This is a genomic window from Agromyces solani (assembly GCF_058349925.1).
On the sequence record NZ_JBYRER010000003.1, the window covers coordinates 711,614 to 766,944 of the forward strand.

Here is a 55,331-nt window from a genome sequence, read left to right on the forward strand (position 1 = left end):
GGGCCGCTCATCGATCCCCCATCGACGAAGCGAGCGGCGCGAGGCGTGTGTTCACAGTGTTTTCCACCGCCTGTGGGGAGATTCGGGAACTCGCCCGTGATTCCGCGCACGAAGCTGGGGATAACTGGTGTCAAACGCTATCCGAGGATGCCGCCGCCGACAAATGCCGATGGGAGGATTCGACAGCGCGGGCGTGTCGTTCCACAGGAGGCGTCGAGGTTCGGGCGATACTGTGGGGTTCGAATTGCGCCCTCCCGCGCGCTCGTCGGTTTGACCGCGGGCCGTCGAGGCCGTAGTTTTAATCAGTTGACCCCAGCCCTTTCGGGCACCCAGTTTTCCCGCCGCCGCGCTGCAGCACCTGTCGCAGCCACTTCCCGGCGAGGAGATCCGACAGCCGGAGAAGAAGAATGAGCAAGCGTACGTTCCAGCCGAACAACCGTCGTCGCGCCAAGAAGCACGGCTTCCGCCTTCGCATGCGCACCCGCGCCGGTCGTGCCATCCTGTCGGCACGCCGCGCCAAGGGCCGCACCGAACTGTCCGCGTAATTCTTCGGTGCTCGCCAAAGCCAATCGCATCACGAGCGCCGACGACTACCGAGTCATCGTGCGCCGGGGTGCGAAGGTCGCCGGTGCCCACACCGTGAGCTATATGCGCTCACGGGAGTCGGGCACCGACGCGCGCTTCGGCTTCATCGTCTCGAAGAAGGTCGGCGGCGCGGTGCGTCGCAACCTCGTGCGTCGTCGCCTGAAGGCGGCGTGCTACGAGGTGCTCGGCGACGGCTTCGCGGGCACCGACGTCGTGGTGCGGGCGCTTCCGTCGGCGGCCGACGCCGACTGGGCGGCACTCCGGGCCGACGTGATCCGGGCCGTCGAGAAGCGCGGGGCGCGCTCGAAGGCCCCCCATCGCACCCCGACGCAGACACCACAGCACCAGGGCGAGTCGCATGCGTGACTTCGCCCTTTTCGTCGTGCTCATCCCCCGGAATCTCGGGGTGCTGCTGATCCGTGCCTATCGCAAGTTGATCTCGCCCCTCTACGGCGACGTCTGCCGGTACTACCCCTCGTGCTCGGCCTACGGACTCGGTTCGGTGCAGCAGCGCGGTCTCGTCATCGGTTCGCTGTTGACCGCGTGGCGCATCCTCCGCTGCAATCCGTGGTCACCCGGCGGCATCGACGACGTGCGGCCGGCCCGGCACGACCGGTACCGCGTGACTCGGTTCGGTTGGGTGCTTCCCGCCGGGTACGTGAAGTCGGATGCCTCGGCCTCGAGCCCGCACGATCACACGTCGCACGCCGGCCACGCGGCATCCCACGAATTCTCGGCGCAGCGGGTGCAGCCCGCGGCCGCCGCCATGATCTCCTCCCCCAGCCCGTCCCGAAAGGACTGACCGCCACCCATGGATCCCATCAGCATCATCCTCTGGCCCATCAAGTGGGCCGTCGAGCTGATCCTCGTCGCCTTCCATTCCTTGTGGGACTTCCTCGGGATGGACCCGAACGCCGGTATCACGTGGGTGCTGTCGATCGTGGGCCTGGTGCTCGTCGTGCGCGCGGCGCTCATCCCGATCTTCGTGCGCCAGATCAAGAGCCAGCGCCGCATGCTCGAGGTGGCGCCGCAGCTCAAGAAGATCCAGGACAAGTACAAGGGCAAGAAGGACCAGCTCTCTCGCGAGGCGATGTCGCGCGAGACGATGGAGCTCTACAAGAAGACGGGCACCAACCCGCTCTCGTCGTGCCTGCCGCTGCTGCTGCAGATGCCGATCTTCTTCGCGCTGTTCTCGGTGCTCAACGACGCTTCGATCCACGCCGAGCGCGGCGGCGTGGGCGCCCTGACGCCGGCACTCGCGGAGTCGTTCGCCAATGCCGAGTTCCTCGGTGCGCCCCTGAACTCGACGTTCATCCAGCAGTGGAACCTCATGATCGCCGGGGAGGCGTTCAGCGCGAACACGATGATCATCGCCCTCGCGATGATCGTGCTCATGACCGCCTCGCAGTTCATCACGCAGCTGCAGATCGTCTCGAAGAACATGTCGCCCGAGACCAAGGCGAGCCCGATGTTCCGCCAGCAGCGCATCCTCCTGTACCTGCTCCCCCTCGTGTTCGCCTTCTCCGGTGTGGCCTTCCCCCTCGGCGTCATGTTCTACTGGCTCGTCTCGAACTTCTGGACCATGGGCCAGCAGTTCGTCGTCATCCGCAACATGCCGACCCCAGGCAGTGAGGCCGCGAAGGCCCGCGAAGCCCGTCTCGCCAAGAAGGGCAAGCTCGTCGTCGAAGACAAGAACGAGGGCACGACGATCGTCGTCGAAGAGAAGAAGACGCAGCGGCAGCAGCCGATGAGCAAGTCGCGCGCCAAGAAGCAGGGGAAGTAAGACGATGACCGACGTTCAGCACGAAGCCGAGCAGCGCTCGACCGCCCAGCTCGAAGAAGAGGGCGACATCGCCGCGGACTACATCGAGGAACTGCTCGACATCACCGACCTCGACGGAGACATCGACATCGATGCGCGCAACGGTCGCGCCTACGTCTCGGTGAACGCCGGTGAGGGCGCCAACCTCCGCCTCCTCTCGAAGCCCGAGACGGTGAGCGCACTGCAGGAACTCACGCGCCTCGCCGTGCAGACGAAGACGGGTTCGTTCTCGCGCCTCATCCTCGACATCGGCGGTTCGCGGGACGCACGTCGCGACGAGCTCGCGACCCTCGTGTCGCGAGCGGTCGAGCGCATCGAGGGCGGAGCATCCGAGGCCGCACTCCCCCCGATGTCGTCGTACGAGCGCAAGCTCGTGCACGACCTGGTCGCCGAGCAGGGCTTCCACTCGGAGTCGCGGGGCGAGGGAGCCGACCGCCACACCGTCATCACGCGTGTCGGCTGACGAGCCCGCTTCGATGTTTCACGTGAAACGATGACCGACGGACTCGAAGCCGAACCGGCTGCGGCGGGACAACTGTTCGGCGAGCACCTCGACAAGGGGCGCGCCTTCACCGAGGCGCTTGCGCGTCACGGTGAGGAGCTGGGCCTCATCGGCCCGCTGGAACTGCCCCGGTTGTGGACCAGGCACATCCTGAACAGCGCACTCGTCGCACCACTGCTGCATCCGGGGCGCGTCGGCGACGTCGGCTCGGGCGCAGGACTTCCGGGTCTCGTTCTCGCGATCATCCGTCCCGATGTGCAGTTGGTGCTCATCGAGCCGATGGAGCGACGTGTCGCCTGGCTCGAACGCCAGGCCGCGGAACTCGAGCTCGACAATGTGACCGTGGTGCGGGCGCGCGCGGAGGAATCGAAGCTCTTCGAATCGCTCGACCAGGTGACCGCGCGCGCGGTGAGCGCCCTGCGCACCCTCATCCCCGTCACCGCTCCCCTGGTTCGTCCCGGCGGCGAGCTGGTGCTCATGAAGGGTGCGAGCGTCGAGGCCGAGATCGGCAAGGCCGAGAAGGTCATCCGCAAGCACCGGCTTCGGGACGTCGAGGTGCTCGTGCTCGGCGCGGGTGTGGTTCCCGACGGCGAGGTCACCCGGGTGTTCCGCGCGGTGGTCGACTGATCGCTCGCGACGTGTCGCGGCGTGATGGCGGGCTGATGTTTCACGTGAAACGGTGCGGGCTCACGCTGCTCCCGACAGCGTAGGCGTCGGAGTCCAGCTTCGCTGGCACTGAGCCATCGCAACGCGCAGTCAGGCTGATCGTGGCCTGGCCCGAGACCAGGCGAAGCGCTTGGGCGGCGGCAATGACGCACCCGATCGGGTGTGGACCCTCGCCGCCCGCGGTTCGACAGTCTGTTCCACCGTCGGCCGAGGCCCCTGCGGGCCGCGCGATCGACGAGGTCGGTCCAGCCGACTGCGCGCTCGGTCCCACCGATGACGCGTGGTCGCAGGTCGCCGCGTTCCAGTGCGGCTGCGAGCGCCGGCTCCGTGACAAGCGGGCTGGCCGAACTCAGGGTCCCGCTCGATGGCGAGTGGAGAGCGTGGTGTTCGATGAGGGACGGGCCATCAGAAGTCGCGCCCGGTTCCGCCGAGAAGACGGTCGCGAGTCGCCGAGTTCAGAGCGGCCGCCGCGACGGTCGGTTTCGTGGAGGCGACTCGATGACGATGAGGGCGTGTGCGGCCCTCAGGTGACTGATGGCCTCGATGACGGGCGTTGCGACGCGCTGCTGGTGCGCTCCACGTACTGGAATGCCCGAGTCCGCGCGAACCGACTCGCCCGTGATCGTGCACGGGCGACAAGTAGGTCAGCGCCTGTATCTGCGCGCCGGGCAGGATCTGCGTGATCGGTAGACCGCCACCGGCGCTCGGGTCGAGATCGTGGAGGGTCGCGTCGTCGTCGCTGATGGCGGATGGCGGATGGCGGACCGACCTCGGCAGAAGGCCCCGGACCACGAGGGGCCGACCGCCGCACGGGCCGACAGCGCGAGCCGGTGCCTCCGTTGCACGGCTGTTCTCTCCGGCTGGATCGTTTGGAGTTGAATCACGGACGCGCTGCCCGCTGCGGCAAATCGTCAATGCCGCCGGGTCGCTGAAGCCCTTTGCGGGACGCATTGTTCCGCGGGTCCGATTCGGCACCGGTGGTCGGCGGGAGTAGTTTGAGATTGTTCGATCTCGGCGCAGCCGATCGTGCGCTCGCGCATCCCGCGTCGGTCGAAGCGGCACCGGGGTGGCGCAGGGATTCCGTCGTGGTGGAGGGATCCGGCCACGGTGGAGTGATCCGGTGACGTGCGGCGCGAGACGAGGTCGGGCGAGTGTCGCGGCTGAAGCGAGACCTTGCCCCTTCCACCAGATCGCAAGCGGCCCCGAGAAGAACTGGCCACCGGGTCCACCTCGCGATCGGCAGGCGTCGCCGACGCTGCTTTGGTCGACACCGGTGTCGCATTCCTTCCTTCCATCCCGACGCGCGGCGCCGACGATTCCACTCGGTCCGTGCCTGATGTTTCACGTGAAACATCAGCGAAGCAGTGAAATCCGCATCCGAATACGGATGGGGAATCAGGGTGCGGTCGGATGGCCGAGCTTGCGGATGACACGCTCGGCAGCATGTGTCGTGCAGCACGTGGTCGCGGCTGCTTCGTTGGGCTCCTGAAAACGGCTGCGTAGCGCGTCGGGCCGTTCGGCGGTCAGGAGGAACCATGTTGTCGCCGGAGGCTACCTGGACCTTGCGCATCGGCGGGCGTGAGTAGGTAAGCGATCCCGCATGCTGAAGCGAGGGTGGAAGATCCGTCGTGTCGGCCGAGGGTGTGGCTGCGCTGAGCATCGGGGCCGCCCGAGGTCGACCGATCGGGCCTGCACGAGACGCTGCGGAGCGTCGCGCAACGCTTTCCACGTGACGAACGGCAGTCGTTGATCGAGTGCGTCCCGTGGTCCGTTCTCTTCGACGAGCTGCGGCGCTGAGCACGGCAACGAGCGACCGGCCTCGCCCGTCATCCCCGATCACAGTTCGCCGGGCCGTTCGGGGAATCCGCCGTTCCGTCGGCGCGGGACGCGGCAGTGCCATGGATCGCCGGTGGTGCCCAGTTCAGACCCCGAGTAGAAGTCGGGAGTCGGCAACGGTGCTCCAACCGAACGATCGGCAGATCGACCGGCGATCCGGGTCGGCCTCCTCCATCGAAGAGACGGGGCGACTACTTCGGCGCGATGCCTCGAGGCGTCGACGAGGGCGCGCTGGTGGCAGAAGCACCTCGTGATCGATCTGCGCGATCGCTCGGAGTCACACCGCCAAGACACGGATCATGGTGCTCCCGTCGAAATGGTCCTCGAGCGCGGAGCGCGTCGCTGCTGAGCGCGAGTTTCTGGCGGCCACTGGAGGTCTCCGAGCGTTCGGGAGCTCATGACTGCCATGTCACTCGGTCGCGATGCTCGGGGCGCCCTCGCCCCACTGGTTCGCCCGTCGGGTGCGGAGTCCGTGGCTGAAGCTGAACTCGCGTCGGCCGTGCGCGAAGCCGGGGGCTCCATGCGCAGATGATTCGTCATGAGCGTCGACGCCCGGCGACGAAGGAGGTAGCGCCACTGTCGTCGACCCCGAACGAGGCAGATCTCGTCCGCCCAAGTGCGGGATCAGCGACCGCGCTTCGCGTGCCGGCGGTCCGCTCTCTGCAGACGTCGGCGGCGACTCAAGGTGCGGGATTGGCGTGGGCAGTCGATATCGCACGCCCGTCATCGACGTCCAATCAGCCGATCCGCTAATCCGCGCCGCGTCATCGGTGCTCCACCGGGCGGCGCCTCGGTACTTGACCGTTCGGCGTTACGATGCCTGCTCGCCTGGCTGCCTGTCGTCGGCGGCCGGCTGCCAAGCCCCCGCGGCCTCATCGCCCGTTGCCCGTCGTATGTCGCCGGTCCATCGCCGGCCGCGGGGCGCGGGTCGCGGGGCGCGGGTCGCGGGGCGCGGGTCGGGGGGCGCGGGTCGGGTCCCCCGTCGCCGGTCGTCAACCGCTGCGCCCCGCTGCCCGCCGTTGCCCGCCGCCCGGCTTTCGTGGACGAGCTTCAGGTGCGGCCTTGACCGGGTCGAATGGGTGATCGGAAGGGCGCCTCCTGTGGCGTGCAGGACCTCGGACGGATCCCATCGAGTAGGACGCGGACCGCACTTCGACAGAGCCCACGAGGGCGCAACGCTCCGCAGCGAGCCGCGGCGCGCGAACGCAACAGCCCCATGACCACCTTTCCCGTTTCACGTGAAACGCATCGCCGACCCGTTCCAGCCCTCGCACCCATTCGGGCACTGCCGTTTCACGTGAAACATCGCAGAGATCGCCACATCCAGCGCATACGACCGGGATTCGGCGGGCGCTCGTCGTCGGCGGCAGTTAAGCTTGATTCTCGGGTCGTGGCGCCGCAGTCGCCCGACCGATCCATGTGGTTGGGAGACGACGGATGACGCCTGGTGGGGGACGAGGATGGTTCCACCGTCGACGCTCCCAGCAGGCCGAGCAAGCCGAGCAAGCCCAGGTCGCTCCGCCTGAGACCACGCCCATGACCCCGGCAGAGCCCGAGCCATCAGGCCAGGATGCGAATCCTCCTGCCGGGTCCGGCCTCAACGCGCCATTCCAGGACGGGCCCGTCGAGTCCTCGGCGGCTCCGGTCGAGGTGTCGGCCCCCAGCGAACATCCGGTTGGCGAAGATACGACGCCGAGCGCGATCGACTGGGATGCCGCGACGGCCGCTGCCCTCAGCGACGATGTCGCCGGTCCCGACGCGGGCCGGCACCCTCACGACGCCGATCACGGTCCCGACCGCCTGCTCGAGGATCTGATCCGCGAGATCGTCGGTGATGCCGCGGTCGATACGGCCACCGCGCTTCATCCGGCAGCGAACCACGCGGCGAACCGTTCGGCTGACGACGCAGCCGAAGCACCGACGATCACGCCCACGGCGTCGCAGCCGTCCACCGCGCAGGCGAGCCCGACGACACCCGCGATGGCCGAACCCGAGCTCATGGAGGCCGAGCCGATCGACGCTCGGCCGGTTGCGACTGAGCCGCTTGCGACTGAGCCGGTTGCCACCGAGCCGGCGGAGGTCGAAGAAGTCACAGCATCGCCGGTGGAGACGCCCACCGGCTCCTCCCCCGCCGCACCCGTCACGCCGATGCCCGCGCCGACACCTCGCGACGAGCCGGAAGGTCGTCCCGCGATCCTCGAGGCGGCGGTGCCGCCTGAGCTCACCCAGGACGAGACACCCCAGTCGGTCGTCGTCGAGCAGCCCATCACCAGCGATGTTTCACGTGAAACATCGATCGATCACGGAGGAACTCCCCTGGCCTACGAACTTGCCGACGAAACGCGTCGGCGTATCGCACTCGAGGAGGCCGTGCTCCCCAAGCCGGCCAAGACCCGCGTGCTCACGATCTCGAACCAGAAGGGCGGCGTCGGCAAGACGACCACCGCCGTGAACCTGGCAGCGGCACTCGCCCGTTCGGGCGCGCGGGTGCTCGTCATCGACCTCGACCCCCAGGGGAACGCGTCGACCGCCCTGGGCGTCGACCACCGATCCGAGCAGCAGAGCGTCTACGAGGTGCTCGTCTCCGATCTTCCGCTCGCTGAGGTCATCCAGCCGTCGACCGAGCACGAGGCGCTCGACTGCGTGCCCGCGACCATTCACCTCGCCGGTGCCGAGATCGAACTCGTGTCGCTCGTGGCTCGCGAGCAGCGGCTTCGGCGCGCGCTCGACGCGCACCTCGCGTCGATGGATGAGCCGTACCACTACGTGTTCATAGACTGCCCGCCGTCGCTCGGACTGCTCACGATCAATGCGTTCGTCGCCGCCCGCGAGGTTCTGATCCCGATCCAGTGCGAGTACTACGCGCTCGAGGGTCTGTCTCAGCTGCTCAGTAACATCGAGCTGATCGAGAAGCACCTCAATCCCGAGCTGCGCCTCTCGACGATCCTGCTCACGATGTACGACTCGCGCACCAATCTCGCTCAGCAGGTCGCGCAGGAAGTCCGCGACCACTTCCCCACCCAGACGCTCGAGACGATCATCCCCCGGTCGGTTCGCGTGTCTGAGGCACCGAGCTATGGACAGAGCGTCATCAGCTACGACTTCGCGTCGAGCGGATCGCTGTCGTACCGAGAGGCAGCGGCCGAGATCGCCCGGCGCGGCGCTGCGAACACCGAGGAGTCGAACTGATGGCAAGCAAGCGAACCGGACTCGGCCGAGGCATTGGTGCGCTCATCCCGACCGTCGACGAGGGCTCCCGGGCCAACCGGCCCGTCGACGTGTTCTTCCCCGACGCCGACTCGACGCCGGCGACCGCGGTCGCCGCGGTCGAGCAGGCCGCCACGGCCGAGGAGCTCATCACCGTGCCCGGTGCGCGACTCGCGCGCCTCGACCCGAATGACATCGTGCCCAATGCGGTGCAGCCGCGTAGCGTCTTCGACCCCGACGACCTCGCGGAACTCGTGCACAGCGTTCGCGAGTTCGGCGTGCTCCAGCCGATCGTCGTGCGTCCCCACCCCGACCAGTCCGGCAAGTACGAACTCGTCATGGGAGAGCGTCGACTTCGCGCAACGAAGGCGGCCGGTCTCGAGACCATCCCCGCGGTCATCAAGGACACGGCCAACGAGGACATGCTGCGCGATGCGCTCCTCGAGAACCTGCACCGTTCGCAGCTCAACCCGCTCGAAGAGGCGTCGGCGTACCAGCAGTTGCTCGCCGACTTCGGTATCACCCAGGAGGAACTCGCGAGTCGCATCGGTCGCTCCCGACCGCAGATCTCGAACACCCTCCGACTGCTGAAGCTTCCCGAGGCCGTCCAGCTCCGAGTCGCCGCCGGCGTCCTGAGCGCGGGTCATGCGCGTGCGATCCTCTCGGTCGGCGACCCCGATGAGATGCAGCGGTTCGCCGACAAGATCGTCAACGAAGAGCTGTCGGTCCGGGCTGCGGAGTCCATCGCCTCGCAGGAGCCTAAGGCCGCGGCCCGAGTGAAGCCGTCGGCGGGCAAGCGTCAGGATTTCCTGGACGATCTGGCCACTCGCATGGGCGACCGTCTGAACACGCGGGTCAAGATCGGATTGGGCGCCCGGAAAGGCCAGATCAGCATTGATTTCGCGACCGTCCAAGATCTTCGCCGCATTCTGACGGAACTCGGCGAGGAACTCGACGGCGTGTGAGCATGTTCCGCCGGGAGAATGGCTCCTGACGAACTGAAATCACGCAGAATCGGGCCTGTCCTTCGGGGCAGGCCCGATTGTTCATGCGCCCGAGCGCGCGTGCGCTGAACGCACGAGTGAGCTGTACAGCTCCGAGGCCGTCGATCCCGACGCCTCGATCGCGAGCGGAACGAGGGACGTCTCGGTCAGGCCGGGGAGCACGTTGGCCTCGAGGAACCAGGGGGTGCCCGAGGCATCCACGATGAAGTCGACGCGGGAGAGGTCTCGCAGCCCGAGGGTCGAGTGCGCCGTGATCGCGGCGGCCGTGGCGGCGGCGAGGTCCGCCTCGCCGAGACGCGACGGTGCGTAGAACGTGGTCTCCCCCGCGTTATAGCGAGCGTCGAAACCATAGACCCCCGCGGTCGGCTCGATCTCGACCGCGGGCAACGCGGTCGGGCCCGCGCCGGTGTCGACGACCGGGATCGCGATCTCGGTGCCGGTGATGCGACGTTCCACGACGGCGACGTCGTCGTAGGTGAATGCTTCGACCATCGCACGCGCGAGGCCGTCGGGGTGGTCGACGATCGAGACCCCCTGGGCCGAGCCACCGGAGGCGGGCTTCACAACGAGGTCGCCCTCGAGCCGGTCTCGCACGACGCGCAGCACGCTCGCGGCGCCGAGCTCGCGGAAGGCCTCGTGCGAGAGCACGATCGACTCGGGAACTGCGACACCCGCCAGCGCGAGCAGTGAGCTCGCGACCGGCTTCGACCACGCGCGGCGGGCAGCCGCTCCCGTCGAGCCGACCGTGGCGACCCCGAGGGCGGCGAGCAGGTCGAGCAGCGATCCGTCCTCACCGCTCGATCCATGCAGGGCCGGGAATACGACGTCGGGTCGTTCGGTCGCGAGGTACGGGAGCAGTCCGGCATCGGGGTCGCGCAGCACGACTCGGTGCCCGGCGGCCGTGAGCGCGTCGGCGACCCGGCGACCCGAGCGCAGCGAGATGTCGCGCTCATGCGAGATGCCTCCGGCGAGGACGACGACGTTGAGGCCAGTGGATTCGCTCATGATCAGGTATTTCTCCAGTGCTCGAGTCGAGATGAGTCGGATGCTGCGTGAGGCTACTTGAGGTCGGACGGCGGGGCCTGTTCGACCCCGGGCGTCGGCGGCAGTTGCAGGGTGCCCGTTCCGGCGAAGGTGTCGAGCAGGTCGAGTTCGCCGTTGACGACGGTCGCGAGGCGGCGCACGCCGAGCCGGATCGCGTCGGGAGTCGGATAGCAGAACGACAGGCGCATCGCGTGCCGCCCTCGCCCGTCGGCGAAGAATGCCGTGCCGGGCGTATACGCGACCAACTCCTTCACGGCGCGGGGCAGCATCTGCTTCGAGTCGAGCACGTCGGGCATCGTGACCCAGACGTAGAAGCCGCCGTTGGGATTCGTCCACGACAACTGCGGGAGGTACTCCCCCAGCGCCTCGATCATCGCGTCCTTCCGTTCGCGGTAGACCCCGCGGAACGTGTCGATCTGGCCGCGCCAGTCGGCGGTGGCGAGGTACTCCGAGACGACGAGCTGGCTGAAGGACGACGGGGAGAGCACGGCCGACTCGGCCGCGAGGATGAGCTTCTCGCGGATCGCGTGCGGGGCGAGTGCCCAGCCGACCCGGAAGCCGGGCGCGAGCGTCTTCGAGAACGACCCGAGGTAGATGACGCCCTCGGGGTCGAGGGAGCGCAGCGCGTTCGGCGCCGGTTCGTCGAAATGCAGGAGCCCGTATGGGTTGTCCTCGAGCACGAGGATCTCGTTCGCGCGGCAGATCTCGAGGATCTCGGGCCGTCGCTCGGCGGAGAGCGTCACGCCGGCCGGGTTGTGGAAGTTCGGGATGGTGTACAGGAACTTGATGCGCCGCCCCTGGCCGCGGAGGTGGGCGATGGTCTGGCGCAGCGCTTCGGGGATGAGGCCGTTCTCGTCCATCGCGACGTGCACGACGTTCGCCTGGTACGAGCGGAACACGCCCATCGCGCCGACGTACGACGGCGCCTCCGCGAGCACGACGTCGCCCGGATCGAGGAACAGCTTCGCGACGAAGTCGAGCGCCTGCTGCGACCCGGTCGAGGTCACGACGTTGTCGACGGTGCCGCTGATGCCCTCGATCGCCATGACGTCGAGGATCTGCTCGCGAAGCGCGGGGATGCCCGCCCCCCCGCCGTACTGCAGCGCGACCGGGCCCTGCTCGCGCATGACCTTGTCCATCGACGACGTGATGAGGTCTTGCGGCAGGGCGGAGACGAACGGCATGCCGCCGGCGAGCGACACCACTTCGGGGCGGGAGGCGACGGCGAAGAGGGCTCGGACTTCTGAGGCGGCGAACCCGGCGGCTCGCTCGGCGTAATTCGCGTACCAGGGGTCGAGATTGTTGCCGGTCCGCTGGGGGACGCCGTCAGAGGTCACTGCGCTATCCGTTCTGCTCGGGAGTTCCATGCTAGTTGCCGGGGAACCGCCGTCCTGACGGGGGCCGCAAGTGTGACGCGGCCGAGCGAACACGGGCCACGAGGCATCCCCGAGGCGACGAAAGACCCGTCCGGCGCCTGGCCGGACGGGTCTTTCGAACGAGGAGACCGCCGACTACGCGATGTAGGCGGCGAGGTCGGCCTCGAGGGCGGGCTTGGGCTTGGCGCCCACGAAGCTCTGCACGACCTCGCCGCCCTTGAAGACCTTGAACGCCGGAATGGCGGTGATCTGGTACTTCATGGCGAGCGACGGGTGCTCGTCGACGTTGAGCTTGACGATGTCGATCTTGTCGGCGTGCTCGGTCGCGATCTGGTCGAGGATCGGGCTGACCGCGCGGCACGGCCCGCACCACTCGGCCCAGAAGTCGACGATCACGGGCTTGTCGTTCTTCAGGACCTCCTGCTCGAAGGTGTCCTCGGTCACAGCGCGTGCGGTCATTGCGTTCTCCTTGGTTGAAACTCGTTGAGGCGGTTTCGTACCGACGACGCCCGATGCGGGTCGACGGCGGATGCCTCGTGGTCAGTCGATGACGGCGAACTCGGTCTCGAGCAGGGCCTCGGCCGCATTCTCGTTGCCGAGCGACGCGAGGTAGTGCTCGGCGTCGAGCGCCGCGGCCGCACCCGACCCGGCGGCGGTGATCGCCTGGCGGTAGTGCGGGTCGATGACGTCACCGGCGGCGAAGACGCCCTCGAGGCTGGTCTTGGAGCTGCGACCGGCGACCGCGATCGTGCCCTCGGGGGTCAGGTCGAGCTTGCCGTGCACGAGGTGCGTGCGGGGGTCGTTGCCGATCGCGACGAACAGGCCGTCGAGCGGCAGGTCGCGCTCGGCGCCGGTCTCGGTGTCGCGCAGGGTGACACCGGTCACGGCGGTTTCACCGAGCAGGCGCGCCACCTCGGCGTTCCAGATGAACTCGATCTTCTCGTTGTCGAAGGCGCGCTGCTGCATGATCTTCGAGGCCTTGAGCGAGTCGCGGCGGTGGATCACGTAGACCTTGTCGGCGAAACGGGTGAGGAACGTCGCCTCCTCCATCGCCGAGTCGCCGCCGCCGACGACCGCGATCGTCTTCTGGCGGAAGAAGAAGCCGTCGCAGGTCGCGCACCACGACAGACCGTGGCCGGACAGCACGTCCTCTTCGGGCAGGCCGAGCTTGCGGTAGGCCGAGCCGGTCGCGTAGATGATCGTGCGCGCCTCTTCGACGCCGCCGTTGCCGAGCTTGACGCGCTTGACCGGACCCTCGAGCTCGAGCTCGACGACGTCGTCGTAGACGACCTCGGTGCCGAAGCGCTCGGCCTGCTGCTGGAACGCCGTCATCAGGTCGGGGCCCATGATGCCCTCGGGGAAGCCCGGGTAGTTCTCGACCTCGGTCGTGTTCATGAGCTCGCCGCCGATCTCGACGGAGCTCGCGATCAGCAGGGGGTTCAGCTGCGCGCGGGCCGCGTAGATGGCGGCGGTGAATCCGGCCGGGCCCGAACCGATGATGATGATGTCGCGCAACGGGTGCTCCCTCTCGTGCAAGTGGCATCCGAGGCATCCGGATGTCACGCCATGGTCAACACAGTCTAGGCGGCGGGTATTCCGGCGGCCTGAACGCACCGCCTGCATGACGGATGCCTCGGCGCGGCGCCGATCGCCGAGGTCAGCCGCGCCGGAATCGGCGGAGCACCGGCTCGGCGAAGCCGCGGAGCTCGGGCGTGTGGATCATCCAGAGCACGCCGAAGTAGACCGCCGACATGAGCACGCCGATGACGGCCATGGAGAGGAGGGCCGGGATCAGGCCCGACATCGCGAACCCGTCGGGGGAGATGCCGCCGAGCAGTACGAGCGCGACGAAACCGACGATGACCGCGGGAACGGCGCCGATCGCGTACCGGACGAAGCTCGAGGTGATGCGACAGCCGTCGATCGTGCCGATCTTGCGGCGCAGCAGGAACGTCGCGAGCACGACTTGGGCCAGGCAGGCGAACGAGGTGAGCAGGGCGATGCCGATCGCGATGAACTCGGGCAGCACGTTGAGGAGCAGCAGCGCTCCGGCGCTGAACAGCACGACCTGGAAGAGCGTGAAGAAGAAGGGCGTCTTCGTGTCGCCGAGCGCATAGAACGTGCGTTGCACGATGAACAGCAGGCTGAACGGCACGAGACCGACCATGTACGCCACGACGATCGAGCCGAAGCCGAGCTGCGTCTCGTACGAGGCGGTGCTCGCGAAGACGGCGGCGAACGGGATGCCGCACATCATGAGCACGAGCGCAGCGAGCACGATGATGAGGCTCACGCCGCGCACCGCGCTCGAGAGATCTGCGCGCACGCGGTCGATGTCGCCGTGCGAGGCGTGCTCGCTCATGCGGGTGAAGTAGGCCGTGGCGATCGAGACGGTGATCACCGAGTGCGGCAGCATGAAGATGAGCCACGCGTTGCCGAGCGCCGCGACCGAGGCCGCCTGCCCCGAGGCGGCGCCGGCGACGTTCGTCTCCACGAGCCCGGCGAAGGTCGTGAGGAGCAGCATGCCGAACGTCCACGTCGCCATGCGGCCCGCGTCGCCGAGTCCGACGCCGCGCCAGCGGAAGTCGGGCCGGTAGCTCAGGCCGATGCGGCGCCAGAACCAGAACAGCACGATCGCCTGCACGGCGATGCCGAGCGTCGCCGAGCCGGCGAGCACGGCGATCATGGCCGGATCCCACGAATCGGCCGAACGGTTGCCGTCGGGGTCGCTCCCCCAGATCGCCATGAAGACGACGAGGCCGGCGATCGCGACCACGTTGTTGAGCACGGGCACCCAGGTGAACGGGCCGAAGCTGCGGCGGGCGTTCAGCACCTCGCCGAGGAGCGTGTAGAGCCCGTAGAAGAAGATCTGCGGCAGGCACCAGTAGGCGAAGAGCGTCGCGAGATCCCGCGTCGACTGGTCGAGCTTGATCCCGTACAGCAGGGTCAGGAGCGGAGCGGCGATCGTCGCGACGATGGTGATGCCCGCGAGCACCACGAGCGCGAGGGTCAGCAGCCGGTTGATGTACGCGCGGCCGCCGTCGGCGTGCAGGCCCGCCCGCACGATCTGCGGCACGAGCACCGCGCTCAGTACGCCGCCGGCGACGACCACGTAGACGGTGTTCGGCAGCTGGTTCGCGACCGCGAACGCGTCGGCGCTCGGCGACTTCGTGAGGCCGATCGCGCTCACGAGCACGGCGGCCTTCACGAAGCCGAGCACGCGGGAGACGATCGTGCCGGAGGCGAGGAACACGCTCGCGCGGCCGATGCGGTCGTCAGTCACTCTTCGGGTCCTCGGGTTCGGAGTCGTGCTCGGGTTCGGAGTCGGGCTCCGGTTCGGAGTCGGGCTCGGGTGCGACGTCGGGTTCCGGCTCGGCGGCGGATTCGGCCACGCGCTCGGCGTCTGATGCGGATGCGACGTCGGATTCCGGCTCGGCCGCAGCCTCGACCTCCGAGTCGGTCCCGGCCGAGGCATCCGTCACCGGCTGCTCGCCGGCCTGCACCGCCGCGGCGCGCTGGCGACGGCGGCGGCGGATGTTGCGCCAGATGCCGAAGCCGAAGAAGAGGACGACCGCCGTCGCCAGGATCACGGCGCCGAGGCCCTCCCAGTCGGCCTGCACGTTGCCGCTGATGTAGACGGTGCGACCGATCGGGACCCCGGTGGTCGACGTCAGCGAGATGGCGATCGTGACCTCGCCGCGGCCGACGCCCGCGGCGATCGGGACGTTCACGGTGCTGCGCGACTCGGCGGGGATCGTCTGCGTGACGCTCTCCTCGACCACGAGCCGCCCGTTCGACGGATCGGCCGAGACGACCACCGTGACGGGATACGGCAGGGCGTTGAGCACGGTGATGGGCAGGGGCGTCTCGCGCGCGAAGATGTTGACGCTCGACGACGGCACGACCGAGACGCCGCCGAGGGTCGCTCGTCGCGCCGCCATCCACTCCGCGGTCGCGGTGCTCCACGCGGCCGGATCCTCGAGCCACGCGACATCCAGCAGTGCCAGCAGGTCGCGGCGCACGGGGCCGGTGAGCAGGCGCGGGTCGTCGAGCACGGTCGAGAACTCGCCCACCTGCGCCTCGAGGTCGAGCATCCGCTGCGTGGTCAGCACGCGCTGCTCGTCCTCGGGTTCGTCGACGAGCGTGCGCGCGACGGGCGGGGCTCCGATGGCGCCCGACAGGTCGGTCGGCTGCACCGCGGCGTCGCCGTCGAGCTGCGCCAGCGTGGCCGCGACGTTGTCGGAGTGCTCGCCGGCATCGCGGTCGAACGTCGCGAGCACCGCCGGCCGTTCGGTCGCGGGCGCGATCGCGAACTCGGCGAGCAGGTGCCCGGTCGCCGAGCGCCACGCGGTATCGCTCTCGGCGGCGGTGGCCTCACGCAGGGACGGGGTGAGGCGGCCGTCGGCGACGAGGGCGGTCGAGCCGTCGATCGAGGCGGTGGCCGAACCCGCGGAATCGCCCGGCACGACATTGCCCGGGGCGAGGATGGTCGTCGTCAGCCCCGCGGCGTCGAGCCGGCCGAGATCGCCGGCGGCGACCGTGTCGTCGGCCGGCCAGGCGAGGTCGGTGCGGGTGTACGGCCAGTCGAGGAGCGCCTCGGTCGACGGCACCTCGCCGGGCACCGGGGCCGTCTCGGTCGGGGTCGGCGAGGGAGTGTCGTCGGGCGTCCCGGTCGGCGCGGTCGTCGGAGGGACCGTGGCGGGCACCGTCTCGTCGGCCGACGGCGTCGGGTCGTCGATCGGCGCCTGGCCGCCGTCGACCTCGCCGTCCCCGTCGCCGTCGCCCGGGAGCGGCTCGGGTTCGGCCGGTGCCGTGAAGTCGGCGGGGTCGAGCACATCCGTGAAGCTCGTCGGTTCGAGCATCGAAGTGAGCCCGAGCTGCGCCTGCAGCGCGACGTCCGCGTCGGCGTACGCGAGCGGGAAGGTCTCGTTCGTGACGGATCCGAGCCGTTCGAGCCAGGCGATCGCCGACTCGGGGGCCGCACTGCCGAGCGCCCGGATCGAGGCGATGATGCGGGGGTCGATGCCGATCGCGACCGGGCGATCCGCGACGGCGTCGAGCTGGCGATCGAGCAGCCCGAGCGGCGCGGTCCACTCCTCCAGCGTCGCCGCATCGATCATTCCGGTCGTCTGCTCGGGAATCGTGAGCGGATAGACGAACGCGACCGTCGTCCTCGGGCCCGACGTTCCCGTCGGCGTCGCGAACGCGCCGGTGCCGGTCGCGACGACCGTGCCGTCGACGACGAGTTCGGCACCGAGCCCGATCACGGGCGCACCGGAGCCTCCGAGCGCGTTCGCGGGGACGGTGAACGAGACCGTGGTCGAACCACCCGCCGCGGTCGCCCGCGACTCGGTGGAACCGAGCGCGACGGTCGGCGGTGCGGCGCCGTCGGCGCTCGGGCGGAGCCAGGCGTCGAGCTCGACGCCGTCGTCGATCGGATCCTCCGCGCGGGTCAGCCGCACCGTCCCGGCGGCGAGCTGCTCCGCGGTCGCGTTGTCGACCTCGACCTGCACGGTGAGGGGGCTCCGCGGGTCGATCGTCGTCGACGTCGCCGGAGCGACATGCAGTTCGATGCCCTCGGCCTCGACCGGTGCGGCCTGCGCCCGCGTCGTGGCAGCTCCCCCTCCGGTACCGGCCTCGGAGGGCGTCGCTCCCCCCGCGAGGGCGAGGGCCCCCAGCGGGGCCGCGACGACCGCGACGACCGAGGCGGCGGCGACCCCGAGCGCGACGCCGCGACGTCGGGTGAGTCGATCGCCGCGCGCGCGCGCAGGGGTCGACTCGGCTGCCATGCAGGCGATTCTACGGGTCGGGGCCCGGGCATCCGCTCGAAGAGCGGGCGGAACGGCGCCGCTTAACATAGTGGGCATGCAGAGTGTCGCGGCAGCCCTCGACCGCCTGGCCGAGTCGGCGGCTTCGCCGACCGTCGCACCGCTCGCGGCGGCGTTCGAGCGGGCGGGCCGTGAACTCGCCCTCGTCGGCGGCCCGGTGCGCGACGCGTTCCTCGGCCGGAGCACGAACGACCTCGACTTCACCACGGACGCCACGCCCGACGAGATCCTCGCGATCGTGAAGCCCATCGCCGAGGCGCACTGGGACATCGGACGCCAGTTCGGCACCATCGGCGCGAAGATCGCCGGCGAGACGGTCGAGATCACGACCTACCGGGCCGACTCGTACGACGGGGCATCGCGCAAGCCCGAGGTCGTCTTCGGCGACTCGCTCGAGGGCGACCTCACCCGGCGCGACTTCACCGTCAACTCCATGGCGCTGCGGCTGCCGCAGCTCGAGCTCGTCGACCCGTCGGGCGGCATCGAGGACCTGCTCGCCGGGGTGCTGCGCACGCCGTCGCCGCCCGAGCAGTCCTTCGGCGACGACCCGCTGCGCATGATGCGGGCCGCCCGCTTCGCCGCGCAGCTCGAGTTCGAGGTCGAGGCCGGCACGCTCGACGCGATGTCGGCGCTCGCGCCCGAGATCGACCGGATCTCGGCCGAGCGGGTCCGTGACGAGCTGTCGAAGCTGTTGTCGACGAGGTCGCCGGCGCGAGGCATCCGCCTGCTCGTCGACACCGGGCTCGCCGACCGCGTGCTGCCCGAGGTGCCGGCGCTGCGCCTCGAACGCGACGAGCACCACCGCCACAAGGACGTCTACGAGCACAGCCTCACCGTGCTCGAGCAGGCCATCGACTACGAGATCTCGCGCGGCGTGCTCGACTCGCCCGACCTCGTGGTGCGGCTCGCCGCACTGCTGCACGACATCGGCAAGCCCGCGACCCGTCGGTACGAGGCGGGTGGGGCCGTGAGCTTCCACCACCACGACGCGGTCGGCGCGAAGCTCGTGAAGAAGCGGCTGCGCGCGCTGCGCTTCGACAACGACACGGTGGCGTCCGTCGCGCGACTCGTCGAGCTGCACCTGCGGTTCTTCGGCTACGCGGATGCCTCGTGGTCGGACTCCGCCGTGCGCCGCTACGTGCGCGATGCCGGGCCCGCGGAGCAGCTCGAACGGCTGCACATCCTCTCCCGCGCCGACGTCACCACGCGAAACCGCCGCAAGGCCGACCAGCTCGGGTTCGCCTACGACGACCTCGAGGAGCGCATCGCCCGGCTCGCCGAGGAGGAGGAGCTCGCCGCCGTGCGCCCCGAGCTCGACGGCCAGCAGATCATGGCGGCGCTCGGCATCAGGCCGGGCCCCGTCGTCGGCGAGGCCTACAAGTACCTGCTCGACGTACGCCTCGACGAGGGCCCGATCGGTCAGGATGCCGCGCGCGAGCGCCTCCTCGCCTGGTGGGCGGCGCGCGGCGCCTAGCGCGCCCGGCGCGCGCCGCGCTCGCCCGCGCCCGCGCCCTGCGCCCTGCGCGACGACTGTGACCGTTTCGACCGAGCGTGGCCGAGCGATCGGCAACGCTCGGCCGGAACGGCAACATCCGGGCGGCGGGCGAGCAGACGTCCCACTCGTCCTCCACAGGGGATGTCTCGGCGGGATGATCCACGGGATCTGACCCACCGCGGGAAACGGGCGCGCTGCGTGCCAGCGTTGCCGCGTGGACTCGACGGGCAGGGGCGCGACCGACCTCATCACGACGCGCGCGCTGGCGCTCGAAGGGCGCGACCCGCGGGCAAGCTCCCGAGAACTCACTCGCCTTCGCCGCGGGGTCTTCGTGAGCTCGGAGGCGTGGGCTGCGGCGGGCCATGACGAACGTCACCTGCTGAGGCTCAGGGCGGTGCTCGAGACACGGCGAATCGACGCGGTGCTCTGCAACGTGTCGGCCGGAGTGGTGTGGGGCCTCCCGATCATCGGACCCCATCGCGACCCCGTTCATCTCGTCGCACCGGCGCGCTCGGGTGTTCGCACCAAGAACGGCGTCGTCTGGCACCACGAACCCGTCGCCGATGACGAGATCGTCGAGCACAGCGGGTTCCGGGTGACGAGCTTCCGACGAACCGTCATCGACCTCGTGCGGTCGCTGCCGTTCGCCGCGGCGGTCGCAGTCGTCGACGTCGCGCTCGATGCGGGGTCACGGCATCCCCAGCATCGGTCGCTCGTCGGCGTCTCGCGCGAGGAGCTGTTCGGGGCCGTCGAAGCGCTTTCGGGGAGGCGCGGGGTCCGATCGGCGCGCGCCGTCGTGGAGTTCGGCGACGGCCGGTCGGGATCGCCGGGCGAATCGATCAGCCGCGCGAACATGCACCTGCTCGGGTACCCCGCACCCGAGTTGCAGGTCGCGTTCCCACGCGATGGCGGCGGCCGCGACATCGTCGATTTCGACTGGCCGGAGTTCGGGGTGTTCGGGGAGTTCGACGGACTCGGCAAGTACCTTCGGCCCGAGTACCTGAACGGGCGTACGACGGCCGAGGCCGTGCTGCTCGAAAAGGAGCGGGAGAACCGCGTGCGTCACCACCGTCCCCTCGGAGCCCGTTGGGACTGGGTTGCGGCATTACGGCCCCCGCTGCTCGACGCCGAGCTCCGCCGCGCGGGGTTGCGCCCTGTTCGCGGTCGGAGATGAGCACCAACCCGGATGCGGCGAGTGTTTCCGTTTCGACCGAGATGTATCGAGCTCGCGACGACACTCGGTCGAAACGGAAACACTCGCGGAAACACTCGCGGGAGCGGGAGCGGGAGCGGGAGCGGGAGGGGAGCGGGAGGCGGGCGCCAGCGGCCGAATGGCGCGACGGCGAGGCATCCGTTACCATTGACAGGTTGCCCGTGCGCCTCGATTGCGAGGCCTCCTCGGTGCGACGTATGCACAACCCTCCTGCTGCAGAGATCCTGTAGCCGCTGAGTCCGAAGGAGGTGGGTTAGTCATGCACCAGTACGAGCTGATGGTCATCCTCGATCCCGAGATCGACGAGCGCACCGTTGCTCCCAGCCTTGACAAGTTCCTCAACGTCATCCGTAACGATGGCGGCACCGTCGACAAGGTCGACATCTGGGGACGTCGTCGCCTGGCTTACGAGATCAACAAGAAGTCCGAGGGCATCTACGCCGTCGTCGACTTCACCGCCGAGTCGGCGACCACCAACGAGCTCGACCGCCAGCTGAACCTCAGCGAGGCCGTCATGCGCACGAAGGTGCTCCGCGCCGAAGAGGCGATCGCCCAGGTCGCCGCGCACGCCAAGGCGCAGGAGGCGAAGGCCGCCAAAAAGGCCGCCGCCGCTGCGAAGAAGGACGCCTAGTCCCCATGGCCGGCGAGACCATCATCACCGTGGTGGGCAACCTCACTGCAGATCCCGAGCTGCGCTACACGCAGAACGGGCTGGCGGTTGCCAACTTCACCATCGCCTCCACTCCCCGTACGTTCGACCGTCAGGCGAACGAGTGGAAGGACGGTGAAGCGCTGTTCCTGCGCGCGAGCTGCTGGCGTGAATTCGCCGAGCACGTCGCCGGATCGCTCACCAAGGGTTCGCGGGTCATCGCTTCCGGGCGTCTCAAGCAGCGTTCCTACGAGACGAAGGAAGGCGAGAAGCGCACCACCATCGAGCTGGAGATCGACGAGATCGGTCCCTCGCTCCGGTACGCGACCGCCCAGGTCACTCGAGCGCAGTCGAACCGCGGTGCGGTCGGCGGCGGCGGTTCCTTCGGGGGCGGCGGCCAGTCCGACGACGCGTGGGCTCCCTCGGCGCCCGCCCAGCAGGGCGGCGGCGACGTGTGGAACACCCCCGGCACCAACTACGGCGACGAGACGCCCTTCTAAAACTCACGCGGGTGAGTGACGCGGCCGAGCCGCGCACCGACACCCGCAACACCTAGACAGGATCAGAAATGGCTGGAAAGAGCAGCGGCGACCGCCGCAAGCCTCGCGGCAAGGGCGCGAAGAACGCGGCCCCCGCGAAGTCCATCAAGGTCGGCGTCATCGACTACAAGGATGTCGCCACCCTTCGCAAGTTCATCTCGGAGCGCGGCAAGATCCGTGCCCGTCGCATCACCGGTGTCTCCGTGCAGGAGCAGCGCCTCATCGCCCGCGCCGTGAAGAACGCGCGCGAGATGGCCCTCCTGCCCTACTCGGGCTCCGGCCGCTAAGGAGCACGACAATGGCAAAGGTTATTCTCACGCACGAGGTCACCGGCCTCGGCACGGCCGGCGACGTCGTCGAGGTCAAGAACGGCTACGCGCGCAACTACCTGGTTCCCCAGGGCTTCGCCACGCCGTGGACCCGCGGTGGCGAGAAGCAGGTCGAGCAGATCAAGGCGGCCCGTGCCGCTCGCGAGCTCCACTCGCTCGAGGACGCGCAGGCCCTGAAGGCCAAGCTCGAAGAGGGCAAGGTCAAGCTCGCCGTCAAGGCGGGCCTCGGCGGCCGCCTGTTCGGCTCGGTCAAGACGTCGGACGTCGCGGCTGCGGTCGAGGCCGCCGGCCTCGGCTCGGTCGACAAGCGCAAGATCCAGATCTCGTCGCCGATCAAGTCGGTCGGCGACCACGAGGCGACGGTTCGTCTGCACGACGAGCTCACCGCGACGATCACCCTCCAGGTGGTCGCGGCGAAGTAGTTCGCCGGGATCGCAGAGCGGCGGTCGGGAGCTTCGGCTCCCGGCCGCCGCTTCGTCGTTTCCGGGATGCCTCGCGCGGGCCTTGTTCGACCAGCCGATGCATCCCGTTCGAGGGCGGGGGGACCAGCCGTTCGGGGCGGCGTTTTCTACACCCGTTCGCCCGTCGCCCGCAACCCCGCTTGCGGGTTTCCTGTGATGGTTGTGCACAGGTGGACAACCGGGTGTGAAGATCGGGCGAAGAAGTTTTCCCCCACAGGTGTGGATTTTTAGAATCCCAGATCAACTCAGAATTCAACCGATGTAATTCACAACATTTCCACAGTTGTCCACAGGTGGAGTGCACATGTTGATCGGCGTTTCGCCCAGATTCTCCCCAGAGTTATCCACAGGCTGGCTTGTGCTGTGGACGAGGCTTCCATATCGTGAAGCAGCGTCCCTCGATCAGTGACTCCCCCGAGGTCCGAGAGCTCGGCCGGCTGGCATGTCGGCGGCTCCCGCAAGACTGAATCACGGGCGCGGGTCGCACGCCCGCAACAGGGGTCTGAATCGGAGGTCATGGAGTTGTCGATCGCGCACATCGGGCTCGCCGAACCGGTCGACGAGGGGGCTCCGCGCGGCGAACGCGTTCCGCCGCACGACCTGCTCGCCGAGCAGAGCGCGCTCGGCGGCATGATGCTCTCGAAAGACGCCGTCGCCGATGTCGTCGAGACGATCCGCGGCGTCGACTTCTACGTGCCGAAGCACGAGGTCATCTTCAACGCCCTGCTCACCCTCTACTCGCACGGCGAGCCCACCGACGTCATCGCCGTCACCGACGAGCTCACGAAGACGGGCGACCTGCAGCGCGCCGGCGGCGTCGAGTACCTGCACACGCTCACGAGCCTCGTGCCGACCGCGGCGAACGCCGGCTTCTACGCCTCGATCGTCGCCGAGCGGGCGCTGCTGCGCCGCCTCGTGGAGGCCGGCACCCGCATCGTGCAGATGGGGTACCAGGGCGAGGGCGAGGTCGTCGACCTCGTCAACAACGCGCAGGCCGAGATCTACTCGGTCACCGGTTCGGTCGAGACCGAGGACTACGTGCCGCTCTCCGACGCGATCGGCGTCGCGATCGACGAGATCGAGGCGGCGAAGCACACCGACGGCAAGTTCACCGGTGTGCCGACCGGCTTCGCCGACCTCGACGACCTCACGAACGGCTTCCACCCCGGGCAGATGATCATCGTCGCCGCGCGTCCCGCGATGGGCAAGTCGACGCTCGCGCTCGACTTCGCGCGGGCCGCGGCCATCACGAACGACCTGCCCGCCGTGTTCTTCTCGCTCGAGATGGGCAAGAGCGAGATCGCGATGCGCCTGCTCTCGGCCGAGGCATCCGTGCCGCTGCAGAACATGCGCAAGGGCACGGTCGACTCGCGCGACTGGACGACTATCGCGTCGACCCGCGGGCGCATCAACGACGCCCCGCTGTACATCGACGACTCCCCCAACATGACGCTCGTCGAGATCCGCGCGAAGTGTCGCCGGCTCAAGCAGCGCGTCGGCCTCAAGATGGTGGTCATCGACTACCTGCAGCTCATGACGAGCGGCAAGCGCGTCGAGAGCCGCCAGCAGGAGGTGTCGGAGTTCTCGCGTGCGCTGAAGCTGCTCGCGAAGGAGCTCCAGGTGCCGGTCATCGCGCTGTCGCAGCTGAACCGTGGGCCCGAGCAGCGCGCCGACAAGATGCCCGCGATCAGCGACCTGCGCGAGTCGGGTTCGATCGAGCAGGACGCCGACATGGTCATCCTGCTGCACCGCGAGGCCGCGTACGAGCGCGACAGTCCCCGTGCCGGCGAGGCCGACCTGATCGTGGCCAAGCACCGTAACGGTCCGACCCGTACGATCACGGTCGCCTTCCACGGGCACTTCTCGCGCTTCGCCGACATGGTGCAGGTGTAGCGGGCTCGAGGCGGCGCAGGTCTCGCGTCGAGACGGCCACGCGCGCCGAGGCCGGTCGGCGATCGGCGATACTGTCGGCGTGGAGTACGTGTCCAGAGTGCCGCGACCGCCGCTCGACGGGTCGATCACCGACCTGTACTACCTGGAGGGCACTCCGCCGTACGCCCGGCTGATGCTGCCGGCGGCCCCTGCGCCGCTGCTCATCGTCGACCTCGGCGCGCCGTTCCACGTCCGCGCGGGGAGCGCCGTGGAAGCTGCGGAGTACGCCGACGGCTGCGTCGTCGCGACGCCCACCCGTGCGTGGGAGTTCGGCTACCCGACCCCGACGCGTTCGGTGGGCGTCCACTTCTCGCCGTGGGGGCTGGCGCCGTTCCTTCCGGTGCCCGCGGTCGAGTTGTGCGACCGGCCCGCGACGGTGGAGCAGATCTGGGGCCGGTCGGCGGCCGACGAGTTGCGGCACCGGCTGACCGAGGCGCGCGAACCGGAGGAGATGCTGACGCTGCTCGAGGACGAACTGGTGCGACGGCAGCGTCCGATCGAGGGCCTGGATCTCGTGCGCCGCCTGTGCCGCGCCATCGCGGAGACGGGAGGCACGGTGCCGATCAGCGACCTCGGCGTGGCTGTTCGTGCCAGCAGCACCTACGTGGCGAGACGCTTCAAGGAGGTCGTCGGCGTCACCCCGAAGCGGCTGGCGCGCAGCTACCGGTTCACCGCCACCGTCCTGGCGATCGACGTCGCGGCGCCCGTCGACTGGGTCGACGTCGCGGTCGGCGCCGGATACTTCGACCAAGCCCACTTCGTGCACGAGTTCCGTGAATACACCGGTCTCACGCCGACTCGGTACCTCGAGGTCCGGCGGCGCTTCCTCCGCGAGCATCCCGACCACGCGCTGGAGGGCTGGCCCTTGCCGGCCGATTGATTTCTTACAAGCGCGGCCGCTCATGAGACGCGAGACTCGGGATCACGCACAGAGGAGGAAACCCATGGGGAAAGTGGTCATGAACGCGTCGGTCTCGGTGGACGGCTTCATCGCGGCCGAGAACGACGACCCGGGGCCGTTGTTCGACTGGTTGGTCAGCGGTGACGTGCCCTTGGACGACAGCGGTGTCCTGAATGTGTCGCAAGCGTCCTACGACCACATCCGGCCGTACTGGGACGAGATCGGGGTGACGATCGCCGGACGCCACGTGTTCGACCTCACGGACGGCTGGGACGGCACGCCTCCGAGCGGGGTCGACCACGTCGTCGTCGTGACGCACCGGCCCGCGCCCGAGGGCTGGGACCCCGAGGCTCCGTTCCACTTCGTCGAAGGTATCGAGGCTGCCGTGGCCACGGCGCAGGCGCTCGCGGGCGACCGCACGGTCGAGGTCGCCGCCGGCGACGTCGGCGGCCAGATGCTCGCCGCAGGTCTGGTCGACGAGGTGCGCATGGATATGGCTCCCGTCGTGCTCGGGTCGGGCAAGCGCTACTTCGGGTCGGTCCGCGCACGGCACCTGCTGGAGGATCCCGACGTGGTGATCCAGGGCGACCGGGTGCTGCACCTGCGCTTCCGGGTGCGCCGCTGAGCGAGGCGGCACGAGCTCCAGCGGGCGCGGAGACCCGCTCAGCCGGCCGCCTTGCGGATGCATTCCGCCACGCGTCGCTCGGTCTCGGGCGTCATCGCGAGCAGCGCGAACGAGGTCGCCCACATGTCGCCGTCGTCGAGCTGGGCGGCCTCCTCGAACCCGAGCGTCGGGTAGCGCGTCTCGAACTTCGAGGCGGGCTTGAAGAAGAGGACGATCTTGCCGTTCGCATCGGCGTACGACGGGAAGCCGTACCAGGTCTTCGGGAACAGCTGCGGCGCGACGTCCTTCACGATGCGGTCGATGCCTTCGGCGATGGCCCGGTCGTCGTCGGGGAGGGCGTCGATCGCCTCGCGGATGGCCTTCTCGCCCGCTTCGCGGGTCTTGCCGGCCTTCGCCTCGGCCCGCAGCTCGGCGGCGCGCTGCTTGACGGCGGCGCGTTCGTCGGCGGAGAGTCCGTCGGTCTTCGTAGCCATGGGTTTGCTCCTTCTCGATGAGGTTCGTGCCGGTGACGTTCTGTCTGCCTTCACGTTACGGAATCGGACCCGGCCCGTGCTTCTCGAATCCTGATCGCTTCGGCGGAACTTCCGCGCCCGCGCCGCACCTCCGCCCGACGCTTCACCCGGCCCGCGACTCAGTCCCGACCTGCGCCGTACCGCGCGAGGAAGAGAGCGACGGCCCGCTGCGACGCGTCGGGCGCAGGCGCGGCAGCGACCCCGAGCAGTGCGGCGTTCAGCGGGGCGCCCACGAGCAGCCAGGTGAACTCCTCGGCCGCCGCCGCCGGGTCGTCGACGGCGAGGGCCCCCGCTCGGCGCAGTCCGTCGAACGTCTCCGCGAGGGCCGAGATGTTGCGCTGCCAGCTCTCCTCGAGATAGGTGGCCGCGACCTCGGGCTGTTCGGTCGCCTCGTTGATGACGAGGCGACGCATCGCGACGACGGGCGGCGACAGTACGCCGCGGAGGATCACCTCGCCCATCTCGAGGAGGCCCTCTTCGAGGTCGCGCGAGTGCGCGAGCCGGTCGAGGGCCGGGCGCATCGCGTCGCGACCGGCGGCCGCCCAGTCGGCGACGACCGCGCGGTAGAGCGCCGACTTCGACGGATGGTCGCGGTAGAGCGAGCTCTTCGAGATGCGGGCGCGGGCGGCGACCTCGCTCATCGTCGTCGCGGCGTAGCCGCGTTCGAGGAACACCGCACGTGCCTCGGCGAGAAGCGCCGGGCCGGTCAGCCCGGGCGGTCGCCCGCGGGCAGGAGTTGGAGCCGCCATGACCCGCAGTTTAGTACTTGACAGGACTAAAAGACCGGGCGTACCGTAATCAGTACTCGCTGGTACTGAAAGGAACGAGCATGGCCATCCTCGGTGTCGCACTCGCGACGATCGCCTCGTTCATCGCGAGCGCGCTGCTCTACGCCCTTCCCCCCGTCGCGAGGCTCATCGGCTCGAAGAGCACCCCGCGTCCCGGCATCCCGGTGGTGATACAGATGCTGCTCGTGGTCTTCCGCAGCCTTGTCATGTCGCTGCTGGTGCTCGGGCTCATGGTCGCCGGCGGGTGGCACGGCGCCGCAGCCGGAGCGCTGCTCGGGCTGGCGCTCGCCTCACTCCCCGCGGTGCTGCTGCTCGGTTCGGTCGTCCATGAGAACACGCCGATCCCGGTGGCGCTCGTCCACTTCACCGACTGGCTGCTGAAGCTCGTCATCATCGGCGCCCTCGTCGGCGCCTTCATCTGATCGGAGCACAGACATGACCGATACGAGCGGACCCCTCGACATCACCTTCACCTCGACGCTCGGCAAGGTGCGCGAGGGCGACACCTGGACCTGTGCCCAGTTGCCCGACTCGGCGACCGTCTTCAACACCCGCGGTCTCGTCAAGGTCGCAGGAACGATCGACGGCGAACCGTTCGAGGGCGCCTTCATGGCCCTCGGCGACAGCACGCACAAGCTGCCGGTCTCTGCGGCGATCCGCAAGCGGATCGGCAAGTCCGACGGCGACACCGTCACCATTCACCTCACCCGACGCCGGAGCTGAGGCCCACCCGCCGCCGAGCCCGAGGCTGGCACGGGCATGGATGCCTCAGCGAGGCGTTCTTCGGAAACACTATTCCGCCGTGCGGAATCATGCGGTAAGTTGATTCCGCCGTCCGGGCCGGTTGGGTGCCGGCCCGGGAGCGACACCCGCGACACCGGTGTCGGGGCCGCAGAGGCGTGGCGCGGCAGTGGTGCCGACTCCCTTCGATGCCACCTCACCGCCGCTGACGCCTCACCACTGAGACCCGCTGACCCGAGCGGGGCGGCTGAACTGAATGGTGCGGCCGGTCCGGATTGACTAGCCGGACCGGCCGCATTCCATTCATCCGGGCGTCACCGGGGCTCCGCCGTCACCCGTGGCCGTCGCGTCAGCCGAGCTCGCGCAGCGGCGATGTCCGCTCGCCGCCCGCATCGCCCGTGTTGACCGTCCCGCGCGGCTCGAACAGCACGGCGTGCACCTCGGCATCGGCGCGCGGGCAGTGCTCCACGCCCTTCGGTACGACGAACACGTCATCGGGTCCCAGCACCACATCGCGGTCGCGCAACTGGATCGTCAGCTCGCCGCTGAGCACGAGGAACAGTTCATCGGTCTCGGGGTGGCTGTGCCAGACGAACTCGCCGAGGAGCTTCACGACCTTCACGTCGTAGTCGTTCACGCTCGTCAGCCGGTGCGGCTGCCACGGCTCGGGCACTGCGGCCAAGGCCGCCCGGAGGTTGCGCACGTCATCGCTCACGTTTACGAGCCTAGGGCGACGAAAGGGATGCCGCGCGGGCATCCCTTTCGTCAAGTGTCGCCGTGCGGCGGCTCTGGCCGCTGATAGGGTTACGTCACTCTCCAGGTCCCGTCCCCCGAAGCGAGCCCGATGTCGCGTTCCATCAGCCGTTCCCTCCTTGCCGCGATCTGCGCGCTCCCGCTCGTACTCGGCATCGCGGTGCCGGCCGATGCCGCGGAGTCCACGGGCACCGTGCGCGGCACGATCAGCGACCCGTCCGGCGGGCTTCTCATCCGAGATGAGACGAACATCACCGTCTCGCTCTACCGTGGTACGGAGCTCAATACCCCCGCCCTCACGAAGGATCTCGAACCAGCCGGTTATGGAGCGTTCGAGATCACCGGGGTTCCGGCCGGGCGGTACTCGGTCAAGTTCGATGTGCACGACTGGGGACATGTCGGCGAGTGGTGGGGAGACACCCGGCGGGCTGCCGAACGGGAGTTCATCGACGTCACCGAGGGTGGCACGATCGATCTGGACGTGCGACTCTCGGCCACGGTCGCGCTGCGTGGTGCCATCACGGGCCGCGACGTCCCGTTGTCGCTCGCCCAGGCGAACATCCGGGTGACAGCCACCAGCGGCGATGCCGAACTCGACGCGTGGATGCACCACCGAGTCGACACATCAGACGTGCCCGACCTGTACGACGTGCGCGGCACGTACGGTCTGCGGCTCCTCCCCGGCACCTACGACCTCAACTTCACCGACACGACGGGCGCACATCGTACGCTCACGATCCCGGATGTCGTCGTGACACCCGCGGGTACGACCCTGGACGTCGTGCTCGAGGCCGCGCGTGCCTCGATCGCGTACACCGTGTCGTTACGGACGGCCTCCGGAACCGCTCCGATCCGTCCCGACCTCATGCGCCTCTACATGTGGAATGCGACGACCGCGAAATGGGTCACCGTCGACCGATCGTGCGGCGGGGAAGGGTTCTTCGACTGCCTCGGCGCCGGCCGGTACAAGCTCGCCGCCTGGTACTCAGGGGTGGAGACCTTCTGGGGCGGCGGTGACCTCGGGAACGCGCCCGTGATCGAACTGGCGAAGGACGAGGCTCGATCGGGCATCGACATCGTCGTCGACGAACCGGCCAGGTTCTCGGGCATCATCGCGGAGCGGTGGTCGGACGGCACGCTTTCGACGACCGCTGGTCGCGTCGCCGTCTGGCGCAAGACGGCGACAGGTGGCTTCGAGGCGATGCCGATCTCGGACTCCGGCACCGGCTGGGATCAGCTCGTGACCGGCTATGACGGCGAGTTCTACGGTTGGCTCTCGGCGGGAACCTATGTGTTCAAGTTCTGGAGCGACGACTATCCGTATACGGGGGGTACCTACTTCAGGGGAGCGCGCTTCTTCGAAGACGCCACGGAAGTCACGCTCAAGTCCGGGGAGCGCCGCGATCTGGGTACGATCGTGCTGCCGAAATCCTCGTTCACCGTCGACCGCATCGCGGGCGACGACAGGTTCGCGACGGCGGTCGCGGTATCGAAGCGAGTCGTTCCCGACGGGCAGCGTGCCCCGGTCGTCTACATCACGAACGCGTTCGACTTCCCGGATGCGCTTGCGGCCGGCCCGGCCGCGATGCGCGCCGACGGAGTCATCCTCCCGGTCTCACAGGCATCGGTGCCCGCTGAGATCGCGGCAGAGCTGCGACGCATCCGTCCCCGGCGCGTGGTCATCGCAGGCGGGCGCGCGGTCGTCTCGGATGCGGTGCGGAGCGCGGTCGCGAAGCTGGTGCCGTCCGACGCCGATCTCCGACGACTGGGAGGAGCGAGCCGATACGAGACCGCCGATCTGATCGTGCGCGACGCGTTCTCCGCCGCGGGCAGCCGTTACGCGATCGTCGCGACCGGCAGGACGTACCCGGATGCACTCGCCGCCGGCCCGGCAGCAGGCCACCTCGACGCACCAGTCCTCCTCGTCGACGGCCAGCGCGGCCTCCAGAGTGCGACGAAAGCGACCATCGGCGCGCTCGGCATCACGGACGTCTACATCGCGGGCGGCACCGGCGCCGTCGGTGCGTCCCTCGAGTCGGGCCTGAACGCCCTGCTCGGCGACGCGCACGTCACGCGGCTCGCAGGGTGGGACCGAATCTCCACCGCCAACGCAGTCAACGACACGATCTTCGACGAGACCGACACCGGATACCTCGCGACGGCAGGCGGATTCGCGGATGCGCTCGCCGGGGGTCCGCTGGCCGCGAAGGAGAACGCACCGCTCTACCTCAGCGATGCCCGATGCATCAACGGTTGGACACTCGAAGGGCTCCGGTACCGGCAGATCGCTCGACTCACCCTGCTCGGCGGGACCGGGGTGCTGAGCAGTGGGGTCGCGAAGCTCACCCAATGCCGGTGAGCGCCTGAAACGGCCCGCGAAGTGCGCCTCTCTGCGGCAGGATGGCGCCATGGGCATCCGTTTCACGTCGATCGTCGAACCGCACGAGAAGATGCGCGGCCTCGAGGTGCCGCCGGAGGTCGTCGAGGCGCTCGGCGGCGGCAAGCGGCCGCGGGTCGTGGTCACGATCAACGGCCACACGTGGCGCACGCGCATCGCGATCATGCTCGGGCGCGATCTCATCGGCTTCAGCAACGCCAATCGGGCGGCGACCGGCGCCGAGGTCGGCGACGAGGTCGTCATCGACCTCGCGCTCGACGACGAGCCGATCGCCGTCGACGAACCGACCGAGCTGACCGCGGCACTCGACGCCGACCCGGCCGCGCGCGCCGCATTCGACGCGATGACCGCGAGCCGGCGTCGTCAGGCCGCACGCGTGATCGGCCAGGCGAAGGGCGCCGACACCCGGGCCCGTCGCGTCGAGAAGCTGCTCGGCGAACTGCGCGGGTCGTGAGCCGCGCCCGGTCGGGAGAACCGGCGGGTTCGTCGCGGCCGCGGTGCGTTCAGGGCACATCGCCCGCGGCCCACGGGCCGGAGGCGAAGGCCGAGAGCGCCCAGGCGTACGCATCCTGGCAGGACGCATCGCAGGCGTCGGGCAGCGTGACCTCGAACGTGACGACCTCGCCATCCAGCGCGTAGTCGACCAGCAGATCACCGGCGTATCCGAACTCGGTCGCGTGCGACGGGAACGCGAGGGTGTCGACATCGACGAACTCGACGTCGCCGCTGTCGACCTGCTGGCCGGCCTCGTCGTGCGAACCGAACTGCCCGGTCGCGGTGAACCAGTGCGAATGCTCGAGCGGCCCCGCCGCACCGTCACAGGGATCGCCAGTGGCCGGTCCCTCCGCGCCGCCGTAGAAGTTGCCCTGGAGCCATCCGCGGTGCGACTCGGCGAGCCCGGCAGCTTCGAAGGCCGCAAGCAGCTCTTCGCAGGTCTGGGCGCGATGCCAGTAGCCGATGAGCTCCGGCATCGGGGCCTCCGGCGTGGCGGACGCCTCTTGGGCGGCATCCGTCGGCTGTGGGGCGGGTGCCGGTGAATCGCCCGACGTCCCGGTCGCGCTCGCGCACCCCGCCAGGATCAGCGTGGAAACCGCGAGCATGACGATCCTCGTGGCCCGGTGGCGTCGGTCGACACCGATCGGCCGGTCGGCCGGAACCTGATCGGACATGCGCCCTCCCACCCGAATCCCCTGCCACTCTCCTCCGGGGTGCCCCCACCGTCAATGCGAAATGAGTGATCCTCACTCCCCAGAACGGGGGCGACGCGTCGCCGGACTCCGGACCGGTCACGACGCCGCGATGGTAGGAATGGCAGGGTGCCGATCCTTCCGAAAGAGCGCGATCCGCGGCTGATCACGATCCGCCGTGGCGGAACGCTGACCGACGACGACCACCGTCGGCTCGCGGTGTGGGCGATCGCCTGCTCCGAGCACGTGCTGCAGCTCTTCGAGGAGGCGGAGCCCGACGATCCCCGGCCGCGCGAGGTGCTCGAGGTCGCCCGCGGCTGGGTGCGCGGCGAGGTTCGCATGAAGGAGGCGCACCGTGCGGCCTGGTTTGCCAACGCAGCCGCTCGCGGCAAGCCGGCCCCGGTGAAGTACGCGGCGATGTCGGTGGGCCAAGCCGTGGTCGTCGCGCACGTCGCCGAGCACGAGCTCGGTGCGGCCGCCTACGCGATCCGTGCGGCCGCCGCCGCAGCCGCCGTGGCCGACGGCGGCGACGGGGATGCCGCGGAGCGGGCCAGGCTCGCCGAGCGGGACTGGCAGCGGGCGCAACTGCCGGACGAGATCCGCGAGCTCGTGCTCGAGGACCAGGCTCGTCGCAGCGCCATCTGCTGGAACGTCTTCGACGACTGACATGCGCTGGGGACGTATCTATTTCGCGGCGCAGGCGGCCGCCGGTGCGGTCTGGTGGGTGGCCGTGTTCGCCTCGCCCATCGTGCGCGAGGCGACGCTCGGCGATCTCGATCCGGTGACGACGGCCGTCCTCGACCTCCCGCTGTTCGTGGGCGCCTCGGCGATCGCGGCCGCCGGGTCGCGAGTCGCATCGCGGACCGCTGCGATCGTGGCCACGGCGTGGACGCTCATCGTGACCGTGGGCCTCGCCACCTATGCGACCGTCACCACCGAGGCCGGCTGGGGCGTGCTCGCCATGACGGCCGCGAGCGTCGGTTCGCTGATCGCGCTGTGCCTCGTGACGATGGGCCGAGTGCCGACCGAGTGGGTGCTCATCGGCCCGCTCGGTTTCCGGCCGGCCTCGCCGCGGATCGGCGTGGCGGGGATCGCCGGGCACATCGCCGCAACGTTCGCCCAGATCGTGGTGTTCTGGGGGCTCTTCCTCGTGGTGATCCCGCTCGCGATCGTCTTCTTCGAGCGGCGGTGGGGGCTCGCACTGGACTTCCCGGCGGGCGCAGCGGCGGTGGGAGCGACCGTGCTCGTGCTCGCGAGTGGACTCGGCATCTGGTCGGCGATCTCGATGTCGACGAAGGGCGCGGGCACCCCGCTGCCCTCGGCGATGCCGAATCGCCTCGTGATCGCAGGGCCTTACCGATTCGTGCGCAACCCGATGGCGCTCAGCGGCGTCGTGCAGGCCGTGGGCGTCGGCGTGATGCTCGAGTCGTGGATGGTGATCGCCTATGCGATCGTCGGGGCGTTCTTCTGGGATCTCGTCGTGCGTCCGCTCGAGGAGGCCGATCTCGAGGAGCGGTTCGGCGACGAGTTCGCGCGGTACCGCGCGGCGGTTCGGTGCTGGTGGCCACGGCCGACACCGTTCGCCCGAACGTGAGATCGGGGCCGCGGGCCCTGTTGCGATTCGAATCGGTTCGATAACCTGAATGGCAACGCAAACATCAACTGCCGCAACCCCCATCCCCCGCATCCCCGAGAGTCCGCATGGCCAGAACCCTCACCACCGGTGCGCCCTGGCGCGTCATCCTCGTCTTCGCGACGCCGCTGCTCATCGGCAATCTCGTGCAGCAGCTCTACCAGGTCGCCGACGCGATCGTCGTCGGGCGGTATCTCGGCGTCGACTCGCTCGCCGCGGTCGGCGCGACCGGGTCGCTGCTGTTCCTGCTGCTCGGGTTCGCCTGGGGTGTGACCTCGGGATTCGCGATCCCGACGGCGCAGGCGTTCGGCGCGGGCGACCTCGAGGCCGTGCGGCGGTCGGTCGCCACCGGCACGATGCTCACCGGTGGGATGAGCGCCGCCCTCACGATCGGGGCCCCGTTCCTCGCCGAGCCGACGCTGCGCCTGCTGCAGACCCCACCGGAACTGCTGGCCGAAGCCACCGTGTTCACGCAGGTCAGTTTCGTCGGGGCATCCGCCGTCATGTTCTTCAACTACCTCTCCGCGGTGATCAGGGCCCTCGGCGACTCGCGCACGCCGCTCGTCTTCCTCATCATCGCGTGCGCGCTGAACGCCGGACTCGTCGTGCTCCTCGTCGGCCCGCTCGGCTGGGGCGTCGCCGGGGCGGCGTGGGCGACGGTCGTCGCGCAGGGCGTCTCGGTGCTGCTGTGCCTGGCCTACGTGCATCGCCGACTGCCGGTGCTGCGGCTCCATCGCGCGGACTGGCGGGTGTCGCGCGGCGAGCTGCGCGAGCACCTCCGCATCGGCATGGCGATGGGCGTGCAGACCTCCATCATCGCCGTGGGCACGCTCACGGTTCAGGTTGCGCTCAACGAGCTCGGCGCCGACGCGGTCGCGGCGTTCACGCTGGGATCGCGCGTCGAATCGATCGCGATCGCGGTGCTCTCGTCGCTCGGCCTCGCCGCCTCGATGTTCGCCGCGCAGAACCTCGGCGGCAAGCGACCCGACCGGGTCCGCCGCGGGGTCGTGGAGGCGACCTGGATGGCGATCGGCGCTGCGGTGGCGGTCGGCGCCCTGCTCATCGCCTTCGGCGAGCAGCTCGTGCGGCTGTTCATCGGCGAGGGATCGTCCGCGGTGGTCGATGCCGCCGCGCTCATGCTGACCATCGACGGCTTCACGTACTCGCTGCTGGGGGTGCTGTTCGTGCTGCGCGGCGTGCTGCAGGGGCTCGGCTACACGGTCGTGCCCACGGTGACCGGCGTCGTCGAGCTCGTCATGCGCGTCGGGGCGGCCGTCGTGCTGGGCTCGATGTTCGGCTTCGTGGGCGTCGTCCTGAGCAACCCGCTCGCCTGGCTGGGATCGGTCGTCGTGCTCGTTCCCGCGTACGTGCGCGAGCATCGGCGGCTCGGGCGGATGCCGGTCGAGCCGCTCGCTCCCACCCCGACGACGCCGATCGCCGTCATCGGGCCCGTCGACGGCTCGATGACCGTCGACGCGGTCGTGACCGGCTCGGTGCCGGTCCAACGCCCTGAGGCGACGGCCGCGTCGCTCGGAGACGATCAGGATCCCGACCTCGCGCCGAGCATCGAGCGCGGCTGACGGCGTGGGCGGCTCGCCCCCTGCGTCGCCGAGCGTCGCCGAGCGTCGCGGAGGGTATAGCCGCGCGCAGGCGGCGGGCGTACCGTCGAGCCCATGACGAAGCTCATCGAGAACCTGGCGGATTCGGTGCCCAGGTGGGGCGCGAAGGTGGCGTACGGCGAGAAGTCGACGATCGACGGGCGCGAGTTCGTTCCGGTCGCGGTCGTGGCCTTCGGGTTCGGCGCGGGCGAGGGCTCCGGCGACATGCCGGAGACCGACAAGACCCCGGCCGGCCGGGGCGAGGGCAGCGGTGGCGGCGGCGGGGGCTACGCCGTGCCGATCGGGGCGTACATCGACGGACCCGATGGACTGAGATTCCGCCCCAACACGATCGCACTCGCGGTGGTCGCGGTGCCGCTCGTCTCGGCGTTCGGCGCCGCCCTGGCGATGATCATCGGCGCGAGCCGGTTCAACCGCCTCCGCTGACGGGATCACGACCCTCGGGGTGACGATCCGCCGAGCCCGACCGCAACGGTCGGCCCGTGCCGACCGCCACCCAGGCTTGTGCTGCGTCGCGCCGCGATCTACCATTACCTCGCGCGATAAACGAATAGCACGTTCGATTATCGAACACTGCGAGTCATCCCGAACCGAAGGATGCCTCGTCACGACGACGTGAGGAGTCCACCGTGCAGTTCCACCACCACGGTTACGTGTCCGGCGACCCCCGGGTGCTGCCCGCCGCAGGGGTCGGCATCGACCGCCCCGAGGAGCTGCCCGACGAGATGGACGTCCTGATCGTCGGGTCGGGCCCTGCGGGCATGCTGCTGTCGGCCCAGCTCTCGCAGTACCCCGACGTCGTCACGCGCATCATCGAGCGCCGTGACGGCCGCCTCGTGCTCGGCCAGGCCGACGGCATCCAGCCGCGCAGCGTCGAGACGTTCCAGGCCTTCGGCTTCGCCGAGCGCATCATCGCCGAGGCCTACAACATCGGCTGGATGAACTTCTGGGGACCCGACCCCGCCGACCCGCAGAACATCGTCCGCACCTCGCGCACCGAGGACTACGGCTACAAGATCAGCGAGTTCCCGCACCTCATCGTCAACCAGGCGCGCGTGCTCGACTACTTCGCCGAGGCCGCCGCGCACGGCCCCGGCCGCATCGTGCCCGACTACGGCATCGAGTTCGTCGGGCTCACGGTGCACGAGGAGGGCTCGGCCGAAGCCGGCGAGTACCCCGTCGAGGTGCGCGTGCGCCACACGGCGGGCGAGCGCGCCGGCGAGGAGCGCACGATCCGCACCAAGTACGTCGCGGGCTGCGACGGCGCCCGCAGCGGCGTTCGCGAGGCGATCGGCCGGAAGCACGTCGGCGGCATCTCGGCGCACGCGTGGGGCGTCATGGACGTCGTCGTGAACACCGATTTCCCCGACTGGCGCACGAAGTGCGCGATCAACTCGGAGGCGGGAAACATCCTGCACATCCCCCGGGAGGGCGGGTACCTCAGTCGGATGTACATCGACCTGGGGACAGTGGCGGAGGATGACGACCACGAGGTGCGCAAGACGCCCATCGAGACGATCATCGCGAAGGCCAACGACATCCTGCACCCGTACACGCTCGACGTGCGCGAGGTCGCGTGGTTCAGCGTCTACGAGGTCGGCCACCGCGTGACCGATCACTTCGACGACCGCGAAGAGGGGGCGGATGCCTCGCCGCGGGTGTTCCTCACCGGAGACGCCTGCCACACCCACAGCGCGAAGGCCGGGCAGGGTATGAACGTCTCCATGCAGGACGGCTTCAATCTCGGCTGGAAGCTCGGTTCGGTCGTCACCGGACGGGCACCGGCGTCGCTGCTCGCGACGTACTCGGCCGAGCGCCAGCCGGTCGCGCAGCAGCTCATCGACTTCGACCGCGAGTGGTCGTCGCTCATGGCGCGCAAGCCCGAGGAGATCTCCGACCCGCAGGAGCTCGCGACGTTCTACCTCGGCACCGCCGAGTTCCCGTCGGGCTTCATGACGCAGTACGCGCCGTCGATGATCACCGGCGATGCGACGCACCAGGAGCTCGCGACCGGGTTCCCGATCGGCAAGCGCTTCAAGTCGTCGCAGGTGTCGTTCGTCTGCGACGGCAACGTCGTGCACCTCGGCCACCACGCCAAGGCCGACGGCCGCTGGCGCATCTACGCGTTCGCCGACGCGCCGGCCGCGGGCGAGGCATCCGCCCTCGTCGACTGGGCCGAGTGGATGGCGTCGCCCGAGGCCCCGCTCGCGCGATTCACGCCCGCCGGTGGCGACGTCGACGCCGTGTTCGACGTGAAGGTGATCTACCAGCAGTCGCACGTCGACCTCGACATCACGCGTGCCCCCGAGGTGTTCCGCCCGAAGACCGGACCGCTCGAGCTGATGGACTGGGAGAAGGTGTTCGCCGCCGGGCCGAGCGTCTGGTGCCCGACCGACATCTTCGAGGAGCGGGGCATCTCGCGCGACGGCGCGGTCGTCGTCGTGCGCCCCGACGGGTACGTCGCGCACGTGCTGCCGCTCACCGCGACAGCCGAGCTCGGCGAGTTCTTCGCGGGTCAGATGCTGCCGCAGCGCTGACGCCAGCGCGCCGAGAGTGCACTTCTCGCCGCTTCCCGGGCGACGAGTGCACTCTCGGCGTCGCACGTGGGCGCCGGTCTCATCGAAGTGTGCTCGAGCGTGCAGTCGATGCCCCGGCGCCCGGCGGGGAGTGCACGCTCGTTCTCGTCAGGCGCCCGAAGCGCGGCGCAGGTTGGCCGCGGCGTCGAGCAGACGCTCGGCGAGCTCGGCCTCGGGCCGCGGGAACGAGACGTGGATCACCGCGATCGCGGCCGGCGGCTGACCGGGCAGCGTGAGCGGCACGGCGACCGAGCGCAGCGACGGCACGACCTCGTCGTGGCTCACGGTGTACCCGCGCACGCGGCTCTCGGCGATCTCGTCCCGGAGCGGCCCGTCGACCTCAGCGGGCCAGCGCGACTCGGGCAGGCCCATGAGGATCGCCTTGCCGGGGCCGCCGCGCGTGATCGGATGCCGATGCCCCGGCCGGTAGGACACGGCCGCGGTGCGCCGGGGCGACGCGCTCACGAGCGTCACGGCCTCGTCGCCGTCGAGCAGCACGGCGAGCAGGCAGGTCATGCCGAGCTCCTCGGCCACCTCGGCGAGCTCGGGCAGCGCGAGCTGCTGCAGGTCGCGCTGCACGCCCGCGGCGAGGGCGGCGAGCCCGGCGCCGAGCACGATGCGACCGGCGGCGTCGCGCGAGGCGAGCCCGTGGTGCTCGAGGGTGCGCAGCAGCCGGTACGCGACCGAGCGGTGCACGCCGAGCTCGGCGGCGACCTCGTCGATCGACAGCGCGCGGTCGGCGTCGGCGAGGATCTCGAGAATCCGGATGCCTCGGCTGAGCGTCTGCGAGCCCGCCTGCGCCCCGGTCGTGTCTGCCGCCATGCGTCCGATACTAGAACGACCTGATCGATCATCGGACGATGGCGTGGTCGAGGGCATCGGTGCGAGACTGGCGTCGATGACGGAACACGGCGACGAGTCCCCGCCGAGCCGCCGGCCGGAGAACGGCGACGATCTCGGCATGAGCGACGACGAGGCGATCACGGGTGAACTCCTCGAGGAACCGGGGCTCGCGGACGAGTGGATCCGGCAGAACACGCTCACCTACGGCGGGCTGATCGGACTCGGCGTCGTGATCGTGCAACCGTAACCGTACATCGGGGGCGACGAACCACCCGTGCTCGGCCTCGTGACGGTCATCTCCTTCGCGGTGGCGATCCCGCTGCTCGCCGTGCTCATGCTGCTCGGCAGCCAGGAGGCCTACCGTCATCGGGTGAGCCGGGCGCGCAGTGTCGCCGTCGCCCGCGGAGTCGCGATGGCAGCTGCGTGCGTCGGCACGGTCGCCGCCTTCTGGCAGATCAGCTGGATCGCGGGGGTCGCCATCCTCGCCAGCGGCGCCGTCGCCATCGGCGTGCAGAGCGCGGGTTACGTGCGGCTCGAGCCCGAGATGATGCGGAAGGTCGAGAACATCTCGCTCCGGCGGATGGCGGCCCGGCGGCGCGAGAAGCGGTCGGCCCGGCCTGACCCGGACTCGCGGGACTGACACCACACCTCCCCGCATCCGGATCTGCGCATTCGTGCGGGTGCCGCCGAGGGCGATCGAGTAGCGCGACACGGCGCTCGGATTTCCGTCGCGCGAAAGATCCGCAGATCCTTCGGCGGAATGCGACGGAAAAGTCTTCGTCGATGCCCTGATGCGCGTCTACGCTGATGCCGAGCCCCACCGCACGGGTCACAGATACACAGCACTTCCGCATAACGGAACGTAACTTTCGCATTAAGGAAGTCCTGTGCCTTACAGTGGGTGCTCGGCATGCAGCACCGTCGCCGCAGCGGGTTCGCCCGTCCCGCGTCGAGGGTGACGCGCGCTGAGACGGTCGCACCCGGCGGCCGCCTCGACGAGGAAGACGAGAAGGAGCACCGCATGACGCGCATCGGGGTCGTCACCGAGCAACCGCCCGAGACCAGGGTCGCCGCGACGCCGGCGACCGTGAAGCAGCTGATCTCGCTCGGCTACGAGGTGGTCGTCGAGGCCGGCGCGGGCGCCGCCTCCGCGTTCCCCGACGAGGCCTACATCGGGGCGGGGGCAAGGATCGCCGCCGCCGAGGAGGTGCTCGCGAGCGGCGTCGTGCTCAAGGTCAACGCGCCGACCGACGCCGAGATCGCGGCCCTGCAGCCCGGGACCACGATCGTGGGGCTGCTCGCCCCGGCGTTCAAGCCCGAGCTCCTCGCGGCGCTCGCCGAGCGGGGCGTCACCGCGCTCGCGATGGACGCCGTGCCGCGCATCTCGCGTGCCCAGTCCATGGACGTGCTGAGCTCGATGGCGAACATCGCGGGCTACCGTGCGGTCGTCGAGGCCGCGCACGAGTTCGGCCGGTTCTTCACGGGGCAGGTCACCGCGGCGGGCAAGGTCCCGCCGGCGAAGGTCCTCGTCGCGGGCGCCGGCGTCGCCGGGCTCGCGGCGATCGGCGCGGCATCCAGCCTCGGTGCGATCGTGCGCGCGACCGACCCGCGCCCCGAGGTCGCCGACCAGGTGAAGTCGATCGGCGGCGAGTACCTCAAGGTCGAGGTCGCGGTCGAGCAGTCGACCGACGGCTACGCGAAGGCGACGAGCGAGGCGTACGACCGCCGTGCCGCCGAGATCTACTCGGAGCAGGCCGCCGACGTCGACATCATCATCACGACCGCGCTCATCCCGGGGCGTGCGGCGCCGCGACTCATCACGGCGGCCGACGTCGCGAGCATGAAGTCGGGCAGCGTCATCGTCGACATGGCCGCAGGCCAGGGCGGCAACGTCGAGGGCTCGGTCGCGGGCGAGCGCATCGTCACGCCCAACGGGGTCATCATCCTCGGGTACACCGACCTCGCGTCGCGCCTGCCCACGCAGGCCTCGCAGCTCTACGGCACGAACGTCGTGAACCTGCTTAAGCTCATCACCCCCGGCAAGGACGGGCAGCCCGCGCTCGACTTCGACGACATCGTGCAGCGATCGGTCACGGTCGCGAGGGACGGGGCGGTCACCTGGCCCCCGCCGCCCGTGCAGGTCTCCGCCGCGCCCCCCGCGGCATCCCCGAAGCCGGATGCCTCGGCCGAGGCATCCACGAGCAAGAAGCAGCCCATGTCGGCGGGCAGGAAGGTCGCGCTCATCGCGGTCGGCATCGCCGCCCTGTTCCTCGTGAACGCGGTCGCGCCCGCTCCCCTGCCGCAGCACTTCACGGTGCTCGTGCTCGCGGTCGTCATCGGGTTCTACGTCATCGGCAAGGTGGCGCACGCCCTGCACACGCCGCTCATGAGCGTGACGAACGCGATCTCGGGCATCATCATCGTCGGCGCGATGGTGCAGATCACGAGCGACCAGCCCGTCGTTCAGGTCCTCGCGGGTGTCGCCGTGCTGCTGGCGAGCATCAACATCTTCGGCGGTTTCGCCGTGACCCGACGCATGCTCGCGATGTTCGCGAAGGGCGCTGCGCCCGCCGCGGGCGCCGCCGCAGCCGCCCCCGCGACCGCCGCGGTGAAGACTGGAGCCGACCGTGCCTGAGACCACCGCCCTCCTGACCCCGGCGTCGATCGCCGGAGCCGCCTACATCGTCGCGGCACTGCTGTTCATCATGAGCCTCGCGGGGCTCAGCAAGCACGAGACCTCGAAGGCCGGTGTCAACTACGGCATCGCCGGTATGGCGATCGCGCTCGTCGCGACGGTGTGGGTGACCTTCGCCGGCGCGTGGGGCACGCCCGCCGTGACGACCGGGCTCATCCTGCTCGTCGTCGCCGTGATCGTGGGGGCGGCGATCGGTCTCTGGCGGGCGCGCCGGGTCGCGATGACCGGCATGCCCGAGCTCATCGCCCTGCTGCACAGCTTCGTCGGCCTCGCCGCCGTGCTCGTCGGCTGGAACGGCGCGCTCGACGAGACCGGCATGACGGGTGCCCTGCTCGACATCCACCACGCCGAGGTCTTCATCGGCGTCTTCATCGGCGCCGTGACCTTCACCGGATCGATCGTCGCGTTCCTCAAGCTCTCGGCCCGCATGAAGTCGGCACCGCTCATGCTGCCGGGCAAGAACGCGCTCAACCTCGGTGCGCTCGTCGCGTTCGTCGTGCTCACGGTCTGGTACGTCATCACGCCCGAACTCTGGCTGCTCGTCGTCGTGACCGTGCTCGCCCTCGCGCTCGGCTGGCACCTCGTCGCCTCGATCGGCGGCGGCGACATGCCCGTCGTCATCTCGATGCTCAACAGCTACTCGGGCTGGGCGGCTGCGGCCGCGGGCTTCCTGCTCAACAACGACCTGCTCATCGTCACCGGTGCGCTCGTCGGCTCGTCGGGTGCGTACCTGTCGTACATCATGTGCAAGGCCATGAACCGGTCGTTCATCTCGGTCATCGCGGGCGGCTTCGGCATCGCGGCGCCGTCGCCCGGCGCCGAGGTCGAGGGCGAGACCCGCGAGGTCGACGCCGAGGCCGTCGCGGCGCTCCTGACCGACGCGCAGACCGTCATCATCACCCCCGGCTACGGCATGGCCGTCGCACAGGCTCAGTACCCCGTCGCCGAGCTCACGAGCCGGCTGCGCGAGCGCGGCGTCGAGGTGCGCTTCGGCATCCACCCCGTCGCCGGCCGTCTGCCCGGGCACATGAACGTGCTGCTCGCCGAGGCCAAGGTGCCGTACGACATCGTCGAGGAGATGGACGAGATCAACGACGACATCCAGGCGACCGACGTGGTGCTCGTCATCGGCGCCAACGACACGGTCAACCCGGCCGCCGCCGAAGACCCGGGCAGCCCCATCGCGGGCATGCCGGTGCTGCGGGTGTGGGAGGCGAAGAACGTCGTCGTCTTCAAGCGCTCGATGTCGGCCGGCTACGCCGGCGTCGCCAACCCGCTGTTCTACCGCGACAACGCGCAGATGCTGTTCGGCGACGCGAAGCAGCGCGTTGAGGACATCCTCCGGGCGCTGTAGGCGCCAGTCGGTCGAGTAGCGCGGAGCGCGTATCGAGACCACGCCGCGACCGGTGGTCTCGATACGCGTGCTCCTGCGTCGCGCGCTACTCGACCGACCGGGAGGGCGTGCTCCTGCGTCGCGCGCTACTCGACCGACCGGGAACGTAGGATGGATCGGTATTCCCCTCCGATGTGAAAGAGGTCGCCGTGGCCACCGCCCGCGATGCAGCCCCGGAGCGCCCCCACTACTGGGTCGTCCCGGTCGTGCGCGGACTTCTCGCGATGGTCCCCGCCGCCGTCATCACCTTCTCGCAGGACCACTCGGCCGACCTCGGCTTGCTCGTCTTCGGCGTGTGGGCCGTCGTCTCCGGCCTCGTCGTCGGAGCATTGGGCCTGCGCCTGCTCGACGGCAGGGGCATCCGCTCGCTCTTCGCCATCAACGCCGTCGTCACCGTCGTCGCCGGCCTGCTCGCCCTGACCGTGCCCGGGGGCCTGCCCTTCCTGCTGTTCCTCGTCAGCGTCTGGGCGGCGGTCACCGGCTTCGTCGAGCTCTACGCGGGCCTGCGCTCGCGCGGCCGCTCCGCCGTCGCCCGCGACTGGATCGCCGTCGGCGCCTTCACCGCCGTGCTCGCGATCGTGTTCCTGCTGCTTCCCCCCGACGCCGTCACCGCGGTCGGCCTGCTCGGCGGCTATCTCGTGATCGTCGGCGTCTACCTCGTGATCGGCGGCCTCTCGTTGAAGTGGGCCGCGAACCAGACCGCCGACGGCGCGCCCGCGGCAGGATCGGAGCAGCAGTCGTGAGCCAGTCGCCCGGAGACTTCCAGCCGAGCCGGAGCGACCGGCTGCGACCCGCCGAGTACGTCGGCGGCGCCGCGATCGCCGCGATCTTCGTCGGCGTCATCACCCTGCTCACCACTCGCGACTGGACGATCACGCTCATCGGTGCGGGCGGGTCGTTCATCGTCGTGCTCGTCGTGCTCGCGCTGCTCCAGATGGCGATCAAGCCGAACGCCGACGAGCGGGCCGAGCTCGGCGAGGACGACGGGCCCGACGCCGACGGCGGGCCGAAGGGCCCCGCGCACTAGGCGCATCCGCGCACTAGGCGCATCCGTGCCGATTCAGCCGCCGGCGCGTTGCAGGCGTCCGAGTTCCACGGCGTCGCGGTCGAGCAGCACGAGCTGCGCGCCGTCGAACCCGGCGAGGCTCGCCCCGCCGACCCAGCCCGGTACCGGCGCACCGTCGCAGCCGATGAGCGTCGACGGTCCCGAGGTCGTGAGCAGCACGCCGTCGTCGAACGCCCATAGACCCGCCCCGGCGTTGCACCCGTCGGATCCCATCCATCGGCCGGACTCGTCGAACTCCGCGTTCGGGTCGGTCGTCGCGGCGACGCCGACCGGCACCCAGCGCCCGATCAGTTCCGACGCCTCGGCCGGCGCGAGCGAGGCGGGCAGGGGTGCGGGCTCGGCGAACGCGGCGCGGACCTCGTCGTCGACCACCGGCACCTCGCCGGGCCCCGGGGTGCCGTCGTTCGTGAGCGACGCGACGACGTCACCATCGTCATCGAGCAGCTGCCAGCCGTCGTCGGCCGGGCGGTACGCGGTGGCGTCGGAGAGCCAGCCCACGACGGGCGGAGGGCCGATCTGACACGACATGTCGCCTCCGTAGATCTCCGAGAGGAACGCGTGCGCGCCCGCGCGCCAGTCCCCGATCAGTTCGCCGCACGCGCGCACGAGCGAGAGTTGCGCGGCGTCGAGGCGCAACCAGGTACCGGCGGCTTCGTCAGCGGCATCCGAGACGCGCCAGAGGCCGACGAGCCCGACGGGATCATTCGCGGCCCCGGCGCTCGACGACGCGGTCGGCGAGGGGCTCGTGGCCGCGCCGGGTTGCGCGGCCGCGCAGCCGGTGGTGATGGATGCCGCGAGCAACGCGACCACGAACACGCCGAGGCGCCCGTGTCGACGCCGCTGCGCGGCATCCCGCGTCATCATGCCCGCCATCGTCGGCCTCCGTCGCTCTCACCGTGAATATGTTCGGCGGTCGGCAGACCTTGCAGGCTGAGGCGACGAGTCGGCTGCGGCTGCCGCGTGGCAGCGGCGGCGCGGCGCGGCGCGAGCGCGCTCTACGCCAGCCGGTCGACCAGCTCGTCGGCGATGCCGACGTACGACGCGGGCGTCAGCGCGAGCAGGCGCTGCTTCGCCTCGTCGCCGATCTCGAGGCCCTCGACGAACGACGCCAGGTCGGCGGCGCCGACCCGCTTGCCGCGGGTGAGCTCCTTGAGCAGGGCGTAGGGGTCGGCGATCGTCGAGCGACCGGCGACGACCTCGGCGCGGATCACCGTCTGGATCGCCTCGCCGAGCACCTCCCAGTTGCCGTCGAGGTCGGCGAGCAGCAGTTCGCGGTCGAGGTCGATCTCGCCGAGCCCGCGCTGGATGTTGTCGAGCGCGAGCATCGAGTGCCCGAAGCCGACGCCGATGTTGCGCTGCGCCGACGAGTCGGTGAGGTCGCGCTGCAGGCGCGAGGTGACGAGCGTCGCCGCGAGCGAGTCGAGCACGGCCGAGCTCAGCTCGAGGTTCGCCTCGGCGTTCTCGAACCGGATCGGGTTGACCTTGTGCGGCATCGTCGACGACCCCGTCGCGCCCGCTGCGGGGATCTGCCGGAAGTAGCCGAGCGAGATGTACGTCCAGATGTCGGTGGCGAGGTTGTGCAGCACGCGGTTGGCGTGCGAGACCTTGCCGTAGAGCTCGGCCTGCCAGTCGTGCGACTCGATCTGGGTCGTCAGCGGGTTCCAGGTGAGGCCGAGCGACTCGACGAACTCGCGCGACACGTCGGGCCACGAGACATCCGGTGCGGCGACGACGTGCGCCGAGAACGTGCCGGTCGCGCCCGAGAACTTGCCGAGGTACTCGGTCGCCTCGACCTGGGCGGCGATGCGCGAGAGGCGGTGCACGAAGACCGCGAGCTCCTTGCCCATCGTCGACGGGGTCGCGGGCTGGCCGTGCGTGCGGCTCAGCATCGAGGCATCCCGGTGCTCGACCGCGAGGGCCTGCAGGGTCGCGATGACCGCGCGGTACTTGGGCAGCCAGACCTGCTGCACGGCGTCGCGCACGGTGATCGCGTAGGAGAGGTTGTTGATGTCCTCCGAGGTGCACGCGAAGTGGGTGAGCTCGGCGATCGCGTCGAGGCCGAGGTCGCTGAGGCGGCGGCGCACGTAGTACTCGACGGCCTTGACGTCGTGGCGGGTGGTCGCCTCGAGCGCGGCGAGCTCGTCGATGTCGGGCTGGCCGAAGTCGCCGACGACCTGGCGCAGCGCCGCCTTCTGGTGGTCGCTCAGCGGCTGCGAGCCGAAGAAGCCGCGGTCGGTCTGGGCGATGAGCCACTCGACCTCGACGTGCACGCGCGCGCGGTTGAGCCCCGCCTCGGAGAGGTGTTCGCCGAGTTCGCCGACCGCCGAGCGGTAGCGTCCGTCGAGGGGGCTGAGCGGCTGGGGAGGCAGCGAAGTCATCGGATTCCTTGTCTGAGAGCCGGCGCGAGTTGCCGGAAGAGCGCCGTGGTCGACCGTTCAATCATCTCAAGGACCCGATCGAACATCGCATCGTCGGAGTAATACGGGTCGGGCACATCCTGCTGCTTCGAGAGGGATGGCTCGAACTCGAGCAGCAGCCGCACCTTGTGCTCCTCGACGGGGCCGGCCGCCCAGTTGCGCAGGATGCGCGCCTGGCCGCGGTCGAACGCGACCACGAGGTCGAGGTGGGGGAAGTCGCCGGCGTCGAACTGGCGGGCGCGATGATGCGTGCCGTCGTAGCCGGCGCGGGCGAGCGCATCGACCGTGCGCTGGTCGGCCGGCTCGCCGACGTGCCAGTCGCCGGTCGCCGCCGACTCGATCGCGATCTGCGAGCCGAGCCCGGCGCGTTCGGCTTGCGCGCGCAGCACCACCTCGGCCATCGGCGAGCGGCAGATGTTGCCGGTGCACACGAAGGACACCCGGAAGGGCTGCGCGGCCTCCCCCGCGGGCTCCGCGCGCGTCATGGGTTCCATTGTGGAGGAGAATGCGTGTTTCAGGAACGGCTTGCGGGCCGGGATTCGGCGGAGCGAAGGGGCGGGAGACATGGCGGATGCCCCGGCACCCGACTTCGACGTCGACGACGAGCTCGCGGCCCGGCTGGTCCGCAGCCAGCACCCCGACCTGGCGGCTCCGCTCGAACTCGTCGCGAACGGCTGGGACAACGCCGTCTTCCGCCTCGGCGACGATCTCGCGGTCCGGCTGCCGCGGCGCCTGATCGCCGTGCCGCTCATCGTGCACGAGCAGCGCTGGCTCCCCGAGTTGGCCCAACGGCTGCCGGTCTCCGTGCCGGCGCCGGTGCGCGTCGGCCGGCCCGCCCCCGAGCTCGGGTTCGACGCGCCGTGGAGCATCGTCCCCTGGTACGAGGGGACCGTGGCGGCCGAGACGCCGGCCGCCGAGCGGGCCGGGCTCGCCACCGCGCTCGCCGCCTTCGTCGACGCGATGGCGGTCCCGGCGCCCGCCGGGGCTCCGCGCAATCCGTTCCGCGGCGTACCGCTCGCCGCTCGCGACGAGGCGGTGACGGCGCGGCTCGACCGGCTCGCGTCGCGCGGCCTCGACCTCGACGTCGACCGGCTCCGCGAGATCTGGCTCGACGCGCTCGACGCCCCCGGGTGGACGGGTCAGGCGGTCTGGGTGCACGGCGACCTGCACGCCGGCAACCTGGTGCTCGCCGACGGGTCGGCGGGAACGGGGCGCGACGCCGTGCTCGCCGCAGTGATCGACTTCGGGGACCTCACCGCGGGCGACCCGGCCACCGACCTCGTGACCGGCTGGCTGACCTTCGACGCCGAGGCCCGAGCCGTCTTCCGCCGCGAGGTCGAGCGCCGCCGGTCGGTCGATGCGGCGTCCTGGCGCCGCGCCCGGGGCTGGGCCGTGGTGTGGGGCAGCGGGGTCGTCGACGAGCTCGACGGCACGGGCCCGATCGGACGACTCGGACGGTTCGCCCTCGAGCAGGTGCTCGAGGGCTGAGCGCGACCGGTCCTCAACACCTCGCGCGGCCGGCTCCGAGTGCACAGACGAGCCGGGCGCGTCCGGGCGGTCGTCGCGGGTCGGCAGGCTGGCCGGCATGGATGCTTCAGACGATCGCGTGTTCGCGACGCTCATGGGTCGCCCGACCACCCGTGACGAGCTCGATCGGGCGGTGGCGCTGCGCGGCCGCTTCGGACCGCTCCGGACGGCCATCGGGCACGCCGCAGCGGTGCTCCCGCCCGACGGCGGATCGTGGCGTTCGCAGGCGGCGGACCGGTACGCGGAACGGCTGCACGACCTCCGCGCCGCGACGCTCGGCGCGGTCGAGCGCCTCGACGGCGCCGTAGCCGACCTCGACGAGCGCATCCGGCGCATGGGCGAGCAGATCGCGGCCTACGAGGCCGCCGAGCGGGAGGCGATCGCCGCACGAGCGGCGGCGGACGCGGCCGTTCTCGCCGAGCAGGAGCGCCTGCTGCGAGGCGTCGACGAGGCTCGGCGCACATCGTGAGCGACACGATCACGATCTCGGGCGGCGGTTCGACCGCGGTCGCCACCGACGAGTTGTTCGCCGACGCCGCGCGTCTCGGCGGTGCCGTCGTCGCGCTCGATGCCGCCGCCGCCGACGCGGGCGCGCTCGCGGCGGAACTCGAGGCGCTCGGCGTCGACCGGGGCACGCTGTGGGACGCGGGACCCCAGCCGGCCGCGGCGACGCTCGACGTCGAGCGGGCGCTGCGGCGGTGCCGCGCCGACGGCGACGACCTGCGTGCCGCACTCGTGCGGAGCGCCGAGCGGTACGGACTCACCGAGCAGCTCGTCGACGGCGCCTGGCAGGTCGGCGGGGGTGTCGTCGGGTATGCACTCGGATGGTTCCTGGCCTCACCCGCCGGCCTGCTGCTCTCGGGCGGCGTCGCGCTCGCCGCGGGTGCGAACGCCGCCGCCGGGCGGATCTGGGGCACGACGCCGCTCGACGAGTGGCTCTCGGCGAATCGCGACCTGCTCTCCGATCCGCTGTTCGTGCGCGCGGTGCGCGCCGCGGTCGACTCGGCCGACGAGTTCGCGATCGGCACGCTGCACCTGCCGGGCGGCGCGTCATCGGTCGCAACGCTCGGTCCCCGGGTCGATGCGCCCGAGAACGCCTCGATGCTGCTCGCGGTCGCGGCGCTCGTCGGCTCGGCGGCCTTCGTCGACGGGCCGGTCGACGTGCGACGGGCCGATCGCACCGACCGGGGCGGTGACGGTCAGGCACCCGGCGGCCACCCGAGCGAGGGCCCCGAGCGCACCGTGCGCGCGCCGGCCGGCTTCGGCGATCTCGCCGGCCGCATTCCCGGGGGCGAGGGGCCGCAGATCCGCATCGAGCGCTACGGCGAACCCGGTGACCCGCGCTGGGTCGTCTACATCAGCGGCACCGTCGACTTCGCGGTCGTGGCGGACGAGCAGCCGTTCGACATGGTCAGCAACATCCACGGAATCGCCGACGACTCGCCCCTCGACGAGCTCCGGGGGGTGGGGGCGTCATCGGGCGCAGGCGAGCGCGCCGTGCGCGAGGCGATGGCCGGGGCCGGCATCGGGCCCGGCGAGCCGGTCCTCGTGGCCGGCCATTCGGGCGGGGGCATCATCGGCGCGAAGCTCGCGAGCGATCCCGAGCTCGGCGTGATCGGCGCCCTCGACCTGGGCGGGCCGAACGACTCGGCGCCCACGCGCCCCGGCGTGCCGAACATCGTGGTCGAGCACACGGAGGACCTCGTGCCCGCGTCCGGCGGGTCGGGTCACGCTTCGCCCGAGCGCGTCGTAGTCTCGCGCGACGCGCTCGAGGCCGGTCGCGAGTACGACGGGTGGTTCCCGTCGCATTCGCTCGCGCTCTACCAGGAGACGGCCGCGCTGATGGACGAGTCCGACGATCCGCGCCTCGCCGAGTTCCGCGCGCTGCTCGAGTTCACGGGTGGCGGGGAGGGTGCAGTCAGCGAGTGGATCGCCCGTCGCGGATGAGTCCGGTGCGCCGCTCAGTCCCGCGAGGGCCGCACGACGAGCCCGATCAGCCAGCTGATGAGACCGAGCACGAGCGCGCCGAGCACACCCCACCAGAAGCTGTCGACGACGAGGCCGAAGCCCATGAGGTCGCTGACCCAGTCGACGATGAGCAGCAGGAGCCCGTTCACGATGAACGAGATGAGGCCGAGCGTGATCACGTAGATCGGGAACGCGACGACCCTGATGAAGGTGCCGATGAACGCGTTGACGAGGCCGAAGATGAGCGCGACGAGCAGGTAGGTGAGCACCGTCGCGACGTCGGTGTCGTCGTACGGCACGACGTTCACGCCCGAGACGATGAGCGTCGTCAGCCAGAGCGCGAGGGCGATGACGATGACCTTGAGGATGAAGCGCATGTCCCCACTCTGTCAGAACGGGCTCGCGGGGCGAAGAGGTCTGCCGAGCGAGGAGGTACGGTGGAACGCGTGACCGCACCGGAGCCTTCGCGCGCACGCGTCCGCCTGCGCCCCGAGATCGCCGCCCTCCCCCCGTACCGACAGGGGCGCCCGGCCCCTGCCGACGGCTTCAAGCTGTCGAGCAATGAGAACCCGTTCGATCCGCTGCCCTCCGTCGCCGAGGCGATCGCGGCCACCGGCGCGACGGTCAACCGCTATCCCGACGCCACCGCGCTCGCGTTGCGCGAACGACTCGGCGAACGATTCGGCGTCACGGCCGACGAGGTGCTCATCGGCGCCGGATCGGTCGCGCTCCTCGCCGCCTTCATCCAGGCGGCGGCCGCACCCGGCGACGAGGTCGTCTACTCGTGGCGGTCGTTCGAGGCGTACCCGGGTCTCGTCACCGTGTCGGGAGCGACGAGCGTGCAGGTGCCCAACCGACCCGACCACGGCCACGACCTCGACGCCATGGCCGCCGCGATCACCGACCGCACCCGTGTCGCGATCGTCTGCTCGCCCAACAACCCGACGGGCGTCGTCGTCACCGCGGCGGAGTTCGAGGCGTTCATGGCGAAGGTGCCCGCCGACCTGCTCGTCCTGCTCGACGAGGCCTACATCGAGTTCGTCGACCGGGAGACCGCCGATGCCGCGGGCGACGCGGTCGACGGCAGCACCTTGCTGGGGCGCTTCCCCAACCTCGTCATCCTGCGGACCTTCTCGAAGGCGTACGGTCTCGCGGGGCTGCGCGTCGGGTACGCCGTCGGCCCCGTGCCGATCCTCGACGCCGCACGCGCGACGGTCATTCCGCTCAGCGTGACCGCGGCGTCCTCGGCGGCGGCGATCGCCTCGCTCGACCCCGCCGCCGAGGCCGAACTGCTCGACCGCGTCGGCGTGATCGCCGCCCGCCGCGACGGCGTGCGGGCCGCGCTCATCGCCCAGGGCTGGCCGATCCCGCAGGCCCAGGGCAACTTCATCTGGCTGCCGTCGGGCGACGCGACGACCGAGGTCGCCGAGCGCCTGTTCGACGCCGGGCTCGTCACGCGGGCGTTCGCCCCCGACGGCATCAGGATCTCGATCGGCGAGCCCGAGTCTGTCGAAACCCTCCTCGCGATTCTGGGTGAGCTTGTACCGGCTTCACAAGAAGGGCGTCCCGTATAGCGGGTAGCGTGGAACGGTGGCAGCCCGCGAGAGAGACTTCACCGCGCCGACGGTCCAGCTCCTGACCCCAGAGGGTCGGCTGCGGCCGACCCCCGAGGCCGAGCCGTACCTGCCCCTCGTCGAGGCGCTCGACGACGCGACGCTCGAGCGGTTCTACCGCGACATGGCGCTGTCGCGTCGACTCGACCTCACCGGCGCCAACCTGCAGCGGCAGGGCCAGCTCGCCCTGTGGGTGCCGAGCCATGGGCAGGAGGCCGCGCAGGTGGGTTCGGCGCACGCCGCCCGCCCGCAGGACCACCTGTTCCCCTCGTACCGCGAGCACATCGTCGGCATGATCCGCGGGCTCGACCCGGTCGGCATCCTCGCGCTGCTGCGCGGGGTGACCCAGGGCGGCTGGAACCCGGAGGAGAGCGGCAACTTCCACCTCTACACGCTGGTGCTCGCCTCGCAGACGCTGCATGCGACCGGTTATGCGATGGGCCTGCAGTTCGACGGGGCGACCGCGACCGGCGACCCCGAGACCGATGCCGCGGTCCTCGTGTACTACGGCGACGGGTCGACCTCGCAGGGCGACGCGAGCGAAGCCCTCGTCTTCGCCGCGAGCTATCAGACGCCGCAGGTGTTCTTCGTGCAGAACAACCAGTGGGCGATCTCGGTGCCCGTCTCGCGGCAGTCGCGCAGTCCGTTGTCGCTGCGCGGCGCGGGCTTCGGCATGCCGAGCCTGCGCATCGACGGCAACGACGTGCTCATCAGCTACGCGGCCACCCGGCAGTCGCTCGAAGAGGCCCGTGCCGGTGAGGGCCCGAGCTTCATCGAGGCGCTCACCTACCGGATGGGCGCGCACACGACCGCAGACGACCCGACGAAGTACCGCACCGACGACGAGGTGGCGTATTGGGCCGAGCGCGACCCGATCACGCGCTACCGCATCTGGCTCGAGAGCAGGGGCGCCTCGGCCGCGTTCTTCGACGAGGTCGACCAGGAGGCGGCCGATCTGTCGGCCGACGTGCGCCGCCGCACGCTCGAGCTCGAGGCGCCCACGCGCGAGACGATCTTCGCCCACGTGTACAGCGAGGCCCACCCGCTCATGACCGAACAGCTCGCCTGGCTCGATGCCTTCGAGACCTCGTTCGAGGGGGGCGAGGCGTGAGCGGCATCGACGAGGAGGTTCGCGTGAGCGACACGACGGCCGAGGCATCCATCTCGGATGTCGCGACGGAGGCGACCGCGCCGGCCGACGCCGTGCGCGGCGTGCACACCATGTCGATGGCGAAGGCCATCAACGCGGGGCTCGCCGACGCGATGCGCGCCGACGGCAAAGTGCTGCTCATGGGCGAGGACATCGGACCGCTCGGCGGCGTGTTCCGTGTCACCGAGGGGCTCTCCGCCGAGTTCGGCGAGAAGCGCGTGCTCGACACCCCGCTCGCCGAGTCGGGCATCGTGGGTGCGGCGATCGGCCTCGCGATGCGCGGCTACCGTCCGGTCTGCGAGATCCAGTTCGACGGGTTCATCTTCCCCGCGTTCGACCAGATCACGACGCAGCTCGCCCGTCAGACGCTGCGGCACGAGGGGCGCGTGTCGATGCCCGTCGTCATCCGCGTGCCGTACGGCGGCCACATCGGCTCGATCGAGCACCACCAGGAGAGCCCCGAGGCCTACTTCGCCCACACCCCGGGCCTGCGCGTCGTGAGCCCCTCCAACCCGCACGACGCCTACTGGATGATCCGCGAGGCGATCGAGTCGAACGACCCGGTGCTGTACTTCGAGCCGAAGAGCCGCTATTGGCCGAAGGGCCCGGTCGACCTCGACCACTCCGGTCACCCGCTGCACGCGAGCCGCGTGGTGCGCCAGGGCACCGACGTCACCGTCGTGGGCCACGGTGCGATGGTCTCGACGCTGCTGCAGGCGGCCGACATCGCCGCGGAGGAGGGCACGAGCCTCGAGGTCGTCGACCTGCGCAGCCTCTCCCCCATCGACTACGGACCGCTGCTCGACTCGGTGCATCGCACCGGCCGGCTCGTCGTCGCGCAGGAGGCGTACGGCAACGTGTCGGTCGGCTCCGAGATCGCGGCGACCGTCGCCGAGCGGGCGTTCTACTCGCTCGAGGCTCCGGTGCTGCGGGTGTCGGGTTTCGACACCCCGTTCCCGCCCGCCGCGCTCGAGACGGAATACCTCCCGAGCCCCGACCGGGTGCTCGAAGCCGTGGATCGCGCCCTGGCGTACTGACCGCGACTCGTATGACGCTGACGGCATGACTCGACTGCGAGGGTAAGACTGATGAGCGAGATCCGATTCCCCCTTCCCGATGTCGGCGAGGGCCTCACCGAGGCCGAGATCGTGCAGTGGCGCGTCGCGCCCGGCGATCGCATCTCGCTCGACCAGGTCTTCGTCGAGATCGAGACCGCCAAGTCGCTCGTCGAGCTGCCGAGCGCGTTCGAGGGCGTCGTGTCCGAGTTGCTCGTCGACGAGGGCACGACGGTCGACGTGGGCACCCCCATCCTCGTGATCCAGACGGATGCCTCGGGCCCGGCGCCCGCCGACGCGCCCGAGTCGGGGGCCGCGGCCGCACCCGCCGAGCCGAAGGCGCCCGCGCCCGAGGCCGAGGGCAGCGGCGCCGTCCTCGTCGGGCACGGCTCGTCGGGCCCCGCCGCGACGCGTCGTCGCCGCCACCCCGCTCCGAACGGCGCCCACGTGAGCCTCGCCGCAGCGCCCGCGCCCGCCGCCCCGGCCCCTGCGGCGCCCGCGCCCGCCGCACCCGCCGCGGCGCATCCCACCCCGGCCGCGCGTGCCGAGGCGAAGCCCGAGGCGCACGTGCCGGTCATCGCGAAGCCGCCCATCCGCAAGCTCGCGAAGGACCTCGGCGTCGACCTCTCGCGCGTTGCGCCGACCGGGCCGATCGGCGACGTCACGCGCGACGACGTCATCCGCGAGGCGAGCCAGGCGAGCGTGTTCCGCAACATCCAGACGCCCGAGGCGCCTGCCGACCGCGAGACGCGCATCCCGGTCAAGGGAGTGCGCAAGGCGATCGCGAACGCGATGGTGCAGAGCGCCTACTCGGCGCCCCACGTGTCGGTGTTCGTCGACGTCGACGCGACCCGCACGATGGAGTACCTCAAGCGACTCAAGGCCTCCCCCGACTACGCGGGCATCAAGATCTCGCCGCTGCTCATCATGGCGAAGGCCATGCTCTGGGCCGTGCGCCGCAACCCGACGGTCAACGCGCAGTGGACGGACGAGGAGATCATCGTCAAGCACTACGTGAACCTCGGCATCGCCGCGGCCACGCCGCGCGGGCTCATCGTGCCGAACGTCAAGAACGCGCAGGACATGTCGATGGTGGAGCTCGCCGCGGCGCTCGAGCAGCTGACGCTCACGGCCCGCGAGGGCAAGACGCAGCCCGCCGAGATGCAGGGCGGCACGATCACGATCACGAACATCGGCGTCTTCGGCATGGACACCGGCACCCCGATCCTGAATCCGGGCGAGGTCGGCATCGTCGCCCTCGGCACCATCAAGCAGAAGCCGTGGGTCGTCGACGGCGAGGTGCGTCCGCGCTTCGTGACGACGATCGGCGGCTCGTTCGACCACCGCGTCGTCGACGGCGACGTGGTGTCGCGCTTCGTCGCC

General features: G+C 70.2%; 55 protein-coding genes (1 of these 55 cut by a window edge). 39 read left to right on the plus strand and 16 right to left on the minus strand.

The window, feature by feature from the left end; translation table 11 throughout:
• Positions 1-407: 407 nt before the first annotated feature.
• From rpmH to rsmG, 6 genes are read left to right on the plus strand one after another with little or no spacing between them, the layout of a single operon-like run.
• Positions 408-545: a 50S ribosomal protein L34 gene (gene rpmH, locus AC3RJ7_RS15670; protein WP_022889115.1), complete on the plus strand. Its 138-nt coding sequence runs from the start codon at positions 408-410 to the stop codon at positions 543-545.
• Positions 546-552: 7 nt separating this feature from the next.
• Positions 553-951 carry a ribonuclease P protein component gene (gene rnpA / locus AC3RJ7_RS15675; RefSeq protein WP_491456775.1) on the plus strand — a complete coding sequence of 133 codons (399 nt, stop codon included), beginning with the start codon at positions 553-555 and terminating at the stop codon, positions 949-951.
• A complete protein-coding gene (gene yidD / locus AC3RJ7_RS15680) occupies positions 944-1,387 on the plus strand; it encodes a membrane protein insertion efficiency factor YidD (protein ID WP_491456776.1) in 444 nt (147 codons plus the stop codon). Before rnpA ends, yidD begins: the two co-directional genes overlap by 8 nt.
• Positions 1,388-1,396: 9 nt before the next feature.
• Complete coding sequence (yidC, locus tag AC3RJ7_RS15685; protein WP_491456777.1) at positions 1,397-2,368, plus strand: membrane protein insertase YidC; 972 nt, start codon at positions 1,397-1,399, stop codon at positions 2,366-2,368.
• A 4-nt stretch (positions 2,369-2,372) separates the two neighbouring features.
• Positions 2,373-2,870 (plus strand): Jag family protein, encoded by a 498-nt coding sequence (locus AC3RJ7_RS15690; protein ID WP_491456778.1) that lies wholly within the window; start codon positions 2,373-2,375, stop codon positions 2,868-2,870.
• A gap of 30 nt (positions 2,871-2,900) precedes the next feature.
• Positions 2,901-3,536, plus strand: coding sequence for a 16S rRNA (guanine(527)-N(7))-methyltransferase RsmG (rsmG, locus tag AC3RJ7_RS15695; protein WP_491456779.1), 636 nt, complete (start codon positions 2,901-2,903; stop codon positions 3,534-3,536).
• A gap of 3,435 nt (positions 3,537-6,971) precedes the next feature.
• Here the strand turns inward: rsmG and AC3RJ7_RS15700 are convergent.
• Positions 6,972-7,277 carry a hypothetical protein gene (locus AC3RJ7_RS15700; protein ID WP_491456780.1) on the minus strand — a complete coding sequence of 102 codons (306 nt, stop codon included), beginning with the start codon at positions 7,275-7,277 and terminating at the stop codon, positions 6,972-6,974.
• A gap of 429 nt (positions 7,278-7,706) precedes the next feature.
• Here AC3RJ7_RS15700 and AC3RJ7_RS15705 point away from each other — a divergent pair, with 429 nt between their 5' ends.
• On the plus strand, positions 7,707-8,600 hold the full coding sequence (locus tag AC3RJ7_RS15705) for a ParA family protein (RefSeq protein WP_491456974.1): 894 nt from the start codon (positions 7,707-7,709) through the stop codon (positions 8,598-8,600).
• On the plus strand, positions 8,600-9,583 hold the full coding sequence (locus tag AC3RJ7_RS15710) for a ParB/RepB/Spo0J family partition protein (protein WP_491456781.1): 984 nt from the start codon (positions 8,600-8,602) through the stop codon (positions 9,581-9,583). The genes AC3RJ7_RS15705 and AC3RJ7_RS15710 overlap by 1 nt, the downstream gene beginning before the upstream one ends.
• Positions 9,584-9,664: 81 nt before the next feature.
• On the opposite strand, the gene AC3RJ7_RS15715 is transcribed toward AC3RJ7_RS15710, so the two are convergent.
• The 6 genes from AC3RJ7_RS15715 to AC3RJ7_RS15740 all read right to left on the minus strand — a co-directional run bounded on the left by AC3RJ7_RS15715 (position 9,665) and on the right by AC3RJ7_RS15740 (position 17,831).
• Positions 9,665-10,627 carry a D-alanine--D-alanine ligase family protein gene (locus AC3RJ7_RS15715; protein WP_491456782.1) on the minus strand — a complete coding sequence of 321 codons (963 nt, stop codon included), beginning with the start codon at positions 10,625-10,627 and terminating at the stop codon, positions 9,665-9,667.
• Between the two features lie 53 nt (positions 10,628-10,680).
• Entirely contained in the window at positions 10,681-12,033 is a 1,353-nt protein-coding gene (locus tag AC3RJ7_RS15720) for an aminotransferase-like domain-containing protein (protein ID WP_491456783.1), read from the minus strand.
• 144 nt (positions 12,034-12,177) lie between these two features.
• Positions 12,178-12,501 (minus strand): thioredoxin, encoded by a 324-nt coding sequence (gene trxA, locus AC3RJ7_RS15725; RefSeq protein WP_491456784.1) that lies wholly within the window; start codon positions 12,499-12,501, stop codon positions 12,178-12,180.
• Between the two features lie 81 nt (positions 12,502-12,582).
• Entirely contained in the window at positions 12,583-13,557 is a 975-nt protein-coding gene (trxB, locus tag AC3RJ7_RS15730) for a thioredoxin-disulfide reductase (RefSeq protein WP_491456785.1), read from the minus strand.
• A gap of 142 nt (positions 13,558-13,699) precedes the next feature.
• Complete coding sequence (gene murJ / locus AC3RJ7_RS15735) at positions 13,700-15,325, minus strand: murein biosynthesis integral membrane protein MurJ (protein ID WP_491456786.1); 1,626 nt, start codon at positions 15,323-15,325, stop codon at positions 13,700-13,702.
• Positions 15,318-17,831 (minus strand): DUF6049 family protein, encoded by a 2,514-nt coding sequence (locus AC3RJ7_RS15740; RefSeq protein WP_491456787.1) that lies wholly within the window; start codon positions 17,829-17,831, stop codon positions 15,318-15,320. The genes murJ and AC3RJ7_RS15740 overlap by 8 nt, the downstream gene beginning before the upstream one ends.
• Positions 17,832-17,907: 76 nt before the next feature.
• On the opposite strand from AC3RJ7_RS15740, the gene AC3RJ7_RS15745 reads away from it, so the two are divergent.
• The 9 genes from AC3RJ7_RS15745 (at position 17,908) to AC3RJ7_RS15785 (ending at position 26,014) form a co-directional block, all read left to right on the plus strand.
• On the plus strand, positions 17,908-19,344 hold the full coding sequence (locus tag AC3RJ7_RS15745; RefSeq protein WP_491456788.1) for a CCA tRNA nucleotidyltransferase: 1,437 nt from the start codon (positions 17,908-17,910) through the stop codon (positions 19,342-19,344).
• 415 nt (positions 19,345-19,759) lie between these two features.
• Entirely contained in the window at positions 19,760-20,539 is a 780-nt protein-coding gene (locus AC3RJ7_RS15750; RefSeq protein WP_491456789.1) for a hypothetical protein, read from the plus strand.
• 298 nt (positions 20,540-20,837) lie between these two features.
• Positions 20,838-21,209: a 30S ribosomal protein S6 gene (rpsF, locus tag AC3RJ7_RS15755; protein WP_244856132.1), complete on the plus strand. Its 372-nt coding sequence runs from the start codon at positions 20,838-20,840 to the stop codon at positions 21,207-21,209.
• Positions 21,210-21,214: 5 nt separating this feature from the next.
• A complete protein-coding gene (locus AC3RJ7_RS15760) occupies positions 21,215-21,727 on the plus strand; it encodes a single-stranded DNA-binding protein (protein ID WP_491456790.1) in 513 nt (170 codons plus the stop codon).
• A 68-nt stretch (positions 21,728-21,795) separates the two neighbouring features.
• The gene (gene rpsR / locus AC3RJ7_RS15765) at positions 21,796-22,053 is read left to right on the plus strand and encodes a 30S ribosomal protein S18 (RefSeq protein ID WP_491456791.1); all 258 of its coding nucleotides are present in this window, start codon (positions 21,796-21,798) and stop codon (positions 22,051-22,053) included.
• 11 nt (positions 22,054-22,064) lie between these two features.
• Positions 22,065-22,517 carry a 50S ribosomal protein L9 gene (gene rplI, locus AC3RJ7_RS15770; RefSeq protein WP_491456792.1) on the plus strand — a complete coding sequence of 151 codons (453 nt, stop codon included), beginning with the start codon at positions 22,065-22,067 and terminating at the stop codon, positions 22,515-22,517.
• Between the two features lie 561 nt (positions 22,518-23,078).
• Positions 23,079-24,449 carry a replicative DNA helicase gene (dnaB, locus tag AC3RJ7_RS15775; RefSeq protein WP_491456975.1) on the plus strand — a complete coding sequence of 457 codons (1,371 nt, stop codon included), beginning with the start codon at positions 23,079-23,081 and terminating at the stop codon, positions 24,447-24,449.
• A 79-nt stretch (positions 24,450-24,528) separates the two neighbouring features.
• Positions 24,529-25,368, plus strand: a complete 840-nt coding sequence (locus AC3RJ7_RS15780; RefSeq protein ID WP_491456793.1) for a helix-turn-helix domain-containing protein — start codon at positions 24,529-24,531, stop codon at positions 25,366-25,368.
• 64 nt (positions 25,369-25,432) lie between these two features.
• Complete coding sequence (locus AC3RJ7_RS15785) at positions 25,433-26,014, plus strand: dihydrofolate reductase family protein (RefSeq protein ID WP_491456794.1); 582 nt, start codon at positions 25,433-25,435, stop codon at positions 26,012-26,014.
• A gap of 38 nt (positions 26,015-26,052) precedes the next feature.
• Here AC3RJ7_RS15785 and AC3RJ7_RS15790 read toward each other — a convergent pair whose 3' ends face one another.
• Positions 26,053-26,487 carry a hypothetical protein gene (locus tag AC3RJ7_RS15790; RefSeq protein WP_491456795.1) on the minus strand — a complete coding sequence of 145 codons (435 nt, stop codon included), beginning with the start codon at positions 26,485-26,487 and terminating at the stop codon, positions 26,053-26,055.
• A gap of 158 nt (positions 26,488-26,645) precedes the next feature.
• Positions 26,646-27,275 (minus strand): TetR/AcrR family transcriptional regulator, encoded by a 630-nt coding sequence (locus AC3RJ7_RS15795; protein ID WP_491456796.1) that lies wholly within the window; start codon positions 27,273-27,275, stop codon positions 26,646-26,648.
• A gap of 80 nt (positions 27,276-27,355) precedes the next feature.
• Between AC3RJ7_RS15795 and AC3RJ7_RS15800 the strand changes: the two genes are divergently transcribed.
• Both AC3RJ7_RS15800 and AC3RJ7_RS15805 read left to right on the plus strand, forming a co-directional pair.
• Complete coding sequence (locus AC3RJ7_RS15800) at positions 27,356-27,736, plus strand: DUF1761 family protein (protein WP_491456797.1); 381 nt, start codon at positions 27,356-27,358, stop codon at positions 27,734-27,736.
• 13 nt (positions 27,737-27,749) lie between these two features.
• Positions 27,750-28,037, plus strand: a complete 288-nt coding sequence (locus tag AC3RJ7_RS15805) for a DUF1905 domain-containing protein (RefSeq protein ID WP_491456798.1) — start codon at positions 27,750-27,752, stop codon at positions 28,035-28,037.
• 367 nt (positions 28,038-28,404) lie between these two features.
• On the opposite strand, the gene AC3RJ7_RS15810 is transcribed toward AC3RJ7_RS15805, so the two are convergent.
• Positions 28,405-28,770 (minus strand): cupin domain-containing protein, encoded by a 366-nt coding sequence (locus AC3RJ7_RS15810; RefSeq protein ID WP_491456799.1) that lies wholly within the window; start codon positions 28,768-28,770, stop codon positions 28,405-28,407.
• 129 nt (positions 28,771-28,899) lie between these two features.
• Between AC3RJ7_RS15810 and AC3RJ7_RS15815 the strand changes: the two genes are divergently transcribed.
• Positions 28,900-31,167, plus strand: a complete 2,268-nt coding sequence (locus AC3RJ7_RS15815; protein ID WP_491456800.1) for a cell wall-binding repeat-containing protein — start codon at positions 28,900-28,902, stop codon at positions 31,165-31,167.
• 49 nt (positions 31,168-31,216) lie between these two features.
• The gene (locus AC3RJ7_RS15820) at positions 31,217-31,660 is read left to right on the plus strand and encodes a YdeI/OmpD-associated family protein (RefSeq protein ID WP_491456801.1); all 444 of its coding nucleotides are present in this window, start codon (positions 31,217-31,219) and stop codon (positions 31,658-31,660) included.
• Positions 31,661-31,709: 49 nt separating this feature from the next.
• On the opposite strand, the gene AC3RJ7_RS15825 is transcribed toward AC3RJ7_RS15820, so the two are convergent.
• Positions 31,710-32,306: a hypothetical protein gene (locus AC3RJ7_RS15825; protein ID WP_491456802.1), complete on the minus strand. Its 597-nt coding sequence runs from the start codon at positions 32,304-32,306 to the stop codon at positions 31,710-31,712.
• A 216-nt stretch (positions 32,307-32,522) separates the two neighbouring features.
• On the opposite strand from AC3RJ7_RS15825, the gene AC3RJ7_RS15830 reads away from it, so the two are divergent.
• The 5 genes from AC3RJ7_RS15830 to AC3RJ7_RS15850 all read left to right on the plus strand — a co-directional run bounded on the left by AC3RJ7_RS15830 (position 32,523) and on the right by AC3RJ7_RS15850 (position 38,182).
• Positions 32,523-33,059, plus strand: a complete 537-nt coding sequence (locus tag AC3RJ7_RS15830) for a putative immunity protein (protein WP_491456803.1) — start codon at positions 32,523-32,525, stop codon at positions 33,057-33,059.
• A 1-nt stretch (position 33,060) separates the two neighbouring features.
• A complete protein-coding gene (locus AC3RJ7_RS15835) occupies positions 33,061-33,987 on the plus strand; it encodes a methyltransferase family protein (RefSeq protein ID WP_491456804.1) in 927 nt (308 codons plus the stop codon).
• A 107-nt stretch (positions 33,988-34,094) separates the two neighbouring features.
• The gene (locus AC3RJ7_RS15840; RefSeq protein WP_491456805.1) at positions 34,095-35,606 is read left to right on the plus strand and encodes an MATE family efflux transporter; all 1,512 of its coding nucleotides are present in this window, start codon (positions 34,095-34,097) and stop codon (positions 35,604-35,606) included.
• Positions 35,607-35,699: 93 nt separating this feature from the next.
• Complete coding sequence (locus AC3RJ7_RS15845) at positions 35,700-36,071, plus strand: hypothetical protein (protein ID WP_491456806.1); 372 nt, start codon at positions 35,700-35,702, stop codon at positions 36,069-36,071.
• A gap of 203 nt (positions 36,072-36,274) precedes the next feature.
• A complete protein-coding gene (locus AC3RJ7_RS15850) occupies positions 36,275-38,182 on the plus strand; it encodes an FAD-binding monooxygenase (RefSeq protein ID WP_491456807.1) in 1,908 nt (635 codons plus the stop codon).
• Positions 38,183-38,329: 147 nt separating this feature from the next.
• Here the strand turns inward: AC3RJ7_RS15850 and AC3RJ7_RS15855 are convergent, their stop codons facing one another.
• A complete protein-coding gene (locus AC3RJ7_RS15855; protein WP_491456808.1) occupies positions 38,330-39,043 on the minus strand; it encodes an IclR family transcriptional regulator in 714 nt (237 codons plus the stop codon).
• A 76-nt stretch (positions 39,044-39,119) separates the two neighbouring features.
• On the opposite strand from AC3RJ7_RS15855, the gene AC3RJ7_RS15860 reads away from it, so the two are divergent.
• The 6 genes from AC3RJ7_RS15860 to AC3RJ7_RS15885 all read left to right on the plus strand — a co-directional run bounded on the left by AC3RJ7_RS15860 (position 39,120) and on the right by AC3RJ7_RS15885 (position 44,179).
• Positions 39,120-39,311, plus strand: a complete 192-nt coding sequence (locus tag AC3RJ7_RS15860; protein WP_491456809.1) for a hypothetical protein — start codon at positions 39,120-39,122, stop codon at positions 39,309-39,311.
• A 27-nt stretch (positions 39,312-39,338) separates the two neighbouring features.
• Positions 39,339-39,704, plus strand: coding sequence for a hypothetical protein (locus AC3RJ7_RS15865; protein WP_491456810.1), 366 nt, complete (start codon positions 39,339-39,341; stop codon positions 39,702-39,704).
• A gap of 381 nt (positions 39,705-40,085) precedes the next feature.
• Entirely contained in the window at positions 40,086-41,699 is a 1,614-nt protein-coding gene (locus AC3RJ7_RS15870; protein ID WP_491456811.1) for a Re/Si-specific NAD(P)(+) transhydrogenase subunit alpha, read from the plus strand.
• Positions 41,692-43,113 carry a Re/Si-specific NAD(P)(+) transhydrogenase subunit beta gene (gene pntB, locus AC3RJ7_RS15875; RefSeq protein ID WP_491456812.1) on the plus strand — a complete coding sequence of 474 codons (1,422 nt, stop codon included), beginning with the start codon at positions 41,692-41,694 and terminating at the stop codon, positions 43,111-43,113. Before AC3RJ7_RS15870 ends, pntB begins: the two co-directional genes overlap by 8 nt.
• Before the next feature lie 188 nt (positions 43,114-43,301).
• Complete coding sequence (locus AC3RJ7_RS15880; protein WP_491456813.1) at positions 43,302-43,895, plus strand: HdeD family acid-resistance protein; 594 nt, start codon at positions 43,302-43,304, stop codon at positions 43,893-43,895.
• Complete coding sequence (locus AC3RJ7_RS15885) at positions 43,892-44,179, plus strand: ABC transporter ATP-binding protein (protein WP_491456814.1); 288 nt, start codon at positions 43,892-43,894, stop codon at positions 44,177-44,179. Before AC3RJ7_RS15880 ends, AC3RJ7_RS15885 begins: the two co-directional genes overlap by 4 nt.
• Before the next feature lie 33 nt (positions 44,180-44,212).
• On the opposite strand, the gene AC3RJ7_RS15890 is transcribed toward AC3RJ7_RS15885, so the two are convergent.
• The 3 genes from AC3RJ7_RS15890 to AC3RJ7_RS15900 all read right to left on the minus strand — a co-directional run bounded on the left by AC3RJ7_RS15890 (position 44,213) and on the right by AC3RJ7_RS15900 (position 47,120).
• Positions 44,213-45,082 (minus strand): META domain-containing protein, encoded by an 870-nt coding sequence (locus AC3RJ7_RS15890; RefSeq protein ID WP_491456815.1) that lies wholly within the window; start codon positions 45,080-45,082, stop codon positions 44,213-44,215.
• A 131-nt stretch (positions 45,083-45,213) separates the two neighbouring features.
• The gene (gene purB, locus AC3RJ7_RS15895) at positions 45,214-46,596 is read right to left on the minus strand and encodes an adenylosuccinate lyase (protein ID WP_491456816.1); all 1,383 of its coding nucleotides are present in this window, start codon (positions 46,594-46,596) and stop codon (positions 45,214-45,216) included.
• Positions 46,593-47,120 carry a low molecular weight protein-tyrosine-phosphatase gene (locus AC3RJ7_RS15900; RefSeq protein ID WP_491456817.1) on the minus strand — a complete coding sequence of 176 codons (528 nt, stop codon included), beginning with the start codon at positions 47,118-47,120 and terminating at the stop codon, positions 46,593-46,595. Before AC3RJ7_RS15900 ends, purB begins: the two co-directional genes overlap by 4 nt.
• Before the next feature lie 79 nt (positions 47,121-47,199).
• Here AC3RJ7_RS15900 and AC3RJ7_RS15905 point away from each other — a divergent pair, with 79 nt between their 5' ends.
• The 3 genes from AC3RJ7_RS15905 (at position 47,200) to AC3RJ7_RS15915 (ending at position 50,109) form a co-directional block, all read left to right on the plus strand.
• Positions 47,200-48,123 (plus strand): aminoglycoside phosphotransferase family protein, encoded by a 924-nt coding sequence (locus AC3RJ7_RS15905; RefSeq protein WP_491456818.1) that lies wholly within the window; start codon positions 47,200-47,202, stop codon positions 48,121-48,123.
• Between the two features lie 97 nt (positions 48,124-48,220).
• On the plus strand, positions 48,221-48,631 hold the full coding sequence (locus tag AC3RJ7_RS15910; protein WP_491456819.1) for a hypothetical protein: 411 nt from the start codon (positions 48,221-48,223) through the stop codon (positions 48,629-48,631).
• Positions 48,628-50,109 (plus strand): hypothetical protein, encoded by a 1,482-nt coding sequence (locus tag AC3RJ7_RS15915; protein ID WP_491456820.1) that lies wholly within the window; start codon positions 48,628-48,630, stop codon positions 50,107-50,109. The genes AC3RJ7_RS15910 and AC3RJ7_RS15915 overlap by 4 nt, the downstream gene beginning before the upstream one ends.
• Positions 50,110-50,123: 14 nt before the next feature.
• Here the strand turns inward: AC3RJ7_RS15915 and AC3RJ7_RS15920 are convergent, their stop codons facing one another.
• The gene (locus tag AC3RJ7_RS15920; protein WP_491456821.1) at positions 50,124-50,507 is read right to left on the minus strand and encodes a phage holin family protein; all 384 of its coding nucleotides are present in this window, start codon (positions 50,505-50,507) and stop codon (positions 50,124-50,126) included.
• A 60-nt stretch (positions 50,508-50,567) separates the two neighbouring features.
• On the opposite strand from AC3RJ7_RS15920, the gene AC3RJ7_RS15925 reads away from it, so the two are divergent.
• The 4 genes from AC3RJ7_RS15925 to AC3RJ7_RS15940 all read left to right on the plus strand — a co-directional run.
• Positions 50,568-51,704: a histidinol-phosphate transaminase gene (locus tag AC3RJ7_RS15925; RefSeq protein ID WP_491456822.1), complete on the plus strand. Its 1,137-nt coding sequence runs from the start codon at positions 50,568-50,570 to the stop codon at positions 51,702-51,704.
• A 16-nt stretch (positions 51,705-51,720) separates the two neighbouring features.
• Positions 51,721-52,854 carry a thiamine pyrophosphate-dependent dehydrogenase E1 component subunit alpha gene (locus AC3RJ7_RS15930; protein ID WP_491456823.1) on the plus strand — a complete coding sequence of 378 codons (1,134 nt, stop codon included), beginning with the start codon at positions 51,721-51,723 and terminating at the stop codon, positions 52,852-52,854.
• A gap of 110 nt (positions 52,855-52,964) precedes the next feature.
• Positions 52,965-53,930 (plus strand): alpha-ketoacid dehydrogenase subunit beta, encoded by a 966-nt coding sequence (locus tag AC3RJ7_RS15935; RefSeq protein WP_491456976.1) that lies wholly within the window; start codon positions 52,965-52,967, stop codon positions 53,928-53,930.
• Between the two features lie 51 nt (positions 53,931-53,981).
• On the plus strand, positions 53,982-55,331 hold the 5' portion of the coding sequence (locus AC3RJ7_RS15940; RefSeq protein WP_491456824.1) for a dihydrolipoamide acetyltransferase family protein. It continues 45 nt past the right edge of the window; only the first 1,350 of its 1,395 coding nucleotides appear in the window; its start codon is at positions 53,982-53,984; its stop codon lies beyond the right edge, outside the window.

What these genes read in the sequence shown, in the direction of transcription:
- rpsF (WP_244856132.1), top strand. Translation starts at nt 20,838, where the DNA reads ATGCACCAGTACGAGCTGATGGTCATCCTCGATCCCGAGATCGACGAG.
- AC3RJ7_RS15835 (WP_491456804.1), top strand. Translation starts at nt 33,061, where the DNA reads ATGCGCTGGGGACGTATCTATTTCGCGGCGCAGGCGGCCGCCGGTGCG.
- AC3RJ7_RS15815 (WP_491456800.1), top strand. Translation starts at nt 28,900, where the DNA reads ATGTCGCGTTCCATCAGCCGTTCCCTCCTTGCCGCGATCTGCGCGCTC.
- AC3RJ7_RS15820 (WP_491456801.1), top strand. Translation starts at nt 31,217, where the DNA reads ATGGGCATCCGTTTCACGTCGATCGTCGAACCGCACGAGAAGATGCGC.
- AC3RJ7_RS15740 (WP_491456787.1), bottom strand. Translation starts at nt 17,831, where the DNA reads ATGGCAGCCGAGTCGACCCCTGCGCGCGCGCGCGGCGATCGACTCACC.
- AC3RJ7_RS15710 (WP_491456781.1), top strand. Translation starts at nt 8,600, where the DNA reads ATGGCAAGCAAGCGAACCGGACTCGGCCGAGGCATTGGTGCGCTCATC.
- AC3RJ7_RS15790 (WP_491456795.1), bottom strand. Translation starts at nt 26,487, where the DNA reads ATGGCTACGAAGACCGACGGACTCTCCGCCGACGAACGCGCCGCCGTC.
- AC3RJ7_RS15800 (WP_491456797.1), top strand. Translation starts at nt 27,356, where the DNA reads ATGGCCATCCTCGGTGTCGCACTCGCGACGATCGCCTCGTTCATCGCG.
- AC3RJ7_RS15870 (WP_491456811.1), top strand. Translation starts at nt 40,086, where the DNA reads ATGACGCGCATCGGGGTCGTCACCGAGCAACCGCCCGAGACCAGGGTC.
- AC3RJ7_RS15855 (WP_491456808.1), bottom strand. Translation starts at nt 39,043, where the DNA reads ATGGCGGCAGACACGACCGGGGCGCAGGCGGGCTCGCAGACGCTCAGC.
- AC3RJ7_RS15795 (WP_491456796.1), bottom strand. Translation starts at nt 27,275, where the DNA reads ATGGCGGCTCCAACTCCTGCCCGCGGGCGACCGCCCGGGCTGACCGGC.
- rplI (WP_491456792.1), top strand. Translation starts at nt 22,065, where the DNA reads ATGGCAAAGGTTATTCTCACGCACGAGGTCACCGGCCTCGGCACGGCC.
- AC3RJ7_RS15845 (WP_491456806.1), top strand. Translation starts at nt 35,700, where the DNA reads ATGACGAAGCTCATCGAGAACCTGGCGGATTCGGTGCCCAGGTGGGGC.
- AC3RJ7_RS15760 (WP_491456790.1), top strand. Translation starts at nt 21,215, where the DNA reads ATGGCCGGCGAGACCATCATCACCGTGGTGGGCAACCTCACTGCAGAT.
- AC3RJ7_RS15785 (WP_491456794.1), top strand. Translation starts at nt 25,433, where the DNA reads ATGGGGAAAGTGGTCATGAACGCGTCGGTCTCGGTGGACGGCTTCATC.
- AC3RJ7_RS15900 (WP_491456817.1), bottom strand. Translation starts at nt 47,120, where the DNA reads ATGACGCGCGCGGAGCCCGCGGGGGAGGCCGCGCAGCCCTTCCGGGTG.
- AC3RJ7_RS15690 (WP_491456778.1), top strand. Translation starts at nt 2,373, where the DNA reads ATGACCGACGTTCAGCACGAAGCCGAGCAGCGCTCGACCGCCCAGCTC.
- AC3RJ7_RS15715 (WP_491456782.1), bottom strand. Translation starts at nt 10,627, where the DNA reads ATGAGCGAATCCACTGGCCTCAACGTCGTCGTCCTCGCCGGAGGCATC.
- AC3RJ7_RS15700 (WP_491456780.1), bottom strand. Translation starts at nt 7,277, where the DNA reads ATGAAGCGCGGTGGCCGTATCGACCGCGGCATCACCGACGATCTCGCG.
- AC3RJ7_RS15745 (WP_491456788.1), top strand. Translation starts at nt 17,908, where the DNA reads ATGCAGAGTGTCGCGGCAGCCCTCGACCGCCTGGCCGAGTCGGCGGCT.
- yidD (WP_491456776.1), top strand. Translation starts at nt 944, where the DNA reads ATGCGTGACTTCGCCCTTTTCGTCGTGCTCATCCCCCGGAATCTCGGG.
- AC3RJ7_RS15890 (WP_491456815.1), bottom strand. Translation starts at nt 45,082, where the DNA reads ATGATGACGCGGGATGCCGCGCAGCGGCGTCGACACGGGCGCCTCGGC.
- AC3RJ7_RS15840 (WP_491456805.1), top strand. Translation starts at nt 34,095, where the DNA reads ATGGCCAGAACCCTCACCACCGGTGCGCCCTGGCGCGTCATCCTCGTC.
- rpmH (WP_022889115.1), top strand. Translation starts at nt 408, where the DNA reads ATGAGCAAGCGTACGTTCCAGCCGAACAACCGTCGTCGCGCCAAGAAG.
- AC3RJ7_RS15805 (WP_491456798.1), top strand. Translation starts at nt 27,750, where the DNA reads ATGACCGATACGAGCGGACCCCTCGACATCACCTTCACCTCGACGCTC.
- rsmG (WP_491456779.1), top strand. Translation starts at nt 2,901, where the DNA reads ATGACCGACGGACTCGAAGCCGAACCGGCTGCGGCGGGACAACTGTTC.
- AC3RJ7_RS15905 (WP_491456818.1), top strand. Translation starts at nt 47,200, where the DNA reads ATGGCGGATGCCCCGGCACCCGACTTCGACGTCGACGACGAGCTCGCG.
- yidC (WP_491456777.1), top strand. Translation starts at nt 1,397, where the DNA reads ATGGATCCCATCAGCATCATCCTCTGGCCCATCAAGTGGGCCGTCGAG.
- AC3RJ7_RS15920 (WP_491456821.1), bottom strand. Translation starts at nt 50,507, where the DNA reads ATGCGCTTCATCCTCAAGGTCATCGTCATCGCCCTCGCGCTCTGGCTG.
- AC3RJ7_RS15860 (WP_491456809.1), top strand. Translation starts at nt 39,120, where the DNA reads ATGACGGAACACGGCGACGAGTCCCCGCCGAGCCGCCGGCCGGAGAAC.
- AC3RJ7_RS15720 (WP_491456783.1), bottom strand. Translation starts at nt 12,033, where the DNA reads ATGGAACTCCCGAGCAGAACGGATAGCGCAGTGACCTCTGACGGCGTC.
- trxA (WP_491456784.1), bottom strand. Translation starts at nt 12,501, where the DNA reads ATGACCGCACGCGCTGTGACCGAGGACACCTTCGAGCAGGAGGTCCTG.
- rpsR (WP_491456791.1), top strand. Translation starts at nt 21,796, where the DNA reads ATGGCTGGAAAGAGCAGCGGCGACCGCCGCAAGCCTCGCGGCAAGGGC.
- purB (WP_491456816.1), bottom strand. Translation starts at nt 46,596, where the DNA reads ATGACTTCGCTGCCTCCCCAGCCGCTCAGCCCCCTCGACGGACGCTAC.
- AC3RJ7_RS15935 (WP_491456976.1), top strand. Translation starts at nt 52,965, where the DNA reads ATGTCGATGGCGAAGGCCATCAACGCGGGGCTCGCCGACGCGATGCGC.
- AC3RJ7_RS15825 (WP_491456802.1), bottom strand. Translation starts at nt 32,306, where the DNA reads ATGCTCGCGGTTTCCACGCTGATCCTGGCGGGGTGCGCGAGCGCGACC.
- AC3RJ7_RS15910 (WP_491456819.1), top strand. Translation starts at nt 48,221, where the DNA reads ATGGATGCTTCAGACGATCGCGTGTTCGCGACGCTCATGGGTCGCCCG.